At 68.5% G+C, this 55,960-nt stretch carries 54 protein-coding genes, 1 tRNA gene and 2 pseudogenes; 32 read left to right on the top strand and 25 right to left on the bottom strand.

Annotation, left to right across the window (positions count from 1 at the left end; all coding sequences use genetic code 11):
• Positions 1–36: 36 nt before the first annotated feature.
• Positions 37–786, bottom strand: a complete 750-nt coding sequence (locus tag FXN61_RS03595; protein WP_167970175.1) for a hypothetical protein — start codon at positions 784–786, stop codon at positions 37–39.
• A gap of 23 nt (positions 787–809) precedes the next feature.
• Positions 810–1,931: a GAF domain-containing protein gene (locus FXN61_RS03590; protein WP_312877526.1), complete on the bottom strand. Its 1,122-nt coding sequence runs from the start codon at positions 1,929–1,931 to the stop codon at positions 810–812.
• A 117-nt stretch (positions 1,932–2,048) separates the two neighbouring features.
• On the opposite strand from FXN61_RS03590, the gene adh reads away from it, so the two are divergent.
• The 4 genes from adh to FXN61_RS03570 are packed head-to-tail and all read left to right on the top strand — an operon-like array spanning position 2,049 to position 5,619.
• Positions 2,049–3,572 (top strand): aldehyde dehydrogenase, encoded by a 1,524-nt coding sequence (gene adh, locus FXN61_RS03585; protein ID WP_167970170.1) that lies wholly within the window; start codon positions 2,049–2,051, stop codon positions 3,570–3,572.
• Positions 3,572–3,922, top strand: coding sequence for a DUF779 domain-containing protein (locus FXN61_RS03580; protein WP_167970168.1), 351 nt, complete (start codon positions 3,572–3,574; stop codon positions 3,920–3,922). Before adh ends, FXN61_RS03580 begins: the two co-directional genes overlap by 1 nt.
• Positions 3,923–3,931: 9 nt before the next feature.
• Positions 3,932–4,786, top strand: coding sequence for a DUF2199 domain-containing protein (locus FXN61_RS03575; RefSeq protein WP_167970166.1), 855 nt, complete (start codon positions 3,932–3,934; stop codon positions 4,784–4,786).
• A complete protein-coding gene (locus FXN61_RS03570) occupies positions 4,783–5,619 on the top strand; it encodes a hypothetical protein (RefSeq protein ID WP_167970164.1) in 837 nt (278 codons plus the stop codon). The genes FXN61_RS03575 and FXN61_RS03570 overlap by 4 nt, the downstream gene beginning before the upstream one ends.
• On the opposite strand, the gene FXN61_RS03565 is transcribed toward FXN61_RS03570, so the two are convergent.
• Positions 5,607–6,188: an acetoacetate decarboxylase family protein gene (locus FXN61_RS03565; RefSeq protein WP_167970162.1), complete on the bottom strand. Its 582-nt coding sequence runs from the start codon at positions 6,186–6,188 to the stop codon at positions 5,607–5,609. The genes FXN61_RS03570 and FXN61_RS03565 overlap by 13 nt on opposite strands.
• A gap of 122 nt (positions 6,189–6,310) precedes the next feature.
• On the opposite strand from FXN61_RS03565, the gene FXN61_RS03560 reads away from it, so the two are divergent.
• Entirely contained in the window at positions 6,311–7,582 is a 1,272-nt protein-coding gene (locus tag FXN61_RS03560) for an alpha/beta hydrolase family protein (protein ID WP_167970160.1), read from the top strand.
• A 5-nt stretch (positions 7,583–7,587) separates the two neighbouring features.
• Here the strand turns inward: FXN61_RS03560 and FXN61_RS03555 are convergent, their stop codons facing one another.
• On the bottom strand, positions 7,588–8,406 hold the full coding sequence (locus FXN61_RS03555; RefSeq protein ID WP_167970158.1) for an alpha/beta fold hydrolase: 819 nt from the start codon (positions 8,404–8,406) through the stop codon (positions 7,588–7,590).
• A 59-nt stretch (positions 8,407–8,465) separates the two neighbouring features.
• Between FXN61_RS03555 and FXN61_RS03550 the strand changes: the two genes are divergently transcribed.
• Positions 8,466–8,867, top strand: a complete 402-nt coding sequence (locus FXN61_RS03550) for an SgcJ/EcaC family oxidoreductase (protein ID WP_167970156.1) — start codon at positions 8,466–8,468, stop codon at positions 8,865–8,867.
• On the opposite strand, the gene FXN61_RS03545 is transcribed toward FXN61_RS03550, so the two are convergent.
• From FXN61_RS03545 to FXN61_RS03535, 3 genes are all read right to left on the bottom strand, one after another.
• Positions 8,864–9,898, bottom strand: coding sequence for a chitinase (locus FXN61_RS03545; protein ID WP_167970154.1), 1,035 nt, complete (start codon positions 9,896–9,898; stop codon positions 8,864–8,866). The genes FXN61_RS03550 and FXN61_RS03545 overlap by 4 nt on opposite strands.
• Positions 9,899–10,065: 167 nt before the next feature.
• The gene (locus FXN61_RS03540) at positions 10,066–11,004 is read right to left on the bottom strand and encodes an SDR family NAD(P)-dependent oxidoreductase (RefSeq protein WP_167970152.1); all 939 of its coding nucleotides are present in this window, start codon (positions 11,002–11,004) and stop codon (positions 10,066–10,068) included.
• Positions 11,001–11,951 carry an SDR family NAD(P)-dependent oxidoreductase gene (locus FXN61_RS03535; protein WP_167970149.1) on the bottom strand — a complete coding sequence of 317 codons (951 nt, stop codon included), beginning with the start codon at positions 11,949–11,951 and terminating at the stop codon, positions 11,001–11,003. The genes FXN61_RS03540 and FXN61_RS03535 overlap by 4 nt, the downstream gene beginning before the upstream one ends.
• Before the next feature lie 108 nt (positions 11,952–12,059).
• Between FXN61_RS03535 and FXN61_RS03530 the strand changes: the two genes are divergently transcribed.
• Positions 12,060–12,611: a TetR/AcrR family transcriptional regulator gene (locus tag FXN61_RS03530; protein WP_312877525.1), complete on the top strand. Its 552-nt coding sequence runs from the start codon at positions 12,060–12,062 to the stop codon at positions 12,609–12,611.
• Here the strand turns inward: FXN61_RS03530 and FXN61_RS03525 are convergent.
• Positions 12,547–13,017 carry a GbsR/MarR family transcriptional regulator gene (locus FXN61_RS03525; protein WP_312877524.1) on the bottom strand — a complete coding sequence of 157 codons (471 nt, stop codon included), beginning with the start codon at positions 13,015–13,017 and terminating at the stop codon, positions 12,547–12,549. The two genes, FXN61_RS03530 and FXN61_RS03525, sit on opposite strands and share 65 nt — an antisense overlap.
• Positions 13,018–13,083: 66 nt before the next feature.
• Between FXN61_RS03525 and FXN61_RS03520 the strand changes: the two genes are divergently transcribed.
• From FXN61_RS03520 to FXN61_RS03510, 4 genes and pseudogenes are all read left to right on the top strand, one after another.
• Positions 13,084–13,602: an FAD-dependent oxidoreductase gene (locus FXN61_RS03520; RefSeq protein WP_167970147.1), complete on the top strand. Its 519-nt coding sequence runs from the start codon at positions 13,084–13,086 to the stop codon at positions 13,600–13,602.
• 11 nt (positions 13,603–13,613) lie between these two features.
• Positions 13,614–13,748 (top strand): annotated as a pseudogene (locus FXN61_RS56150) (hypothetical protein); the annotation flags it as partial.
• Between the two features lie 62 nt (positions 13,749–13,810).
• Positions 13,811–15,127, top strand: a complete 1,317-nt coding sequence (locus FXN61_RS03515) for an alkaline phosphatase D family protein (protein ID WP_312877523.1) — start codon at positions 13,811–13,813, stop codon at positions 15,125–15,127.
• Entirely contained in the window at positions 15,124–16,245 is a 1,122-nt protein-coding gene (locus FXN61_RS03510; protein WP_312877522.1) for a hypothetical protein, read from the top strand. Before FXN61_RS03515 ends, FXN61_RS03510 begins: the two co-directional genes overlap by 4 nt.
• A gap of 1 nt (position 16,246) precedes the next feature.
• On the opposite strand, the gene FXN61_RS03505 is transcribed toward FXN61_RS03510, so the two are convergent.
• Positions 16,247–17,281 carry an aldo/keto reductase gene (locus FXN61_RS03505; RefSeq protein ID WP_167970251.1) on the bottom strand — a complete coding sequence of 345 codons (1,035 nt, stop codon included), beginning with the start codon at positions 17,279–17,281 and terminating at the stop codon, positions 16,247–16,249.
• Between the two features lie 89 nt (positions 17,282–17,370).
• Here FXN61_RS03505 and FXN61_RS03500 point away from each other — a divergent pair, with 89 nt between their 5' ends.
• Positions 17,371–17,760: a MerR family transcriptional regulator gene (locus FXN61_RS03500; protein WP_167970145.1), complete on the top strand. Its 390-nt coding sequence runs from the start codon at positions 17,371–17,373 to the stop codon at positions 17,758–17,760.
• Positions 17,761–17,770: 10 nt separating this feature from the next.
• Entirely contained in the window at positions 17,771–18,439 is a 669-nt protein-coding gene (locus FXN61_RS03495) for an MOSC domain-containing protein (protein WP_167970143.1), read from the top strand.
• On the opposite strand, the gene FXN61_RS03490 is transcribed toward FXN61_RS03495, so the two are convergent.
• The 4 genes from FXN61_RS03490 to FXN61_RS03475 form a co-directional block, all read right to left on the bottom strand.
• Positions 18,436–18,834, bottom strand: coding sequence for a protein-tyrosine phosphatase family protein (locus FXN61_RS03490; protein ID WP_312877532.1), 399 nt, complete (start codon positions 18,832–18,834; stop codon positions 18,436–18,438). The two genes, FXN61_RS03495 and FXN61_RS03490, sit on opposite strands and share 4 nt — an antisense overlap.
• A 110-nt stretch (positions 18,835–18,944) precedes the next feature.
• The gene (locus FXN61_RS03485) at positions 18,945–19,820 is read right to left on the bottom strand and encodes a fructosamine kinase family protein (protein WP_167970139.1); all 876 of its coding nucleotides are present in this window, start codon (positions 19,818–19,820) and stop codon (positions 18,945–18,947) included.
• A 42-nt stretch (positions 19,821–19,862) separates the two neighbouring features.
• Positions 19,863–20,252 (bottom strand): DUF1304 family protein, encoded by a 390-nt coding sequence (locus FXN61_RS03480; protein ID WP_167970137.1) that lies wholly within the window; start codon positions 20,250–20,252, stop codon positions 19,863–19,865.
• Positions 20,249–20,659, bottom strand: coding sequence for a cupin domain-containing protein (locus FXN61_RS03475; RefSeq protein WP_167970135.1), 411 nt, complete (start codon positions 20,657–20,659; stop codon positions 20,249–20,251). The genes FXN61_RS03480 and FXN61_RS03475 overlap by 4 nt, the downstream gene beginning before the upstream one ends.
• 89 nt (positions 20,660–20,748) lie before the next feature.
• Here FXN61_RS03475 and FXN61_RS51480 point away from each other — a divergent pair, with 89 nt between their 5' ends.
• The 3 genes from FXN61_RS51480 (at position 20,749) to FXN61_RS03465 (ending at position 23,718) form a co-directional block, all read left to right on the top strand.
• Positions 20,749–21,384, top strand: coding sequence for a hypothetical protein (locus FXN61_RS51480; RefSeq protein WP_246290628.1), 636 nt, complete (start codon positions 20,749–20,751; stop codon positions 21,382–21,384).
• Between the two features lie 117 nt (positions 21,385–21,501).
• The gene (locus FXN61_RS51475; protein ID WP_312877520.1) at positions 21,502–21,732 is read left to right on the top strand and encodes a response regulator transcription factor; all 231 of its coding nucleotides are present in this window, start codon (positions 21,502–21,504) and stop codon (positions 21,730–21,732) included.
• Between the two features lie 66 nt (positions 21,733–21,798).
• Positions 21,799–23,718 carry an FAD-dependent oxidoreductase gene (locus tag FXN61_RS03465; RefSeq protein WP_167970133.1) on the top strand — a complete coding sequence of 640 codons (1,920 nt, stop codon included), beginning with the start codon at positions 21,799–21,801 and terminating at the stop codon, positions 23,716–23,718.
• Here the strand turns inward: FXN61_RS03465 and FXN61_RS03460 are convergent.
• Positions 23,673–24,086 (bottom strand): VOC family protein, encoded by a 414-nt coding sequence (locus FXN61_RS03460; RefSeq protein ID WP_246290627.1) that lies wholly within the window; start codon positions 24,084–24,086, stop codon positions 23,673–23,675. The two genes, FXN61_RS03465 and FXN61_RS03460, sit on opposite strands and share 46 nt — an antisense overlap.
• A gap of 101 nt (positions 24,087–24,187) precedes the next feature.
• On the opposite strand from FXN61_RS03460, the gene FXN61_RS03455 reads away from it, so the two are divergent.
• Positions 24,188–25,153, top strand: a complete 966-nt coding sequence (locus FXN61_RS03455; protein ID WP_167970131.1) for a helix-turn-helix transcriptional regulator — start codon at positions 24,188–24,190, stop codon at positions 25,151–25,153.
• Here FXN61_RS03455 and FXN61_RS03450 read toward each other — a convergent pair.
• Positions 25,107–25,751: a Clp protease N-terminal domain-containing protein gene (locus tag FXN61_RS03450; protein ID WP_167970129.1), complete on the bottom strand. Its 645-nt coding sequence runs from the start codon at positions 25,749–25,751 to the stop codon at positions 25,107–25,109. The genes FXN61_RS03455 and FXN61_RS03450 overlap by 47 nt on opposite strands.
• Positions 25,752–25,844: 93 nt before the next feature.
• Between FXN61_RS03450 and FXN61_RS03445 the strand changes: the two genes are divergently transcribed.
• From FXN61_RS03445 to FXN61_RS51470, 4 genes and pseudogenes are all read left to right on the top strand, one after another.
• Positions 25,845–27,806, top strand: a complete 1,962-nt coding sequence (locus tag FXN61_RS03445) for a protein kinase domain-containing protein (RefSeq protein WP_167970127.1) — start codon at positions 25,845–25,847, stop codon at positions 27,804–27,806.
• Entirely contained in the window at positions 27,806–28,537 is a 732-nt protein-coding gene (locus FXN61_RS03440; protein WP_167970125.1) for an SDR family NAD(P)-dependent oxidoreductase, read from the top strand. The genes FXN61_RS03445 and FXN61_RS03440 overlap by 1 nt, the downstream gene beginning before the upstream one ends.
• A 104-nt stretch (positions 28,538–28,641) precedes the next feature.
• Positions 28,642–29,976 carry a glycosyl hydrolase family 18 protein gene (locus FXN61_RS03435; RefSeq protein ID WP_167970123.1) on the top strand — a complete coding sequence of 445 codons (1,335 nt, stop codon included), beginning with the start codon at positions 28,642–28,644 and terminating at the stop codon, positions 29,974–29,976.
• A 7-nt stretch (positions 29,977–29,983) separates the two neighbouring features.
• Positions 29,984–30,927: pseudogene (locus tag FXN61_RS51470) on the top strand (5'-nucleotidase).
• A 20-nt stretch (positions 30,928–30,947) separates the two neighbouring features.
• Here the strand turns inward: FXN61_RS51470 and FXN61_RS03425 are convergent.
• The 3 genes from FXN61_RS03425 to FXN61_RS03415 form a co-directional block, all read right to left on the bottom strand.
• Positions 30,948–36,413 carry an ATP-binding protein gene (locus FXN61_RS03425; RefSeq protein WP_167970121.1) on the bottom strand — a complete coding sequence of 1,822 codons (5,466 nt, stop codon included), beginning with the start codon at positions 36,411–36,413 and terminating at the stop codon, positions 30,948–30,950.
• Between the two features lie 239 nt (positions 36,414–36,652).
• Entirely contained in the window at positions 36,653–37,144 is a 492-nt protein-coding gene (locus FXN61_RS03420) for a Gmad2 immunoglobulin-like domain-containing protein (RefSeq protein ID WP_167970119.1), read from the bottom strand.
• A 76-nt stretch (positions 37,145–37,220) separates the two neighbouring features.
• Positions 37,221–37,303: transfer RNA gene (locus tag FXN61_RS03415), tRNA-Tyr, on the bottom strand.
• A gap of 121 nt (positions 37,304–37,424) precedes the next feature.
• Here FXN61_RS03415 and FXN61_RS51465 point away from each other — a divergent pair.
• From FXN61_RS51465 to FXN61_RS03405, 3 genes are read left to right on the top strand one after another with little or no spacing between them, the layout of a single operon-like run.
• Positions 37,425–39,776 (top strand): ATP-binding protein, encoded by a 2,352-nt coding sequence (locus FXN61_RS51465; RefSeq protein ID WP_312877519.1) that lies wholly within the window; start codon positions 37,425–37,427, stop codon positions 39,774–39,776.
• On the top strand, positions 39,773–39,994 hold the full coding sequence (locus FXN61_RS51460) for a response regulator transcription factor (protein WP_312877518.1): 222 nt from the start codon (positions 39,773–39,775) through the stop codon (positions 39,992–39,994). Before FXN61_RS51465 ends, FXN61_RS51460 begins: the two co-directional genes overlap by 4 nt.
• A 47-nt stretch (positions 39,995–40,041) precedes the next feature.
• Positions 40,042–40,323 carry a hypothetical protein gene (locus tag FXN61_RS03405; RefSeq protein ID WP_188134637.1) on the top strand — a complete coding sequence of 94 codons (282 nt, stop codon included), beginning with the start codon at positions 40,042–40,044 and terminating at the stop codon, positions 40,321–40,323.
• A gap of 17 nt (positions 40,324–40,340) precedes the next feature.
• Here the strand turns inward: FXN61_RS03405 and FXN61_RS03400 are convergent, their stop codons facing one another.
• The 3 genes from FXN61_RS03400 to lnt form a co-directional block, all read right to left on the bottom strand.
• A complete protein-coding gene (locus tag FXN61_RS03400) occupies positions 40,341–41,315 on the bottom strand; it encodes an aldo/keto reductase (RefSeq protein WP_312877517.1) in 975 nt (324 codons plus the stop codon).
• Positions 41,316–41,386: 71 nt separating this feature from the next.
• Positions 41,387–42,154 (bottom strand): polyprenol monophosphomannose synthase, encoded by a 768-nt coding sequence (locus FXN61_RS03395; protein ID WP_167970117.1) that lies wholly within the window; start codon positions 42,152–42,154, stop codon positions 41,387–41,389.
• Entirely contained in the window at positions 42,138–43,610 is a 1,473-nt protein-coding gene (gene lnt, locus FXN61_RS03390) for an apolipoprotein N-acyltransferase (RefSeq protein WP_167970115.1), read from the bottom strand. The genes FXN61_RS03395 and lnt overlap by 17 nt, the downstream gene beginning before the upstream one ends.
• 112 nt (positions 43,611–43,722) lie before the next feature.
• On the opposite strand from lnt, the gene FXN61_RS03385 reads away from it, so the two are divergent.
• A complete protein-coding gene (locus FXN61_RS03385) occupies positions 43,723–45,111 on the top strand; it encodes a class I adenylate-forming enzyme family protein (RefSeq protein WP_223165295.1) in 1,389 nt (462 codons plus the stop codon).
• A gap of 27 nt (positions 45,112–45,138) precedes the next feature.
• Positions 45,139–45,744: a TetR/AcrR family transcriptional regulator gene (locus FXN61_RS03380; RefSeq protein ID WP_167970111.1), complete on the top strand. Its 606-nt coding sequence runs from the start codon at positions 45,139–45,141 to the stop codon at positions 45,742–45,744.
• On the opposite strand, the gene FXN61_RS03375 is transcribed toward FXN61_RS03380, so the two are convergent.
• Entirely contained in the window at positions 45,648–46,904 is a 1,257-nt protein-coding gene (locus FXN61_RS03375; RefSeq protein ID WP_167970109.1) for a hypothetical protein, read from the bottom strand. The two genes, FXN61_RS03380 and FXN61_RS03375, sit on opposite strands and share 97 nt — an antisense overlap.
• A gap of 136 nt (positions 46,905–47,040) precedes the next feature.
• Between FXN61_RS03375 and FXN61_RS03370 the strand changes: the two genes are divergently transcribed.
• A complete protein-coding gene (locus FXN61_RS03370) occupies positions 47,041–47,235 on the top strand; it encodes a PspC domain-containing protein (protein ID WP_167970107.1) in 195 nt (64 codons plus the stop codon).
• Here FXN61_RS03370 and FXN61_RS03365 read toward each other — a convergent pair.
• The 3 genes from FXN61_RS03365 to FXN61_RS03355 form a co-directional block, all read right to left on the bottom strand.
• Positions 47,213–47,380 carry a DUF397 domain-containing protein gene (locus FXN61_RS03365; RefSeq protein ID WP_167970105.1) on the bottom strand — a complete coding sequence of 56 codons (168 nt, stop codon included), beginning with the start codon at positions 47,378–47,380 and terminating at the stop codon, positions 47,213–47,215. The genes FXN61_RS03370 and FXN61_RS03365 overlap by 23 nt on opposite strands.
• A gap of 13 nt (positions 47,381–47,393) precedes the next feature.
• A complete protein-coding gene (locus FXN61_RS03360; RefSeq protein ID WP_167970103.1) occupies positions 47,394–48,212 on the bottom strand; it encodes a helix-turn-helix domain-containing protein in 819 nt (272 codons plus the stop codon).
• Between the two features lie 84 nt (positions 48,213–48,296).
• Positions 48,297–49,061, bottom strand: coding sequence for a bestrophin-like domain (locus FXN61_RS03355; protein ID WP_167970101.1), 765 nt, complete (start codon positions 49,059–49,061; stop codon positions 48,297–48,299).
• A gap of 266 nt (positions 49,062–49,327) precedes the next feature.
• Between FXN61_RS03355 and FXN61_RS03350 the strand changes: the two genes are divergently transcribed.
• The 5 genes from FXN61_RS03350 (at position 49,328) to FXN61_RS03330 (ending at position 55,767) form a co-directional block, all read left to right on the top strand.
• Positions 49,328–51,382 carry a hypothetical protein gene (locus tag FXN61_RS03350; RefSeq protein WP_167970099.1) on the top strand — a complete coding sequence of 685 codons (2,055 nt, stop codon included), beginning with the start codon at positions 49,328–49,330 and terminating at the stop codon, positions 51,380–51,382.
• Positions 51,383–51,456: 74 nt separating this feature from the next.
• The gene (locus FXN61_RS03345; protein WP_167970097.1) at positions 51,457–52,011 is read left to right on the top strand and encodes an EF-hand domain-containing protein; all 555 of its coding nucleotides are present in this window, start codon (positions 51,457–51,459) and stop codon (positions 52,009–52,011) included.
• 1 nt (position 52,012) lies between these two features.
• Positions 52,013–52,729 (top strand): GNAT family N-acetyltransferase, encoded by a 717-nt coding sequence (locus FXN61_RS03340; protein ID WP_167970095.1) that lies wholly within the window; start codon positions 52,013–52,015, stop codon positions 52,727–52,729.
• A gap of 52 nt (positions 52,730–52,781) precedes the next feature.
• Positions 52,782–55,178, top strand: coding sequence for an ATP-binding cassette domain-containing protein (locus FXN61_RS03335; protein WP_167970093.1), 2,397 nt, complete (start codon positions 52,782–52,784; stop codon positions 55,176–55,178).
• Positions 55,179–55,194: 16 nt separating this feature from the next.
• Positions 55,195–55,767 (top strand): EF-hand domain-containing protein, encoded by a 573-nt coding sequence (locus FXN61_RS03330; protein ID WP_167970091.1) that lies wholly within the window; start codon positions 55,195–55,197, stop codon positions 55,765–55,767.
• Positions 55,768–55,960: the final 193 nt, after the last annotated feature.

The raw sequence follows: 55,960 nt of genomic DNA, 5'->3' as shown, positions 1-55,960 counted from the left end.
CTACCCGGCAGGGACCCCGTCGACTCCCAGCTCGGACTAGTGCCGCTGGTACTGGTCGGTGACGTCGAGCCCGTCCGGCAGGACCGCGAAGAGATCCACCGGGGTCCGCTGCGACACCATCTCGGTGCGGTGCAAGCGTTTCAAACGGTCCCTGGCGGACGCCACCTCCTGCCCGGACGCGGACAGCACCAGCACGGGAACCGCGCCCAGCGACACGTGCGCCCCGACGCGGTCGGCGTTCCCGCGCCCGAACTTGAGCACTTTCCCGTACCGCACCAGGTAAAGCAGGTTCTCCTCGCCACGCGAGCGCTTGAGCGGCTGCACCTCACCGGTCTCGTCGTTGCGCCCCCACGTGCCGTGCGACTTCGTCAGCCACCGGAAACCCGTCCACGGCAAGCCGTGCACGTCCGTGGCGAGCACGGTCCTGCCGGGCTGGAAGTACTTGGCAAGTCGAATCTTCACGGTCGTCGCGGCGATGAACTCCGAGTTCTCCCGCCAGGTGCCGTCGAGCTCGAGGCGATGCGCGATCTTCTGCACCGCCGGATCCGGCACGGACCTGTCGTCGAGGCACACCAGGCACCGCGTCCGACTGCCGATGCCACACGACCGCGACACACCGCACCAGCCGCACTGGTGGATCTGCACGGGAGCGCCGCCCGGCCTGTCGTACAACAGTTTCATCTGGTCCGACACGATCTGCAGGCACGGCGCGCACAAGGCACACCACGCGACCTCGGTGACCTCCTTGCGCGGCAGCCGGGTCATGCAGTTGATGCACTGCTTCACTTTGCCCTCCCCCGTGGGAAAGCCTATTCCAACGCCCTTCGCAGGCGCGAGGAGACAAGAGCGTGACGAGGATCGGTGGCCGGAAGCAGCAGACGCAGGCGTTCGAGCACCTCGGCGTCCTCGCCGCTGTCCGCGAACGACAGCAGCGCGTCGAGATCTCCTCGCTCCAGCACGCCTTTGCGCACCGCGGCGGCGAGATCGACCCGCTCCTCGCGGATCACCGGCGCGTCCGAACGGGGTAGCAGCTCACCGCTGTAGTGCCGGGTCGCCTTGCCCGCGTCGCCGGATCTCAGCGCTGTCCGCACGTCCAGGAAATCGCCGCGAACCACGGCGTCCAACCGGTACGGCCTCGTCAACAGGACACCACCGAGCTGCGCGCGCAGCCGATGCAGCTCCGCGCGGACCGTGGTCGGGTTCCCACGCTCACCATAGAGCAACAATGCGAGTTGTTCCGCCGTGAGTCCCTTGGGATGCAGGGCAAGCGCGGTCAGCACCTCCGCGTTGCGCAACGTCAGCGACAGCGGCCGCCCGTCGAGGTCCGCGTGCAGCCCGCCCAGGAAGCTCAGCGTCAGCACGTGCTGGCGCGGCGCGAACTGCCGCAGGTGGTGCTCGGCGAGCCGGGCGGCGGCCGACACGAGCTGCGCGACGGCCGGGTGCATGGTCTTCAACGGCCCGCTGACGTCGACGACCCCCAGCAGCAACCCCGTGTGGGGGTCGTGGATCGGGCTCGCCGCGCACGTCCAGCCGTGGTAGGTGCGCACGAGGTGTTCGCGGGAGTGCACGGTGACGGGCTTGTCCGTCGCCAGCGCGGTGCCCATCGCGTTCGTGCCGATGACATCCTCGCTCCAGCGCGAACCCTCGGTGAGGTGGACGCGTTCGGCGTTGTGCCGCACCCGGTTGTCGCCTTCGCACCACAGGATGTGGCCGCGGGTGTCGGTGACGATCATGATCGTCTCGTCCATGGACAGCGTGTGCTTGAGCAGCGGCACCGTCGTCGCCAACGGGTGTGCGCCACGCAGGTCCGCGATCTCGTCCGGTGCGTAGACGACGGGCGCCTCATGCCGGTCGGGGTCGACGCGCGCCGCGAGGGACCGCCGCCACGACTCGGCGATCACCGGCCGCGCTGCTTCGCCGAGGTCCGTCACCACCTCAGGATGACGGTCCTTCTGGCGCCTTGCGTTACTCCTTTCGGATGCAACGTCCGTGAAACGTTGCACTACCTAGCGTCGCCACCAGTTCGCAACGATGCGGGAGGCGAGACGATGGTGCAGTACGCGGCTCCAGGACAACCCGGCAGCGTGGTGACGTACCGCGACCGGTACGACCACTTCATCGGAGGCGAGTACGTACCGCCCGCCAAGGGTGGGTACTTCGCCAACCCCACGCCGGTCACCGGCGAGGAGTTCACCGAGATCGCCCGCGGCACCGCGGAGGACGTCGAGCGCGCGCTCGACGCGGCCCACGGCGCCGCCCGCGCATGGGGCAAGACGTCGGCCGCCGATCGCGCGAACGTGCTCAACAAGATCGCCGACCGCATCGAGGCCAATCTCGAAGCGCTCGCGGTCGCGGAGACGTGGGAGAACGGCAAGCCGATCCGCGAGACGCTGGCCGCCGACCTGCCGCTCGCGGTCGACCACTTCCGCTACTTCGCCGGCGTGATCCGCGCCCAGGAGGGCGGGATCTCGCAGATCGACGAAGACCTGATCGCGTACCACTTCCAGGAGCCGCTCGGGGTGGTCGGCCAGATCATCCCGTGGAACTTCCCGTTGCTCATGGCGACGTGGAAGCTCGCGCCCGCGCTGGCGGCGGGCAACGCGGTGGTGCTCAAGCCCGCCGAGCAGACGCCGGCATCGATCCACGTGCTGATGGAACTGATCGCCGACCTCCTGCCGCCGGGCGTGGTGAACGTGGTCAACGGTTTCGGCGTCGAGGCGGGCAAGCCGCTCGCGTCCTCGCGCCGCGTGGCGAAGGTGGCGTTCACCGGCGAGACGACCACCGGCCGGCTGATCATGCAGTACGCCAGCGAGAACATCATCCCGGTCACGCTGGAGCTCGGCGGCAAGTCGCCGAACGTGTTCTTCTCCGACGTCGCCTCGCAGCGGGACGCCTTCTACGACAAGGCTCTCGAAGGCTTCACGATGTTCGCGCTGAACCAGGGCGAGGTCTGCACGTGCCCGTCGCGTACGTTGATCCAGAGCGAGATCTACGACAGCTTCATGGGCGACGCCGTCGAACGCACGAAGGCGGTCAAGCAGGGCCACCCGCTCGACACCGAGACGATGATCGGCGCGCAGGCGTCCAACGACCAGCTCGAGAAGATCCTGTCGTACATCGACATCGGCAAGCAGGAAGGCGCTCGCGTGCTGACCGGTGGCGAGCGCGCGGACCTCGGCGGCGAGCTGTCCGGCGGTTACTACATGACGCCGACCATCTTCGAGGGCGACAACAAGATGCGGATCTTCCAGGAGGAGATCTTCGGCCCGGTCGTCGCCGTGACGTCGTTCTCCGACTACGACGACGCCATGAAGACCGCCAACGACACCCTGTACGGCCTGGGCGCGGGCGTGTGGTCCCGTGACGGGTCCGTCGCCTACCGCGCCGGCCGCGACATCCAGGCGGGCCGCGTGTGGGTGAACAACTACCACGCCTACCCGGCGCACGCGGCGTTCGGTGGCTACAAGCAGTCCGGCATCGGCCGCGAGAACCACCGCGTGATGCTCGACCACTACCAGCAGACCAAGAACCTGCTCGTCAGCTACTCCCCGAACGCCCTGGGCTTCTTCTGATGGCCCGCGTGGCCCTGACCTCGGAGGCGGCGGAGGTTCTCCGCCGCCTCCTGGCCGACCACGGCGAGCTGATGTTCCACCAGTCCGGTGGCTGCTGCGACGGTTCGGCCCCGATGTGCTACCCGGCAGGGGAGTTCCGCACCGGTTCGTCGGACGTGCACCTGGGCGACCTCGCCGTGGACGAGTTCGTCGTTCCTGTGTGGATGTCCGCGGCGCAGTTCGAGTACTGGAGCCACACCCACCTGACGATCGACGTGGTGCCCGGTCGTGGGAGCGGGTTCTCGCTGGAAGCACCCCTGGGAATACGTTTTCTGGTGCGTTCCCGTCTGCTCACAGATGAGGAGCTCTAGCATTCCCGCATGACCGTCCAATGCGGATGCTGCGGAGCCGAGATCACGACCACGGACCGCATCGACTACCGGTTGAACCGTCCGGAGCAACTGATCGGCGTGCCCGGCGAGCAACTCGCCGCCCCGACAGGCGGACTGCTCGTCGGGCCGGACGGCGACTCCTACATCCGTTGTCTGCTCCCGGTTCGGCTGACCGGCGGAACCGAGCTGGTGTTCGGCGCGTGGATGCAGATCAGCAAAGTCGACGCCATGTACGCCCACGCCGTGTGGGACAACGACACCCAGTACGCGAACCTCCGTGTCTCCGGCACGTTCGCGAACGTCATCCGGCCGTGGGACCTGCTCGGCGTCCCGGTAGAGGCGGCGGTCCTCAACGCCGACGAGCTGCCGTACTTCACCTCGCATCCGGTGCTGGAGCACGAATGGGACCGCGACGAGGTGCTGAGCCGCATCCGGCAGCCGTTGCCGGTCCCCGTGCGGGAGACGCTCGGCGAGGTGTGGACCATCGAACGCACCGAGGGCATGCGCTGCGTGGTCGAGGGCCGCACCGTCTGGTTCTCGAGCCCCGGCCGCTGGGTGGGCCTCGACGTCTACGCCGACCGCACGGGCGGCAGCCCGAGCGACTTCCTGGGCGCGGTGCTCGACGGCTATCCGGCGAGCGCCGAGCACTCCGTCGAGCACGACGGCGAGGAGCTGCGGCACGCGTTCTGGCTCAGCGAGGTCATCGACGGCCACGAGGAGCAGGTGTTCCACGGGCACGTCGTCCGGCCCGGCGTGATGCTCTCGGTGCGCTGCGTCCACCGCTACCCCGCGGACCGGGCGTGGGCGCGGCACGTGCTGAACAGCGTCCGGTACATCGGGTGACGGCCTGCCAGTGCTGCGGCGCGGAGATCGACGAGTCCGGCGCCCTCGATCTGAACCTCGGCCTGCCTCCCGAGCTCGACGGCGTCTCCCCCGAACGCTTGGCGGGCGGCAATGTCCTGCTGGCCGGCGATGTCGCGTACGCACGGTGCGTGCTGCCCGTCGAGCTGACCGGCGATCTGGAGCTGTGGTTCGGCGCCTGGATGAGGATCACCGCGGGCGACGCACGGCGAGCGGATGCCGTGTGGGGCGGCCCCGGCTACACGTCGCTGCGGCTGACCGGCACGTTCGCGCACGACATCAAGCCGTGGGACGACCTGGACGGCGCGGAGGTCGTCGCCGAGGTGCACGAGCCCGGCTACCTGCCCGAGTTCGTCGAACACCCGCTGCTCGGCACGACCTGGGACCGCGACGAGGTGCTGAGCGCGTTCCTGGTGGAGCTGCCGGTCTCGATTCAGCAGAAGCTGATCGGCGCGTGGAGCATCGAACGGACCGGCGGCATGACCCCACACCTGCTCGAGGACGGCCTGCGGTTCGTAGGTCCAGGTCGCACGGTGTTCATCGACGTCCGCAGGGCCCCTGGTGTGCCCCCGGACCGGTTCCTCGAGATGGCGCTCGACGGTGCCCCTGACGTGCCTGAGGACCAGCGGTTCCTGGCCCGCGACGGCGCCGAGCTGCGACACGCGCTGTGGCTAACGACCGGCACAGCGCGCCACGAGTTCTTCGGCCACGTCGTGAGGTTCGGCGACATGCTCCTCGTGACGTGCATCCACGACGACCCCGCGGACCACGCGTGGGCGCGGCACGTGCTGAACACCGTGCGTTACGGAGCCTGACCGAACGTCAGCCGCATGTCCTTCATCGTGAAGCTGACCAGCGGCGTCCGCCCGGTCAGGTAGCCCAGCGGTCCGCCGACCGGGAACATCCATCCGGCCCGAACCAGCCTGACTCGTCCGGACATGTGCATCCTCGTGCGCACATCACGACCGTCCAGGCGTTGAGCCGTCCGGCCCGCGGCGGTCCATCGGCCCGGCAACGGCACGCCACCGGTCACCACGACAGCCGCGATCGACGAACCTTGGCCGAACCGGGCGAGCTGCTTCGGGATCGCCCACAGCTCGCGGCCGCCCTGCCGCGACGCCTCGCTGTCGACCCAGATCTGCGGCACCGACACCGCCAGCCGGCCCTGGTCCCGCACCGGGGTGGCCACGAGCAGTTCCTCGTAGGTGAGCACGCTTCCCGGTTCGTACGACACGAACGAGACGGCCACGAAAGCGTTGCCCGCCAACGTGATCATCCTGGCGCCGGACGGAAGGTGGGCGTGCGGTACCAGTTCGCGCGGCACCCGGAACACAGAGATCACGAGCGAGCCGCGCATGTGCCACGGTTCGGCTGGATACCGCATCCGACGACCGTACCGGTTCAGGCGCTGCCCCACCTCGGGCACCAGGACCGTAACGTCAGGGAAGTCCCAAGTTTGCGTGAGTGACCTGGACCACTTGTCGAGGCGGACTCACGATTCCCGCCATGAACGTCCTGCTGGCATTCGCACTCACCGCGAGTCTCACGTCGCCGGTGCACCTGCCTCCGACAGCACCGTGCCCGGAGAAGGTCCCCGCCGGCACCACCTGTTACGAGGGCCGGGACGACAACGGCGCCTACTACACGATCGCCGTGCCGAAGAAGTGGAACAAGACGCTGGTCGTGCACTCGCACGGCGGACCCGACCTGGGCGACCCCACGCCCGAGCGCACACGTGACGACCTCAACCGCTGGGCCGTCATGGTCAAGGAGGGCTACGCGTGGGCCGGCACCTCGTACCGGCGCGGTGGTTACGGCACGCGGATGGCGGCCGAGGACACCGACAACCTGCGCAAGATGGTCAGCGCGATGCTGAAGCCGCACAAGGTCTACATCCACGGGCAGTCGTGGGGCGGCAACGTCGCGGCCAAGACCATCGAGCTGTACAAGGGTTATGACGCCGCGCTGCTCACCAGCGGCGTGCTGGCAGGCGGCTCGCGCGGCTACGACTACCGCGTCGACCTGCGCGTGGTCTACCAGTACTACTGCGGCAACCACCCGCGGCCGTCCGAGGTGCAGTACCCGCTGTGGCAGGGACTGCGCCCCGGCTCGACGATGACCACCGCCGGATTGCGCAGCCGGATCGAGGAATGTCTTGGTACGGCGGGCAACCGCACGCCCGAGCAGCAGCAGAAGCTCAACGACATCCTCACCGTGACGAAGATTCCCGAGGAGACGCTGAACTCGCACCTGAACTTCGCGACGTTCACCTTCCGCGACATCGTGCACAACCGCCTGGGCGGCAAGAACCCGTTCAGCACCACCGGTGTGACGTACAAGGGCTCGCACGACGACGCCGCCCTGAACGCCGGTGTGGAACGGTTCGCCGCGGATCCCGAGGCACGCGCGGCGTTGGCGTACGACAGCGATCTCACCGGGAAGATCGACATTCCCGTGCTGACGGTGCACGCGATCGGTGATCCGACGGCGTTCGTGGAGCACGAGTCCGCGTACCGGGACACCGTGACGAAGGCCGGGCGCTGGTGGAACCTCGTGCAGACCTTCACCAACGAGGCCACTCACAGCGCTTTCAGCGACTCCGAGTACGCCGCGGCCATGCAGTCGTTGCAGGCGTGGGAGAAGTGGGGACTGCGTTCCAACCCGTACCTGATCGCCGCCGGCTGCCCGAGTCACGACAGCAGGTACGGCACGGGCTGCTTCTTCAACCCGGGCTACAAGCCGAACTCCTACGAGTCACGGGTTCTGCCAAGGGCCTGAGGCGTTCAGGCGACGAGAAACCTCCGCACGAGGTCCAGCACCGGGCCGGGCGCGTCGAGCTGCACGAGGTGGCCCGCGCCCGGCACGAGGTGCAGAGCGGACCGCGGGATGGCGGCGGCCAGCTGCTCGCCTCTGATCGGCGGGATCCACTCGTCGTCCTCGCCCCAGCACACGGTCACGGGAATCGCGAGATCGCCGTACCGGTGCTGGATCTCGTCGGTGTACCGCTGGTCGGCCTGCGCGATCTGGCGGTAGAAGGCGGGCTGGCCCGCCTCGCCGGTCCACGACGACACCAGCTCGTCGAGCACCTCGGGAGCGAGTCCAGGGCTGCTGGCCGAGGACACGTACTCGCGCACCAACGCTTCGTGCAGGTTGCCAGGCAACTGTTCGAAAACCGCGGAATGCTCCTGCACCAGCCGGAAGAACGGCGATCCCCACGGCGCCAGGGCAACCGGGTCGAACAACGCGAGCGCCGCGTATTCGGCGCCGTGCAACAGATGTGCGCGCAGGGCGACCGCGCCGCCGAAGTCGTGGGCCACCACGTGTGGCCGGGCCAGGCCCCACTCGGCCAGCAGATCGGCGAAGATATTGCCCTGAGCGCGCAACGAGACGTCCTGCCCCGCCTTCATCTCGGAGCGGCCGTAGCCGAGCATGTCCCACACGTACACCTCGTGGTCGGCGGCCAGGTCCGCGGCCACGGCCCGCCACACGAACGAACTGAACGGCGTGCCGTGCAGGAGCACCACCGGCCGTCCTGCGCCGAGCCTCGCCCAGCGCACCACACCGTCCTGGGTCACGAACTCCTCGGGAAGATTCCAGTCCATCGTCCCGACGTTACCCAAGATCGCGCAGTGCGGCGCTTGACCTCCACTATGGTCGAGGTATGACGATCTTCACCATGAGCGAGACAACAGAGATCGAGAAGCTCGTCGCCACCGTCCAGCACGCGCAGCAGAACGAGCTCGCGGAGGAGTTCATCACCCTCTTCCGCGAGGACGCGATCTGGACCACCGCGCACGGCAAGCGGCTCACGGGCCGCGACGAGATCGCCTCCTTCACACGCCAGGTCCTCCCCGGCGCGACGAAGGAGGCGACCGCCACGTACGAGGTGGCGCACGTCGTCTTCATCCGGCCCGACGTGGCGGCCGTCAAGATCCGCCAGCGTCCGGTCAAGCCCGACGGCACTCCCCTGCCCGACCAGAACGAGGGATCGCCGCTCTACGTTCTGTCCAAAGAGGACGGGAGATGGCTGATCGCCGCCGGGCAGAACACCATCGTGCTCTAACGGCCCTGCAGCGACTTCACCTTGTCGCCGAAGGTCCAGTTCTTCGAGCCGTCCCAGTTGATCGACCAGGTCATGAGGCCCTTGAGCTGGCCGCCGAAGCTGTTCCACGCCTGCCCGACCAGTGAGGGGCTCATGTAGCCTCCGCCGGCTCCCGGTTGCGCGGGCAGTCCCGGGACCTGCTTGTCGTAGGGCACCTTGATCGTGGTGCCCTGCACGACCAGGCCCTTGTTGAGGCACTGGGTCTGAGCGACGAAGCCCTGCACGGTTCCCGCCTGGTAGCTGTCGCCGGAGCAGCCGTACATCGAGCCGTTGTAGTACTGCATGTTCAGCCACCACAGGCGGCCGTTGTCCGCGTACTTCTTGATGATCGGGAGGTATGCGCCCCAGATCGAGCCGTAGACGATGCTGCCGCCCGTCACGTACGCGGTCTCCGGCGCCATCGTCAGGCCGAACCCGGAAGGCATCGCGGCGAGCACGCCGTCGATGATGCGGATCAGGTTGGCCTGGGAGGCGGACAGCTGGTTGATGTTGCCGCTACCGACCAGGCCGGTCTCGATGTCGATGTCGATCCCGTCGAAGTTGTACTTCTTCAGGATCGGCACGACGGTGGCGACGAACCGGTTGGCCACGGCGGCCGAGCTCAGGTCGATGCCCGCCGCCGCGCCACCGATCGACAGCAGGATCGTGGCGCCTGCCGCCTTCGCCGCGCACATCTCGGCGGGCGTGGCGACCTTGACGCCGACGTCCATGCCGTCCTCCCACAGCACTGTGCCGTCGGAGCGGATCACGGGGAACGCCGCGTTGATCACGTTGTAGCCGTGCTGCCTGATGCGGCTGTCGGTGATCGGGGTCCAGCCGAACGGCGGGTGGACCCCGTTCGACGCGCCGTCCCAGTTCTCCCAGTACCCGTGCAGGACCTTGCCCGCAGGGCGGGACTTGAGCGCGCACGTGTCGGCGGCCTGTGCGGTGGACGGGACGAGCACGACGGAAATGAGCAGAAGCAGGGCTGTCAATGCCGAACGGGCAGACATTCGCTCACCTTTCGCGTTCAGGCGGCGACCCGCTGTCATTGAAGCACGAAATGGTCCAGACCTCTACCGGGTGCCGGTCACCCTGCTCGTCAACGGGTTCTCCCCCGGCTCGGGATCCCCTGCGTCTCACCGTACTCAGCACCACCGACAAGATCGGCCGGTGCGACTCAAAGGGCCAGGGTCTCCTCCGAAACCTTCCACAGCTGGGCCGCGGACTCCGGGTCCTGCGCGTAGGCGGCCACGCCGGAGATGACGCCACCGGTGTTGGGCAGTGCCTCGTTGCAGTTCTCGAAGTACCTGCCGGACAGGCCTTCCAGCAGCGGCGACGTGGCCAGCACCAGCGTCGTGGCCGCACCCTGCTCCGGTGTCTTCATCCGGCGCGTGGTCGCGGCCCCGCTCAGCCTGATCCGCTCCTGCAGCTCTTCCTGGGTGAGGTGCCGCTGCAGGTTGGTGGCGATGCTGCCGGGCATCAGCGCGTTCATCGTGATGCCCTCGGAAGCCCAGCGCTTGCCGGCCTCGACACCGAACAGGATGTTCGCGGTCTTGGACTGGCCGTAGGCCTGCCAGCGCTCGTACTCGCGGTGCTCGTAGTGGATGTCGTCGAACACGACCTCGCCCATCAGGTGCGCGGACGAGCTCACGTTCACCACCCGCGCACCCTCGGCGCGCAGCGAGTTGAACAGGCCCAGCGTCAGCGTGAAGTGCCCGAGGTGGTTGGTCGCGAACTGCAGCTCCCAGCCCTCGGGCGTGCGGGTCAGCGGCGTTGCCATCACACCGGCGTTGTTGATCAGCAGGTGCAGCGGGCCGTCCCAGTTCCGCGCGAACGCCTTCACCGAGTCCTGCGAGGCCAGGTCCAGTCGCGCGACCGAGATCTTCTTGTTGCCCGTGGCGGTGATCAGCGACGACGCCACGCGCTGACCGGCGTCGACATCCCGGGCCGCGATGGTGACCTGAGCACCCGCGGTGGCCAGTGCCCGGACGGTCTCCACGCCGATGCCCGACGCCCCGCCTGTGACCACGGCGCGGCGGCCCGTCAGGTCGACGCCCTCGACCACTTCCAGAGCAGTGGTCTCGAACCCGAACCCGGTGGTGATCAGCTCGCTCATGCCAGTTCCTTCGCCTTCAGGCCCAGGGTCTCGACGGAGACCTTCCACAGGTGCGCGGCCGCATCCGGGTCCAGCGCGTAATCGGCGACGCCCGACCGCTTCTCCTCAGTGGTCGGCAACGCCTCGTTGCAGTCCTCGAAGTACTTGCCCGACACGCCCTCGAGCAGCGGCGACGTGGCCACCACCAGCGTCGTGGCCGCGCCCTGCTCCGGCGACTTCATCGTCAGACCGCCGCCACGAATGCGGATCCGCTCCTGCACTTCCTCCGCGGAGATGTGCCGCTGCAGGTTCGTCAGGATTCCGCCGGGCATCAGGGCGTTCATCGTGACGCCGTCGCCGGCCCACCGAGCGCCGGCTTCGACGCCGAACAGCACGTTCGCGGTCTTCGACTGGCCGTACGCCAGCCACGGGTCGTACGCGCGGCGCTCGAAGTGGATGTCCTCGAACACCACCGGGCTGTTCAGGTGCCCGGTCGAGCTGACGTTGACCACGCGGGCGCCCTCGGCGCGCAGCGAGTTGAGCAGGCCCAGCGTCAGCGTGAAGTGCCCGAGGTGGTTGGTCGCGAACTGCAGCTCCCACCCCTCCGGCGTGCGGGTCAGCGGCGGCGCCATGACACCGGCGTTGTTGATCAGCAGGTGCAACGGCCCGTCCCAGCCGCGTGCGAAGGCCTTGACCGAGTCCTGCGACGTCAGCTCCAGGGGAGCGACGAAGATGTTCTTGTTGCCAGTGGCCGCCGACAGCTCGGAGGCGACCTTCTGGCCCGCCTCGACGTCGCGGGCGGCGATGGTGACCTCTGCCCCCGCGGCAGCCAGCGCCCGCACGGTCTCGACACCGATGCCCGACGCCCCACCGGTGACCACGGCGCGACGGCCAGAGAGGTCGACGCCCTCGACGACCTCGAGAGCGGTGCTCTCGCGACCGAACGGGGTGGTGATGCGCTCACTCATCCTGTTTCCCCAACCTTGTCGTACACTGAAACGGAGGTTCCTCCGGTTCGAGTTCCACTCTAAACGGAGGATCCTCCGTTTAGCAAGTGACCCATCAGGAGTGAACAAGTGCGTGCTGACGCTGTCCGCAACCGCGGGTTGCTGCTCGAGGTGGCGCTGGACGCGTTCACCCACGAGAAGGACGTGACGCTCGGCGCCATCGCCAAGAAGGCGGGCGTGGGGATCGGCACGCTGTACCGGCACTTCCCCACCCGCGAGGCGTTGATCGAGGCGGTCTACCGCACGGAGCTGGAGAAGCTCTGCGACGCGGCGTCCGAGCTGCTCGAGACCCACGAACCCCAGGCGGCGCTGCGGGAGTGGATGGACCGCTTCATCGCCTACGCCGCGACGAAGCGCGACCTCAAGGAAGCCCTGCAGGCCGTGATCGCCGCGGGCATGAACCCGTTCGAGCACAGCCGCGCCAAGATGACCGACGCGGTGGCCCTGCTACTGGCCCCGCTGGGCGCGCAGACGAAACCCATGGACCTGATGGCGCTGCTGATCGGCGTCGCGCAGAACGGCGACCCGGATCAGGCGAGGCGGATGCTGGACCTGATCATGGACGGGGTTCTTCACGGCGCTGCTGCTCGAACCGCTCCACCAGCGCAGGCACCTCGTTGAGCAGGAACGTGTAGAAGTCACGCATGTAGGTGAGCCGGTCGTACGCGGGACCCGGCCCGACGGCGTCGACACCCCTCTCGACCGCCGACAGCACGTCGTCGATGATCGAGTGCTGCCGCGAGTACAGGGTGGTCCAGGCGTTGTCGCGCATCCGGTAGTGCTCGCGCCGGCTGCCCGCCACGAAACTCCGCTCGATCAGGCCCATCTGCGCGACCATCTTGATGGCGCCGGACACGGACCCGGCGCTCACACCCAGCTCGTCGGCGAGATCTCCTGCGGTCAGCGACTCCTTGTCAGCGAACAGGAACGCCGCCAACGTCCTTGACGCCATCCGCTGCATCCCCGCGCCGACGAGTGCGAGCGCCAGATGCTCCGCCGCTTCCCTGCGTGCTGTCTCGCCCGTCACAGTGTCCCTGTCTTCAGAAATTTCTGAACGTTCGCTAGCCTCAATCCTAGGGGGAAGGGGCTCGCCATGGCCACAGCACTCGTCGTCGGCTCCGGAATCGCCGGTCTCGCGACCGCACTCAGGTTGACCCGCAGCACGTGGGAGGTGGTCGTGCTCGACCACGGCACCCATCATGATCCCGTCCTGATCAGCGGCCCCGATCGCCACGCCGCGAAACGGCTCGCCGCCCTGCCGTACCCCCTGCACTACGAGACCCGGCACAGCACGGTGACCGCGCTGCACCCGGACCGGTTCGGCGTCACAGTCGCGTTCAACGACCACGACGACGAGTGGTTCGACATCGTCGTGTGCGCCCAACCCTGCTGCCACGCCGAACGATTACCCGGCCTGCGCCTCGAATCCTGGTCCCGTGACCACGTGGCACTGCTCTACCGCGCCGTCCAAGACACCAGGATCCCGCTCTGCGCAGCCGAGCTGCTCGCCGACGCGTTCGACATCCACAACGACGACCACGCCGCTTTTGCATGGTGGGAAACCACTTTGAAGCCGCACACCGTTAGGCGGACCTTTACCCGCGTTCGGTAAGCCTGCGGGTCATGACCACGTTACGGAGACGCACCTTCATCGTGGGCGGCCTCGCGGGAGCGAGCGCCGGAGCTCTACTTCCCGCACTGGCCAACGCGATCGGCTACCCGTTCACCCTCGGGGTCGCGTCCGGCGAACCAGCGGCCGACGGCTTCGTCATCTGGACCCGTCTGGCCCCCAGCCCTCTCAACGCCGACGGCCTCGGCGCATGCCGAACACCAACACCGCCGTCGAATGGCAGGTCGCCACCGACGAGCACTTCACGAGCATCGCCCGCACCGGCACGTTCACCACGACTCAGGCAAGCGCTCACTCCGTGCACGTCACCCTCACGGGCCTGGAGCCCGGCCGCGAGTACTGGTACCGCTTCCGCACCGGCGGCCACCTCTCCCCCGTCGGCCGCGCCCTCACCGCTCCTGCCGTCGGCAGCTCCCCCGAGCTGACCATGCTCTTCGCCTCGTGCTCGCACTTCGAGGAGGGCTACTTCACGGCCTACCGCCGGATGGCGGAGGAACACCCCGACCTGATCCTGCATCTCGGCGACTACATCTACGAGGGCGCGGCCAGCACCACGAGGGTCCGCAAGTTCGCGCCCGCCACCGAGATCAGCACTCTCGCCCACTACCGGGTCCGCCACGCCCAGTACAAGACCGACCCGGACCTGCAGGCCGCGCACGCCACCGCGCCGTGGCTCGTGGTGTGGGACGACCACGAGGTCGAGAACAACTACGCCGACCTGATCCGCAACGACACGAATCCCGCCGGCGACTTCAAAGCACGCCGCGCGGCCGCGTACAAGGCGTACTACGAGCACATGCCGCTCAGAAGCGCCCAGGCTCCCAGCGCGGAGAACATGCTGCTGCACCGCAGGGTTCGCTGGGGCAGCCTCGCCACGTTCCACATGCTCGACACCCGCCAGTACCGCCACGACCAGGCGTGCGGCGACGGCACGAAGGTCTGCCCGGCCGCCGACGACCCGGCGCGTTCGCTCACCGGCACCTCGCAGGAGACGTGGCTGATCGACGGGCTGCGGCAGAAGCTCGGCACGTGGGACTTCCTCGGCCAGCAGGTGTTCTTCGCCCAACGGCTCGCGAGCGCGGACGGCGCGAAGAGCATGGACGCGTGGGACGGCTACACCGCCAACCGCACCCGCATCCAGAACGCCTGGGACACCAACGGCAACAAGGGCACGGTGGTCCTCACCGGCGACGTACACCGCAGCTGGGCCGCGAACCTCATGCAGAACTACCAGTCGCAGAACCGGATCATCGGCACCGAGCTCGTCACCACGTCGATCACGTCCGGCGGTGACGGCAACGCGGCGGACAACAGCCTCAACCCGGCGCTGAACCCGCACGTGAAGTACTTCAAGAACCTGCGCGGGTACGTGAAGACCCGCACCAACCCGACCGAGATGCGGGTCGACTTCCGCGCCGTCGACAAGGTCACCGTCCGCGACTACCCGGTGAAAACCGTCGGCAGCTACGTCGTCGAGGCGAACAACCCCGGATTGCAGGCGCCGTGAAGACACTGCTGATAGCGAGCCTCCTGCTGGCACCCGCTCCACTGACGTGGTCCACGGTCAACAGCGACTCGACCGGCGACCAGGACAACGCGTCCGTCTCGGCCACCCGCAACGGCTACACGGCCGTCGTGTGGGAGGACGACCGCGACACCACCAACCCCACCGACCCGATCCACTCCGACGTCTGGATCCGGCTCTACAAAGAGGGAACCTCGATCTACGAGAAGAAGCTCTCGGCCGGCGGCACCGGGAACTGGCGCCACTGGCAGCCGGACGTGTCGCTGCACGAGGACGGCAGCGCTGTCGTCGTGTGGTCGGAAGACCCTGACGGCAACGGTTTCTACAACATCGCGGTCCGCTCGGTCAGCGCGAGCGGCACCGTCTCCGGTTCCGGCAGGGCGAACGCGAACGCCGACGGCCAGCAGTACTTCCCGAGCGTCGCCGCCGATCCCGACACCGGCGGCTTCGCGGTCACGTGGGAGGACAAGCAGGGCACCGCCGCGCCCACCGTGCGGGTGAGCGGGTTCGCGTCCATCTCGTCCAAGACCTACGAGGCCCCGGTCAACAACGCCGGCGGCACCCACGCCAAGCCCCAGGTCGCGATGGGCGCGGCGGGCAACGCGATCGTGGTGTGGGAGGCGGACGCGAACGTCGCCCGCAAGACCCTCACCCCGTCCGGCGGCGTGAAGCAGGCGCAAACCACGACGGGGCAAGGGAAAAGCCCCGCCGTGGCGGCCAACTTCAACGGCGACTTCGCGGTCGCTTGGGAACAGTCCGGTGTCCGCACGCAGTCCTTCACCGCGGCCGGGGCGTCACGTGGTGCCGTTGCTCAGACCACCGGCACGGACCCGCAGGTCGGCATCGACGACCAGCTGGGCGTCGCGGTGACCACGGCGGAGGCGCAGGACGTCTACACGCACGTCTACAACCCCGACGGCACCACCACCGGCCGGCCGCCGAGGCAGCTCACCGTCTCGAACGCCACCGGCAGGCAGGACGAGCCCGCCGTCGGCGTCGACCCGTGGGGCCGCGTCACCGTCGTCTACACCGACGACAACGACGGCAACGGGTACGACCAGATCTACCTCGGCACCGGCCTGACCACTCAGGCGTGGTGAGTCAGCGCTGATCCAGAGGCCTGCGTCGCTGGTGGACGTCCAGCAGCGACGCGGGCTTCCAGACCCCGTGCACGTCATAGGTGTCCGTGCCGGGTGGCACGATCTCGTCGATCCGGTCCAGCACGTCGTCGGTCAGCACCAGCGAAGCGCCCTCCAGCAACGACTCCAGTTGCTCCATCGTGCGCGGCCCGGTGATCGCCGAGGTCACCGCGGGATGCGTCGTCACGAACGCGATCGCCAGCGCCGGCAACGACACCCCCATCTCGTCGGCCAGCTTCGCGAACTGCTCCACGGCCTCGAACTTCGCCGCGTTGCCCGGCAACGACTCGTCGAAACGATCCGGGGTCAACGTCGCCCGGAACGCCTCGGCCGCGGCGCCCCGCCGATGCTTGCCCGACAGGAACCCGCTGGCCAGCGGGCTCCACACCAGCACCCCCATCCCGAGCCGCCGGCAGGTCGGCAGCACCGACCGTTCGATCCCACGCGCCAGCAGGGAGTACGGCGGTTGCTCGGTCCGGAACCGCATCAGCCCGCGGTTCAGCGACACGTGGTGCGCCTCGACGATCTCCTCCGCCGGGAACGTCGAGCACCCGAACGCCCGGATCTTCCCGTCCCGCACCAGATCGGTGAGCACCGACAGCGTTTCCTCGACGTCGGTCGTGTAGTCCGGCCGGTGCACCTGGTACAGGTCGATCCAGTCGGTACCCAAACGCCGCAGGCTGTCCTCGACAGCCCGCACGACGTAGCGGCGCGAGTTGCCGCTGCGGTTGCGGCCCTCGCCCAACGGGAAGTGCACCTTCGTGGCCAGCACGACGTCGTCCCTGCGGCCCGCCAGAGCCTTGCCGACGATCTCCTCGGACTCCCCCGCCGAGTACATGTCGGCGGTGTCGACGAAGTTGATGCCGGCGTCGAGGGCGCGGTGGATGATCCGCACGCCCTCGTCGTGGTCGTTGTTGGCAACAGAGCCGAACATCATGGCGCCGAGGCAGTGGTGACTGACCTCGATGCCGGTTCCCCCAAGTACGCGATAACGCATCGTCATGCGGGAGAACCTAGGAACTAGAGTCGCCTCTAGGTCAAGCACCTTCGGCGCCCGCTCGTAGCCCGGCACCTATGCTCGGACGCATGCAGTTGAGCATCGGACAGGTGGCCGAACGCACCGGGCTGAGCGTGCACGCGCTGCGCTTCTACGAGAAAGAAGGCATCCTCGCGCACCAGGTCCACAGAGGACCGGGTGGCCGCCGGGTGTACACGCAGCAGGACGTCGACTGGCTGCGCATGTGCATCATGCTGCGCATGTCCGGGATGCCGGTGCCGGAGATCCGCCGCTACACCGAGCTGGTCCGCCAGGGCGACGGCAACGAGCTGCAGCGCCTCGACATCCTCAAGGAGCACCAGGAACGCGTCCGCCAGCAGATGGACCGGCTCCAGGAGTGCATGGACCTGATCACCCACAAGGTCGGCAAGTACCAGGACTACGTCAATTCGATCGCGGCGAAGGCGGTCGGCCAATAGCCTCGAGCTCATGCCCGTCGTGCTCTCGCTGAACATCGCCCACAGGACGGTCCCGGTCGACTACGCCCGGAAGGGCGCCACCGGCATCGACAAGCGCCCGGTCGACGGCCCGCTGGAGGTCTCCCCGCCCGGACCCAAGGGAAGCTCCGGCAGCGGTGTCGCGGGCGACGCGATCGCCGACCTGGACCACCACGGTGGCGCCTACCAGGCGGTTTACGCCTACGCCCGCGAGGACCTGGACTGGTGGCAGGTCGAGCTCGGCGTCGACCTCCGCAACGGCCAGTTCGGCGAGAACCTGACCACGGAGGGCATCGACCAGACCACCGCGCTCGTCGGTGAACGCTGGCGGGTCGGCACGGCCCTGCTGGAGGTCACCTGCCCGCGCGTGCCGTGCCGGACGTTCGCGGGCTTTCTCGGGCAGCACGGCTGGGTGAAGCGGTTCACGCAGGCCAAGCGGCCAGGGGCCTACTTCCGCGTGCTGGAGGCCGGCCTGATCGCGCCCGGCGACGAGATCACCATCGTCCACCGGCCGGACCACGACGTCACCGTCGAGATGGTCTTCCGGGCCGTCCTGACGGAGGCCGACCTGCTCCCCCGCCTGCTGGAGGCAGGGGACTCGCTGCCGCCCGAGGTGATCGAGCTGGTGCACAAGCGCACGACCGTCGAACTCGACTCCTAACCGGCGGGAAAACGCCTGACCCATCGCTTCTGCCACGGCGTTTCCACCGCGCGCCGGTGGTAGTTCGCGCGCGTCCACGCCACGGCTTCCTCCGCGGGCACACCCGCCAGCACGGCCAAGCACGACATGACCGTCCCGGTGCGCCCGACGCCGCCACTGCACGCCACCTCGACGTTTTCGCCCGCCAGGGCTCGCGCGTGCAGAGAGCGAATCAGCCTGATCGCGGCGTCGTGATCACGCGGAAGCCGGAAGTCCGGCCAGTCGATCCAGTCGTGCGGCCACGGCACGTCGACAGGCCTGGGCTGCAGATAGATCCCGTACTGGGGAAATGGCTCCACGAGCTTGCCGTCCCGCAGGCCACGCCCGGTCACCACGGCACCGTCGGGTAGTTCCACCTTCTTCACGAACAGGTCCCCCAAAGTCGTTCTGGTAAGCGAATCGTACGTAATTCCCCCACCAGCAATGCGCTCCCGAACCGGCTCAGCGGGGAGTCGTGTCCACCGTCTTATCGGCGGAACGGCTTGAGCGTGGCGCGGACCTGCTGCGCCGCACCCCAGTCGTGGTCGAACTGGGCGATGACGGCCAGGTGCTGACGCAGCTGGATCAACGGCATCCGGGCTCGCCAGGTGTCGTCCAGGCCGGTCAGCTCCGCGTACACGTCGAAGAAACGCTTCGCCTCCGGCGGATGCGGAGTGCACCACAGGTGCGCCAGGTCGACCTCGGCCCACGTGTAGGAGACCGCCGGGTCGATCAACGCGGGCTGACCGTCCTCGGTGGCGAGGACGTTGTGCGCCCACAGATCACCGTGGGTCAGGCAGGCCGGCCGGGGCGGCAGCAGGTCGGGCAGACGCTCGCACAGCCGTTCCAAGGCCCGCCGGTCCCGCTCGTCCAGCGCCGCACGGACACGTCGCTCCGGCAGCCAGCGCAGCAGTCGGCGCCGGGCGAAGAACTCGTGTCCGTCGGCGGTCCACGCGTTCTCCTGCCGGTAACGACCGAGCCAGTTGTCGCGCTCCCAGCCGAACCTGTCGTGCACCGTCGAGGTGTGCAGCCGCGCGAGCGCGTGGGCGAGTTGCTCCCAGAAGGCCTCCTGCGCCGGCCGCGCCCGCAGGACGGACAACACCAGCACGTCCCGCGTCGCGAGCACGACCTGAGGCGTGGCGAGCACACCGCGTTCCCGCAGAACGTCGAGTCCTTCCGCCTCGGCCGCGAACAGGTCGTCCGCCGGCACGTCGACGAACGACTTGACGAACAGAGGGGGCCCGCTGCGCCGGGTGGCGACGCCGGCGAGCGCCGCAACCCCGCCTTCGACCGGCTCGACTGCCGTGACATCACTCAGACCCGCGGCATGAAGGCGGTCAAGCAGCAAAGAGGCGACCGGCACGAGAACGCAGGCTACTCAACCTCGCCACGTCGTTGCGAGTCCTCAAGCGAACAGGAGAACGATCAGCGGCGGAACGCCTTCCGCCGCAACGCCTCCCCACGCCTGGTTGCGCGGCCTGCTCATCTCCAGCTGATCGGCTACGGCCAGCACCACGCTGCCCAGCACCATGAACCAGGACACGTAGAAGATCAGCGTGCGGCCGACCAGCTCGTGCCCGGTGTGCAACGCGATCAGTCCGGCGATCAGGCCGCACGCCAGGAACAGGTTGTAGAAGCCCACCCCGAACGCCCACAGGCGGATCGCCGGCACGTGCGAGGCGGGCTGGCGGAACACCGAGTGGTGGACGCGGTGGATGAGGAACGCCTCCCACACCCACACGACCACGTGGACCAGGGCCGCGACCACCGCCGCGACCTGGGCGACGACGCTCATGGCTGCACCTCGTGGACGAGCAGCGTCACCCCGTGCCGTGCCAGCGCCTCCATGCCGTTCTCGGACAGGTCGCGGAAGAACGCGCCCATCACGTCACCCACCGCGAAAGCCAGGAACTGCACGGATGGCGTGTGCACGGTGAAGGTGTGCGGGGCGTTGGGCGGGATCGTGATGGCGTCGCCCGGCGACAGGTCGTGCAGCTCGCCGTCGAGCAGCACGGCCATGCGTCCGTGCAACACGTAGTAGGCCTTGGGCCACGGGGTGCGGTGTGGTGGCGCGGCCTCGCCTCGTGGCGCGTCCACCTCGAACAGCTCGTAGGCGCCGTCGGTGTGCTTCCCCGAGATCCGGACGGTGATCTTCGCGTCAGGGGCGGTCAGTTCCTCGCCCTCGCCGACTGTGGTCATCATGCCCAGAAGAGTCCGCGCGCCGAACGAGCGGGCGTATCCCGGAAAACTGGGATGCCCGGACTACTCCGCGCGGGCGCATACTGCGAACCATGTGGGAGGGTCGGGCGCAGGGCGTGCGACGCGACGTCACAGCGCTCGCGAGCGCGGGTCTCGACGTCGCGGAACTGCACGCGGCGGCCATCGCGCTGGTGGACCGCGTGGTCCCGTGCGAGCTCACCTGCTGGGCGTCGATGGACCCCGACTCCGGCGCGATCAGCTCGATGACCAGCGGCGCCAACCGCATCCCCGCGCAGTACGAGCCGGTGCTCGCGACCTGCGAGTACACACCCGGCGAGCCGCACACGTTCGCGTCACTGGCGCAGCGCGGTGACACGGTGGCCAGGCTGGAGGACAAGCGGTCGACCCGCCTGAACGAGGTCTGGCGGCCGCTGGGACTCGACCACGAGCTGCGGGCGCTGTTCCGGGCCGACGACACGTGCTGGGGTGCGGCGGGCATCGTGCGCACGAGCGACTTCAGCGAACGCGAGATGGAGTTCATGGCCTCGGTGGCACCAGCGCTGGGAGCCGCCACCCGTGTCGCCGCGCGAACGGCAGCCCGCCGGACCGGCGCGCCCGCGATCGTCGTGGTGGCGCAGGACGGGACGATCCGCGCGTCGACGGCCTCCGCCGCGCGGTGGCGTGAAGAACTGAGAGGTCGGCGCCGGCCGATTCGCCGTGATGGCTGAGGCCGCAGCCGCGGGGCACGCGCGGGGGCGTTCAAGGCGAGGGTCCGCGACGCCCACGGCGGCTGGATCCTGCTGGAGGCGAGCGAACTCGTCTCGGACGACGACTTCGAAGCCGCCGTGACGATCAGCAGGGCCTCCGGCGCGGACCTGATGGGCTTGCTGCTGAAGGCGTACGGCGTGACCGCCCGCGAGCAGGACGTCTGCCACGAGGTCCTCGCCGGGCAGTCGACGTCGGAGATCGCGGCGCGGCTCACCATCTCGCCGTACACCGTGCAGGACCATCTCAAATCGCTCTTCGCGAAGTTCGGCGTGCGCAGCCGGGCGGAGCTCGTCGCGAAGCTCAGCTGACGGGCCGGAAAACAAGGTACCGCCGGGGGATCGATCCGGGAGCTTCGCTCTGCCAGAGTGACCGCCATGTACTCCGACCGCGCCCTCGTCATCGGCGCCGGCTTCGCAGGGCTGCTGGCCGCCAGGGTGTTGTCCGAGTCGTACGGCGACGTCGTTCTCGTGGAACGAGACCAGATCACCGCAGACACCGAGCATCGGGCAGGCATCCCCCAGGCCCACCACCCGCACGCGCTGCTGGCGCGCGGGGCCGACGTGCTGGAGGCACTCTTCCCCCGGCTCGGCGCGGAACTGGAAGACGCGGGCGCGATCCGTGCGGACGTCGGCAGCGACTTCATGAGCCGCGCCCCTGCCGGGTGGGCGCCGCGCGACCACATCGGCCTGAGCGTGCTCTCGATGACACGGGTGACGATCGAGCGGATCATCCGCCGCCGTGTGCTGACGCTGCCGAACGTGTCCCTTGTGGACGGTGTGACGATCGACGGCCTGCTGCACGACCGCGGCACCGTCACCGGTGTGCACGGCCGCGCGCTCGGACGGGGCGACGGCGAACCCTTCACCGACTACGCGGACCTCGTGGTGGACACGTCCGGCCGCAACAGCAAGCTCGTGTCGTGGCTGGCCGAGCTCGGCGTGCACTGCCCGGCTCCGATGATCGTCAACGGCCACCTCGCCTACACCTCACGCCTCTACCACGTGAACCACGACCTGAAGCTGGACTGGAAAACCGCCTACGAGATCACCCACGCGCCCACCGCGAAACGCGGCGGAGCAGTCTCCTCCGTGGACGGCGGCCTGTGGTTCGTGACGCTGTTCGGCGCGGGCGGCGACGTGGCCCCGACCGACGAGGACGGGTTCCTCTCCTACGCCACCACCCTCGAGTGCCAGGACATCGCGGAGATCATCAAAACGGCGACCCCGGCGTCGAAGATCTACCGCGTCGGCAACCTGCGCAGCCGCTGGAACCGCTTCCACAAGGTCCCGAACTGGCCGCGAGGCCTGCTCGCGCTCGGCGACTCCGTGGCCTCGCTCAACCCCGTCTACGGCCACGGCATGACGCTCGCCGCCCTGAACTGCGCGGAGCTGCAATCCCTGCTCGAGGAACACGATCTGGCAAAGGAACCTCTCGTGTTCCAGCGCGCGGTCGCAAAGGCCGCGCGCATCCCGTGGACGTCCGCGACGACCACCGACCTGGGCTGGAGCACCAGGAACATCCCGCTGAGCACGCGGTTCATGCAGTGGTACGCGAGGCGCCTGTTCGAGGCCATCCCCGGCAATCGGCGGGTCTACCGGTCGTTCATCCGGGTCTCGCAGATGGTCGACCACCCGGCAACGCTCTTCAGGCCGGCGTCCTGTGGCAAGTGTTGGCAAAGCCGGTTCTCACCGGTTTGCGCCCTCGGGCCAAAGAACGGTGACCGGCACATCCCGCGACCGCGCGTAGGCGACCACGTCGGCCGTTCCACCGGGACCACGCCCAGGCCGGCCGTCCCACACCGCGAGCAGCGAGTCGGACTCGTCGATCATCCTCTTGCCCGCCTCCATGTAGGCGTGCGAGTCGGCCGTGACGTACGGCAGCTGCACGACCTTGCCCGCACGAGCGAGCAACCGGTCGTAGACGGGCCGGTAGGTCTCGGGCAGCGCCTCGCGGTACTTCGCGGCCGGAAGCACCGCGACGAGCGACCCGCCCGCGTCCAGCACCGCCTGCGCGAACACCGCGTCCGCGCCGTCCGCCAGGCACGAAACACCGACGACAGCGCCGGTCCCAGCACCGGTCTCGGCCACCGCGGCGCGGATCATCCGGTCGATCTCGGCCTCCAACTCGGCGGACAGGCCGCGATGTCCGGTGATGGCGAGCTGCGTCGTCATCTCTGCAGGATATGTGGCCGGAGGTCCGGCTCAGGCCGCCATGTGCAGATCCGCGGCCGCGAGGCGGACAACGGTTCTCAGTCGCGACGTTTGCCGAGGTTCTCTTCAACGACAGACAGGTAGTGAATGTTCGTCATCACTCCGAGGACGTTGCCGAACGGGTCGATCACGGACGCGGTCACGAAACCCTCGCCGCGCACACGGGGTTCGTCGTGCACCTGAGCACCGAGTTCCTTCAACCTGACCAGCGTCGCCTGGAGGTCGTCCACCGCCCAGTAGAGGATCTCTCCCGCCGGCGAAGCGGACGGAGTGACCTCGAACCGGCGATCCACGATGCCGAGCTCGGCCTGGTAGTCGCCGATCCGGAACTCGGCGTACGCAAGCTGACCGTCCGGGGTGCTCCGCTCGAAGTACGCGTCGACCCCGAGGAACGCCGCGTACCAGTCACGGGCCTCCGCGACGTCGTCGGCGAAGTAGGACACGGTCGACATGCCTCGCAACATCATGACTCCTAATTTTTTCGGGGTGGTGCCTACTACCTTCGGCCGTAAAGTGCTCATCCAATGAGCACTTTTGCCAGAAACCTGGAGACATGCGCGCAGACCGTCTAGTCGCCACGTTGCTGCTGATGCAGTCACGCACCCAGATAACGGCCGCTGAGCTGGCCAAAGAGCTGGAGGTCTCGGTCGCCACGGCCCGCCGAGACCTGGAGGCACTTTCGACCGCGGGGGTACCCGTGTACCCCCAGCCGGGGCGAGGTGGTGGCTGGTCGCTGATCGGCGGCGCCCGCACGGACCTCAGCGGCCTGACGTCGGCGGAGGCCCAGGCGTTGTTCCTGATCGCCGGTCCCGCCGCGTCCGTCGCCCCGCAGATCAAGTCAGCGCTCAGAAAACTCGTCAGGGCGTTGCCGCAGACCTTCCGCGCGGACGCCGAGGCCGCCGCCGGATCGACGATCATCGACACCGCCGCGTGGGGCGAGGACACCAAGGACCGGCCGGGACTGGTGACGGTGCTGCAGGAAGCGGTGGTGAAGCAGATACGAGTCCGGCTGACCTACCAGAAACGAGGCCAAGCGCCGCAAGGACGCGTGGTCGACCCGTGGGGACTCGTCGACAAGGACGGCACCTGGTACTTCATCGCCGGCACGCGTGACGGTCAGCGCACGTTCCGGCTCGATCGCGTCCTGGGCGCCACGCTGACCGGCACTCCAGCGTCGCGGCCCGCCGATTTCGAACTGGAGGGAGCCTGGGACAAGGTCGTCACGGCCATGGAGGAACGACGCTCCGAAACCGCGGCGACCATGCTCGTTCCCGCACGTTTCCTCGACATCTTCCAGCACCAGCACGGCCGCCACTGCACGGTCGTGGAACGCCTGGGTGAGCAAGTGCGGGTGGAACTGACCGCGCCACGCCCACTCGACATCGCGCGCAACGTCGCCGGGTGGGGTGGCCTGATCACCGTCGAGTCACCGGAGGTGCAGGAACACCTGGTCCGCATCGGCGAGGAGCTCGTCAGCCGATACCGGCCTGCTTCTCCAGACGGTCCAGCCGCGCCATGATCATTTCCAGCACCTTGCCCGCGTCCGCCCCGGTCTGCTTCTTGTGGTGCACGATGCCCGCGAGCGCGGTCTGCACGGCCCGCCGGGTGCCCTTGAGGTCCGCACCGAGCGAACGCAGCACCTGACCACCCTTGCCGTCCGGCTCCGCAATCAGCCCGAGCAGGAGGTGCTCGCACCCCACGTAGTTGTGCCCCAGCGCGATCGCCTCGACCACGGCCAGCTCCAGCGCGTTGACCGCCTCGAACGCGAACCCCTCACCCTCACGAACCTCCGGCGGGAAGCGCAGGATCCGCGGGTCGATGTCGATCGCGCGCAGCACGTCCAGCGCCAGGTTCCCGCCCTCGTCGACGAGCGCCTGCGCCAGGTGCGCGGTGGTGACCACCGGCCATTCGGCGGCGAGACGGATCACGGTGCGCAGACGCTGGGTGAGCTGGGAAGCCCGGTCGCCGTCGAGGTCGGCGGGGGTCAGCCCGCGAACCGACGTGATCCGCTTGACCGACACCTCGAGCGCGCGCTGGCAGATCGCCGACACCGGCAGGTTGAGCTCTTTGACGGTCTCGGCCAGGTCATCAGGCAAGTACACGTTGATTTTCGGCATAACCCCATATATACCCCCATGTGGGGTTATGGTCAATCGCGAACGCGGCAACCGTCACACTTGTGAGTGATCAAAGGGGACGGGAGCGCACGCGTGGAGGAGAGCAGCAGGCTCATCGGGAGCCGCTACAGGTTGAGGGAGAAGGTCGGCCAGGGTGCGATGGGGGTCGTCTGGCAGGCCTATGACGAGCAGCTCCACCGCGTGGTCGCGGCCAAGGAGCTGCTCGCGCTGGACGGCCTCGACGAGGCCAGAATCGCCCGCGCCAAGGCCAGAGCCATGCGCGAGGCACGTCTCGCCGCCCGCCTGGAGCACCCGAACGCCATCCGCGTCTACGACGTCGTGGAGGAGGACGGTCAGCCCTGGCTGATCATGGAGTACCTCCCCTCCCGCAGCCTCGCCGCCGTCATCACCGAGCAGGGCAGGCTGCCGGCCCGCGAGGTCGCCCGCATCGGCTGCTACACCGCCGCCGCACTGGCCGCCGCGCACAGGCGCGGCATCCAGCACCGTGACGTGAAGCCCGGCAACGTCCTGATCGGCGACCAGGAAGTCAAGATCACCGACTTCGGCATCTCCCGCGCCACCGGCGACGACGGCACCGCCACCGCGACCGGCACCGTCGGCACCCCCGCCTTCTTCTCCCCCGAGGTCGCGCGCGGCGAGGACGCCGGTCTTCCCTCCGACGTGTTCTCCCTCGGCGCCACGCTCTACAACGCCGTCGAGGGCGGCCCGCCGTTCGGCACGGCCGACAACCACATCGCGATGCTGCACCGCGTGGCCAGCGGTTCGATCATGCCGCCGGCCAACGCGGGGCCGTTGCTCTCCCCCGTGCTGTTCCGCCTGCTCGCCACCGAACCCGAACGCCGCCCGAGCATGCAGGAAGCCGTGCACCTGCTGGCCGCCGTGGTGAACGAGTCGCCGCAGGTCTCGGAGGCGACCGCCGTCATCCCCGCCACGGTCGAGCTGCCTGTCGAGGCTCTGCCGGAGGAGAAGGCGAAGCAGCAGGCCGCTTCCGCTGCCGCAGGTTTGGTCGCGGGTGCCGCGGCGGTCGAAGCTGCGGGGCTGACCGCTCCGGCCACCCAACCCGAGGCGGACGAAGACGCCGAGGCAGCATCGGAGGCGGCCGCTGAGCCTGCTGCGGTGAGCGAGCCGGCACCGGAGCAGGTCGCCGGGCCTGAGCCCGCACCGGCGCAGCCCGTGGAACCCGCACCGGCCGATCCGGCACCGGCGCAGCCCGTCGAATCTGAGCCCACCCCGGCCACTCCAGCACCGGCGCAGCCCGCCACACCTGAGCCCACCCAGGCCCATCCCGCACCGGCGCAGCCCGTCACACCTGAGTCCACCCCGGCCGATCCCACGCTGGCACAGCCCGCCACACCTGAGCCCACTCAGGCTCATCCGGCACCGACGCGGCCCGTCCACACCCCGCCGCCCCCGGTTTCCACCCCGCCGGCACCTCCGGCCGGAGCAGAGTCCGAGGAGAAGCGCCGCAAGTTCCCCCTCGTCCCCATCGCGATCGTCATCCTCGTGCTGGCGGTGGGCATCGGCTCGTTCCTGTTGTGGCCCAAGGGCGGCAACAACAACCAGGCCAACCCGCCTGCCGCGGGCAGCTCGAGCACCAACCCGCCCGCCACCGGCCAATCCCAGTCGCAGTCCCAGACCCAGCCGCAGCAGCCGACGTCGGAAACCCCGACGCAGACGAACTCGCCGAGCACCCCGAGCCAGGGCCAGACGCAGCCGCCTCCCGCAGGGCCGCAGAACGCCCAGGAGGCGATCACCGCCTACTACGCGCTGATTCCCGGCAACCTCGAGGCCGGCTACGCCACGCTGACCGACAAGTTCAAGGCCGCACGCGCGAAGAGCTTCCAGGAATACCAGACGTGGTGGAGCCAGTACACCTCGGTACAGCTGTCGGATTTCGCACCACAGGGCGACAACGCCGTGACGGTGACACTGCGGTACATGAATGGCGACAGCGTCTCCACCACCGAACGACACACGTACACGTTCGTGCAGCAGAACGGAAAGTGGATGATCGACACTCAGGCCTTCGCCTGATGCGCACCCTCGTCACCGGAGCCTCGCGCGGCATCGGCGCCGCCATCGCCCACGCCCTCGCGCACGACGGCCACCGGGTCGCCGTCCACTTCCGGACCGACCCGGCCAAGGCGCGGCACACGGCCGAAAGCCTGCCGGGCGAAGGGCACACGACGGTCCAGGGCGACCTCGGCGCGAACCAGGCCGAACAGGTCGTGAACGAGACCGTCGACAAGCTCGGCGGTCTCGACATCCTGGTCAACAACGCGGGCATCTACTTCCACCACCCCATCGCCACGACGAGCTTCGAGGAGTGGCAACAGGCCTGGCGCCGCACGATCGAGCTCAACCTGTTCGGCCCAGCCGACCTCACCTGGCACGCGGTCCGGCACATGATCGCGGGCGGCCGCATCATCAACATCGGCTCACGGGGTGCCTACCGGGGTGAGCCCGATGCCCCCGCGTACGGCGCGGCGAAGGCCGGTCTGCACGCGATGACCCAGTCGCTCGCCCAATCCCTCGCCCCGCAGGGCATCGCGGTCGCCGGCGTCGCACCGGGATTCGTGCGGACCGAGATGGTCACCGATCTCCTGGCCGGCGCGGAGGGCGACGCGATCCGGGCGCAGAGCCCGTTCAACCGCGTCGCCGAGCCGGAGGAGGTCGCCGCGGCGGTCGCCTGGCTGGCCACCGAGAACGCCACCTGGGCCAGCGGGACGATCATCGACGTGAACGGAGCCTCGCACCTCCGGTAACCAGACCGGAACCAGTTCCGGTCCCGAGTTGATCTTCCCGACAACCGGTCTAGACCACTACCGTCGCACGTGGGCGCACGACGAAGTGGAAGGCAACCCCTGCAATGCGTTCACTCCGAGCTCGCCTCGGCACGGCCTGCCTCGCGCTGGCCGCTGCCGCGGCGACGATCACGATCACCGCGCCGGTCGCACAGGCCGCGTATCCCCCTGGCTTCAAGAGCGTTGGCTACCAGCCATCTTGGTCCAGCAACGTCAGCACCATCCCGTACACCAAGCTCACGCACATCAACTACGCGTTCGTGCTCCCGAACGCGAACGGCACGCTGCAGGGCATCCCCGAACCCGGCAGGCTCCAGCAGCTGGTGAGCCTCGGCCACCAGAACGGCGTCAAGGTCTCGCTCGCGGTCGGCGGCTGGAACAACGGCAACGACGACAACTTCGAGATCCTGGCCGCCAACGCGAACAGCCGCACCACGTTCGTGAACGCGCTCATCAACGTCGTCAACCAGTACAACCTCGACGGCGTCGACATGGACTGGGAGTACCCGGATCCCGGCGCGGAGGGCGACAACTTCACCGCGCTGATGCGGCAGCTGGGCGACGCGCTGCACAGCCGGGGCAAGCTGCTCACCGCGGCGGTCGTCTCCGAGGGGCCCGTGGCGAACGGCGTGCAGCCCGCGGTGTTCGGCATCGTGGACTGGCTGAACATCATGGCCTACGACGGCGGCAGCCCGCACGCGAACTACGACTGGTCGATCAACTCGGTCAACTTCTGGAAGGGCCGCGGACTGCCCGCGAGCAAGGCCGTTCTCGGTGTGCCGTTCTACAGCCGGCCGACCTACATCTCCTACCGCGACCTCGTCGCGCAGGACCCGGCCAACGCCAACCGCGACTGCTACAACGGCAACTGCTACAACGGGCTGCCGACGATCCGCCGCAAGACGACGTGGGCGCTGTCCAACGCGGGCGGGATCATGAACTGGGAGCTCTCCCAGGACACCACCACCAGCACGAGCCTGCTCAACGCCATCTGGGAAACCGCGGGCAACGGCAACCCGAACCCGCCCGCCAGCGGCACGATCGTCGGCTACGGCGGCAAGTGCGTGGACGTGGCTGGGGCGAACTCGGCCAACGGCACCGCGGTGCAGCTCTGGACCTGCAACGGCACCAACGCCCAGCAGTGGTCCCGCGAAGGCAACTCGGTGCGTGCGTTGGGCAAGTGCCTCGACGCGTCCGGCACCGCCAACGGCGCCGTGACCCAACTCTGGGACTGCACCGGTGCGGGCAACCAGCAGTGGACGGCCGAGTCCAACGGCCAGCTGCGCAACGTGGGGTCAGGAAGATGTCTCGACGCCACGGGCCCCAGCTCGGCCGACGGCACCAGGCTCCAGCTCTGGGACTGCGCAGGCAGCGCCAACCAGCGTTGGACCTTCTCCTAGGAACCCGATGACGCAGGCGATGACCCCGGTGGTCGTCGCCTGCGTCTACGATCTGGGACACATGGGCCCCAGCCTGGAAAAACTGCTGGTCGTAGGCATCGCGTCGAGCGCGTTGTTCGACCTGGCGGAGTCCGACGCCGTCTTCCAGTCCGACGGCGAGCAGGCGTACCGCGCCTACCAGGAAGCGCACCTCGACGAACCGTTCGCCACCGGTGTCGCGTTCCCGTTCATCAAGCGGCTCCTGCGGCTCAACGACATCGGCCCGCTGGTCGAGGTGATCGTGCTGTCGCGCAACTCCCCCGACACGGGCCTGCGGATCCTCCGCTCGGCCGCCCACCACGGGCTCACGATCTCGCGCGCGATCTTCACCCAGGGCCGGGCACCACACGAGTACATGCCCGCGCTGAACATGTCGCTCTTCTTGTCCGCCAACGAGGACGACGTCCGCAAGGCCACCGCCGCCGGTCTTCCCGCCGGCAGGTGCTCCAGTCGTCCTACCAGGACGATGACGACCCCGCGCTGCGGATCGCGTTCGACTTCGACGGGGTGCTGGCCGACGACGCGGCCGAGCGGATCTACCAGACCGGCGGCCTCGACCAGTTCCAGCAGCACGAGGCCACGAACGTCGTGACGCCGCTCGATCCCGGGCCACTGAGGAACTTCCTCGCCGGGATCAACCGGATCCAGCGCCAGGCTGAGGACCGCATCCGGGTCTCGGTGGTCACCGCCCGGTCCGCCCCCGCGCACGAACGCGCCATCAACAGCCTCAAAGCATGGGGACTCACGGTGAACGACGCGTTCTTCCTGGGAGGCCTCAAGAAGGCGCCGATCCTCGACGTGCTCAAGCCGCACATCTTCTTCGACGACCAGCGCGGGCACCTGATCCAGACCGTGCCGTGCGTGCACATCCCGTTCGGTGTCACCAACGAAAAGAGCCCGGCCACCGAGTGACCGGGCTCTTTCCCGCGTACCTACTTGGTCAGGCCGTTTTCGATCGCCTTGATGATCGCCGGCCGCAGTTCGGAAGCCGAGATGATCGCGTCGACCGACCCGACCTCGACCGCGCGCTGAACGCTGTGCACCCGGTCGAACTCGGCAGCCATCTCGTTCAGCTTCTCCGTGCGCACGGCCTGACGGGTCGACGTCAGTTCCGCGGCCAGAGCGGCACGCTCGGCTCCGGAAGCCTCCGCCACCGCGGACTCCAGCTTCTTCACCCGCGCGTCGTTCGCCGTACGACCGTCGACCTCACGGGCGAACACCACGGCCGCGGCGGGCGCGCCACCGATGACCGAGGCGTAGGAGCCTTCGACCGCGAGCACCGTCATGGACGGGTTCAGGGCCTTCGAGAAGACCACGAACGCGCCACCGTGGTACCGCGAGATCACGCAGAACACGATCGGGCCGCGGAAGTTGACGATCGCGCGGCCGATCTCCGCGCCGTACTCCAGCTGCAGCTCCCGCATCGACTCCGGTGAGCCGTCGAAGCCCGACAGGTTCGCCAGGACGACGAGCGGCCGGTTGCAGGAGGCCGCGTTGATCGCGCGGGCCGCCTTCTTCGACGACTTCGGGAACAGCGTGCCGGCGGTGTAGGTGTCCGGGCCGTCGGTGGGCGGGAAGCCGGTGCGTGCGACACCACGGGACTCGATGCCCAGCAACGTCACCGGGATGCCGCCCAGGTGCACGTCCTGCACGACCGCGGTGTCGGCGTCGGCCATGCCCGCCCAGCGCTCCAGCACGTCGTGGTCCTGGTCGGACAACGCGCGCATGACCGTGCGGATGTCGAACGGCTTCTTGCGGTCCGGGTTCGCCTCGACCGAGAAGATCTCTCCGACCGTCGTGAACGGACTGTCGCCCACCACGTGCGGGTACGACGACACGTCGCGCGACGAGGGGTCGGACGTGACGACCCGGCGCGGGCCCGTCTCACCAGGCGCGATGTAGCTGTGCTCGTAGTGGGCCAGAAGCACGTCGAACGCGGATCGCAGGTTCGGGGCCCAGTACTGCGCCTGGCCGTTCGGGCCCATGACGCGGTCGTAGCCACCGATGCCGTAGTTGTCCTCTGCCGACACGCCGCCGGAGAAGTCCAGCGCCTGCTTGCCGGTCAGCACCATCGCCGAGTCCGGGGTCATGACCAGGATGCCCTTGGTGTGCATGAGCATCGTGGCCTCGGCGTTCCAGTACGGCTGGGCGCCGACGTTGATGCCGTTGACCACCACGTTGATCTCGCCACCGGCCTGGGTGAACTCGACGATCCGCTTCAGCGCCGCGGCCACCCAGTCCATGTTCTCGACGCCGGAGCTCATCGAGATCTTCGCGCCGGACGACAGCGAGAACCATTCCAGCGGAACGGAAAGCTCCGTGGCCAGGTCCAGAGCGTGAATGACCCGTGAGCACTCGGGCTCGGCCAAGGCACCCAGCGACTTGGTCGGGTCGCCCAGCAGGACGACGCGCTTCATGCCCTCGGGGTAGGCCGGGGTCGGCGTGGTCACCACACCGACGACGATGCCCGCCTTGTTGCCACCGCGCGGGCGGTCCACCGGCACCAGCGAGCCGTCGACGAGATCGTGCTCCACGAAGGACCCGCCGTCGCCGACGAGCATGTCGACCAGCTCGTACGGGTAGATCGTGCCACGCGACTGGGCGCGCAGGACGTTCTGGCGGTAGTCGTCGAGCGGCTGGACCGGCTCGGCAGGTGGCTGCACGAACGAGAAGCTCACGCCCGCGCCGGCGTCGTTGGCGATCCGCACACCGATGTCGGTGAGCTCACCGGAGACAGGGTCCTTGCGGCGCGCCAGGAACAGGACCTCTTCCAGGTCCAGGCCCGTGGTCGTGGGCAGCACGCGCGAACCGACAGCGTCCAGGTCCTTCGAGGACAGGTCGGTGGGCGGCCACGCGTACAGGACGACGCGGTTCGTCGCGAGCCGCGTACGGCCACCTGCCTGCGCGCGAGCCCGCCGGATGCCGTCGAGACACGTGGCCAGCACGTCCTCGGCCGCGGGCAGCGCGACGATCCGGCCGTCGTCGTCCCGCAGCGGCGTCAGGTCGCGAACCTGGCCGAGAGCGACGAGACGCTCGTCGGACTTGTTCGCCTTGGCCACCGCGCGGAACAGGTAGACGTCCTCGTCCACAGAGGACAGACGCGTGAGGTCGAACTCTCGCAACCGCTCCAGCTGCATGCGCTCGGCGATGCGCGGGTGCAGCCCGCGCACCAGCCTCTCCTCGGCGAACCCGTTGGAGGACGGGCGGAACGTGAAGTGGTGGTGCATCGACTCGCCGCGACGGCCCGCCACCGTGGTGGTGATGCGGGTGATCGTCGGCGGCAGCTGGTGCGCGGCCAGCGCCGCACCCAGACCGGCGGCCATCTCGTCCTGGTCGGACGGGCCGTCGACCCAGTTGACGTAGAGGTCCGCGACGACCGCGCTCCCGTTGGCGTGCTTCACCACGTCACCAACGGCCTCCGACAGCGACGGGAACTCCACCGCGGTCGAGACGAGGCGGGTCTGCTCCGGCACGTTCTCCGCGATGAAGAACGCACCGCTCACGCGCGGGTTCTCCAGCGCCTTCTTGGTGTAGTAGCGGCGGGCCAGCACCTCCAGCAGCGAGGTGTTGTCCGCGCCGGGCTTGCCGATGCGCTGGCCGAGCAGGCGCACCAACGGCTCGGCAGAAGCCACCATGGCCGCGATCCGCTCCTCGCGGTCGGCGGCCTGGGGCTCGGCGTCCAGGTGGATCAGGTGCTTGCGGACCTCGCTGTGCACGCGGGCGCGGTTGCGGCGCACCAGCGGCTGAGCGAACCACGTGAACACGACGCTGCGGGCGAGGTCGGCCACCTGCGGGTAACGGACCTGCGTCGCGGCGACGATGTGCTCCAGCACCAGGCCGATCTGCACCTGCTCGGACTCGACCGGCGGAGCCTCCTGCACCCACTGGCGCAGCAGGGTCGTCGCGACGGCCGCGTCGAACACACCGCGGCGCAGCGCCACGAAGATGCGGAAGACGGCCTGCTCCAGCTCCGGCGTGCGGTCCAGCTCCGTGATGCCGTAGTGGCCGAACACGTTCTGCAGGCGGGCGCGGAAGCTTTCCGGCAGCGCGGCGCGGTCCGCGTCCAGCGTCTTGAGGTAGGTGTGGAAGTGCTCGCGCGGAGAGTGGATGTGGTTCTCCGGCTTGCTCTCCTCACCGGCGGGACGGTTGCGGGAGAGGTCGCACAGGTCGGCGAAGATGCCGAGCAGCTTGGCCTCCTCGACCAGCGGCCGCTCCATCAGGTCGTGCCGCGCGCCCATGTAGTTCGACAGCACCCGCTCGGTGTCCGCGGCGGTCGTGTCGAAGCCGAGCAGCAGGGCTCGCAGGTCGTCGTGACCGCAAGCGACGAGCTCCTCTGGCTTGACGTCCGTGCGCGGGGCCGGCAGCTCCAGCTCGACCGACGACTCGGACTTCTGCTCCTCGGCAGCGCCCGACGAGTCCTCGATCTCTTCCAGCTTCAGCAACGGGCCACCGGCGGGCACCTGGGTGCCGACGCCGACGTTGAGCTCCTTCAGGCGAGCGCGGAACGGCGCGCGCAGCACCGTCTCCATCTTCATCGCCTCGAGAACGAGCACCGGCGCACCGGCCTCGACCTCGGCGCCGACCTCCAGCGGGGTGGCGACGACCAGCGCGGGCATCGGCGAGCGCAGGACACCGCCCTCGTCACGGGTGACGCGGTGGGTGACGCCGTCGACCTCGACCTGGTGGACCGGGCCGTGCGTGCCGGTGACGACGCGGAAACGCGTGCCGTTGACGGTGATCTGACCGACGTGGTGGTCGAACCGCTCGACGTCGACGTCACCGGTGAGCACCGTGTCCGAGTCCACCGCGGCCACACCGACGCGGTACTTCGCGGCACCGATGCGGGCGACGTTCACGATGTACGGCTGGCCGCGCAGCACGAACTCCAGCTTGCGCGCGCCCTCGTGGTTCGTGCGCGGCTGGCCGCCACGCGCGGAGGCGAGAAGCTGGGTGAGGTTGATCTGCTCCTCGTCCTCGTACACCTCGATACCGGCCGCGGCCAGCGCGATGGCGGAGTGGCGGTGCGAGACGAGACCGCCCTCGGCGCGGACGCGGTCGATCCAGCTGGTGTCGGCGGAGCCGTCGATCACGGCGGGCTCGTCGAGCAGGTCGAGGACGAAGCTCTTGTTGGTCGTGCCGCCCTCGATGATCACGGTCGTCTCGGCCATGGCGCGGCGCAGCTTGCCCAGCGCCTCGTCGCGGTCGCGGCCGTACGCGATGATCTTCGCGATCATCGAGTCGAAGTCCGCGGGGATCTGCGAGCCCTCGGCCACACCGGTGTCGACGCGAATGCCCGGGCCGGCCGGCAGCTCCAGCCGAACGATCGTGCCGGGGCACGGAGCGAAGTCGCGGTCCGGGTCCTCGGCGTTCAGGCGGGCCTCGACCGCGTGGCCGAGCTCGACCGGCTTCTCGCCTTCGAGCTTGCCACCACCTGCGACGTGCAGCTGCGCCTTGACCAGGTCGAAGCTCGTGGTGATCTCGGTGATCGGATGCTCGACCTGCAGACGGGTGTTGACCTCGAGGAACGCGAAGAGCTTCTCACCGGGGTGGTAGAGGAACTCGACGGTGCACGCGCCGCGGTAGCCCACGGCGTTCGCGAGCCGCTCTGCCGACGCCTTGAGGTCCTCGACCTGGTGCGGCTCCAGCACGCACGACGCCGACTCCTCGATGATCTTCTGGTTGCGCCGCTGCACCGAGCAGTCGCGGACGCCGAGCGCCCACGCCGTGCCCTGGCCGTCGGCGATGACCTGCACCTCGACGTGCCGGGCGCCGGTGACCAGGCGCTCCAGGAACATCACGCCGGAGCCGAACGCGCGCTCGGCCTCCAGGCTGGTGCGCTCGAAGTTCTCTTCCATCTCCTCGGGAGACGTGATCTTGCGGATGCCACGGCCACCACCACCGGCGGTCGCCTTCAGCATCAGCGGGTAGGTGACCTCCTCGGCCACCTTGAGCGCGTGCTCCAGGTCGGTGACGGCGCCCCTGCTCCACGGCGCGACGGGGACACCGACCTCCTCCGCGATCAGCTTCGAGCCGATCTTGTCACCAAGCTTGCGCATGGCCTCGGCCGAAGGACCGACGAACGTGACCCCGACCTTCTCGCACAGCTCGGCGAACTCGGGGATCTCGGCGACGAAGCCCCAGCCGACCCACGCGGCATCGGCCTTCGTCTCGACGAGGGCGGACTCCAGCACCTCGAGGTTGAGGTACGGACGATCGGCCGCCAGGCCGAGGTTGTAGGCGAGGTCGGCCTCCCTCACGAAGGGCGCCGACTTGTCGACGTCGGTGTACAGGGCGACGGTCTCGATCCGTTCCCCTGACTCGGCGGCGAGCTCACGGACGGCGTGGATCAGCCGCATAGCGGCTTCTCCGCGGTTGACGATCGCTACACGACTGAACAACGACTTGGCTCCTCGCGGACATTACGACCTCAGCGGCAGTCGCCGCCCAATCGATGTACACACTCTCGTCTACTACCCGGTAGGAAAACCGCTAGATCGAAGCGAGTTGAGCAGCGTGCTTTGTATGAAACCAACAAGCCACCAGGTCCTCGGCACAGGATCACTTGAGCCCGTGTCCGAACTCACCACCGGGTTCGGATGTCGTCCGGGACCATCCGAACCCGGCGGCCGGCCCGAGGTCAGGACTGCGGAACGCGGATCACGCTCCCCGGGCTGATCACGTTGGGGTCGGTGATGACGTGCGGGTTCGCCCGAACCAGGCGCGTGTAGAGGTTGCCTGAGCCGTAGAACTGCGTGGCGATCGACCACAACGTGTCGCCGCCTTTGACGGTGTACTCCAGGTAGACGCGATAGCCGGGCACGATCCGTGGCCCGTACACGACGGGCACGATGACCTTGTCGAGTTCGGCGCCGTCCTTCGGCGAGACCCAGAACACCTCGACGAAGAGCCGGTCGAGCGCGAACGACGCACCCGACACGTCCACGCTCACCTGGAACTGCCCGTGGCCGCCGGTCCCGTCGCCTGCCATGAACCCGCCGACGACCTCGTCGTGGCCCTCGTGGATCCGGTAGTTGAACTGCGCCTCGAACGCCCCGCCCGCGGTGCCCGCGATCTGAACGTGGCTTCCGACCAGGCCGAGCGGCCGTGGCTGCTGGATGTCGATCGACATGTTGCCCCCTTCGTCCCTTGGTAGGTCGTGAGGAGAAGAGGGGTTGTTGCTGGGTTCACCCCGGTGGCGCAACGGCTGGTGGTGGAGGACGGAGTCGAACCGCCTTTGCCGGAGCTCCCGTTTTACAGACGGGCGGGGCTCCACAGCCCCATCTCCACCATTGTCCGACGCATTTTCCGAGCCTCTGAGCTGCGCAGACACCGATATCGTGACGTCTGCCGGCAGGTTCGCTCAACCGATTTTCGGAAACGCGATCCGGCATTGGCGCGATATCGGGGTTGTGAAGGTGGTGGGGCGCGGCCGTGAGCTTGCCGCGGTGCGGTCGTGGCTGGCGGCCGAGACCGGCAGGCTGGTGCTGTGCGCCGGTGAGCCGGGCATCGGCAAGACCCGGCTGGCACAGGAACTCGCGGGGCACGCACTCGCGCTCGGCCGTGAGGTCGTGTGGGGCCACTGCGTCGAAACCGCTGGAGCACCCGCGTTCTGGCCGTGGCGGCAGATCCTGAAGGCAGCGCGTGCCGATCCGGACGAGGTGCTCGCGCACGACGCCGAGGTGCCGCAGGACAGGTTCCGGGTGTTCGACGCGATCGCCACCGCGCTGGACCGCGACGGCCTGGTGATCATCGTCGAGGACGTCCACTGGGCGGACGAGGCGTCGCTGCTCGTGCTGTCCCATCTGGCTGTGACACTGCGGAACGTGCTGCTGTTCGCCACCTTCCGCGACCCGTGCCCCGCGGTCGCGGACCTCATGCGTTCGGCCGTCCGCATCGACCTGCACGGCCTGTCCACCGACGAGGTCGCCGAGCTGGTCGGGGTGGAGAACGCCGCCACCATCACGGAGCTGACCAGCGGAAACCCGTTGTTCGTCACGGAGATCGCGCGGGCAGTCGACGACGGCACGTGGCGCGCGGACCAGCCGCCGCGCAGCATCCGCGACATCGTCACCGCCCGCCTCGACCGGCTCTCCCCCGACGCCCGCGACCTGATCAAGACCGCAGCGGTGATCGGCCGTGACTTCGACCTCGACCTCGCCGCCAAGGCCTCCGGCGTGCCCATCAGTGCACTGGACGAGGCTTCGACGCTGATCGACGCGACCGGGCACCGGTTCGTGCACGCGCTGACCCGTGACGCCGTCGACGCCGCGCTCACCACCGCCGAACGTCGCACGATCCACCGCCGGATCGCCGAGGCGATGGCCGGGAGCACTCACTACGCGGACGTCGCCCGGCACTGGAACGCTTGCGGCGAAACAAAAGAGGCCCGCGCCTGGACGATCCGCGCTGCCCAGGACGCCGTGACCCGGCTCGCCTACGAAGAGGGCGCTCGCCTCTACCGTGCCGCTGCTTCTCTTGAAGACAGCCACGACATCCAGGTGGCACTGGGCAAAGCCGCGTATTTCACGGGCGATCTCACCGGGTGTGTCCAGGCCGCCCAGCGCGCCGCCGAGCTCGCCACGACCCCGGAACAGATCGCCGAAGCGGCGCTGGTCCTGGAAGCGGCACCCGGCGCCGGCGTGAACGCGGTCGCGACCCCGTTGTGCGACAACGCACTCCGGCACGAGGTCAGCCCCGCCACGCGTGCCCGCCTGCTCGCCCAACGCAGCCATCTCGCGTTCTACCGCGGCGAGCAGCACCGTCTCGACGACCTCAGCCGCGAGTCCGTCGACCTCGCCCGGCACAGCGGAGACGACCGCGCGCTCGCCGAGGCCCTGCACGCCCGGCAGGAAGCGTGCCCAGGCCCGGCAGGACGCACCGAACGGCTCAGGCTCGCCGCCGAGATGATCGACCTCGCCCATCGCACCCACAGCCCGCGCGGGGCCATGTGGGGTTCGCTGTGGCGGATCCACGCGTTGATCGAGAGCGGCGAACTCGCTGCGGCGCAAGAAGAACTGCCCGCGTTGAAGCTCGCGTGCGACCGCGTCGGCGGCCAGGTTCCGTTGTGGCACCTCGAAGTCGTCACGGCGTGCCTGGCCCAGGCGCAGGGCCGTTTCGCCGAGGCCCAGAAGGTCGGGCGGCGTGCCTACGACCGGATGCGCGTGATCGAACGCGAACCCGCCTCAGGCGCCTATTTCGCCTTGCAATGCGGACTCGCCGCCCACCTCGGCGTCACCGAGGACGGCCTGACGCTCGCCCGCCACTTCCACGACCCGCCACCGCGGTTCCGCCTGATGTCCAAGCTCACGCGGGCGTTCCTGTTGCTGCGTGCGGGTTTCCGGAACGAGGCGCTGGAGTGGTACCGCCGCACGGGCCCGATCGCCGAGTGGGACCTGCCCGCGTTCTTCGTGCTGCCAGGCCTGGTCGACGCCGTCCTGGTGACGTCAGGCCTGGATCTCACCGACGAGCTCGCGGTGATCCTGCCTCGCCTCGCGGAGTTCCGTGGCGAGCACGCCGCCGGCAACGGCGTCGCGTACATGGGCCCGGTGTCCCTCGCGTTGGGCCGCGGCCACCTGGCACTCGGCAACCCGGACCAAGCCGTCGCCGACCTGACGGCGCCGTCGACGAGGCCGCACGTGCCGGCGCACCGGCGTTCGCGGCCGAGGCCCGCTGGCATCTGGCTTCGGCGTTGCGAGCCGTGGGCCGCGACGCCGACGCCGTGCAACGCGCCGCCGACCACGTCATCCGCACCTTGGGCATGACCGCCTTCACCACGACCGAGCTCAGCAGCCGCGAGCACGAGGTCGCGAACCTGGTCACCGAAGGCATGACCAACCGGCAGATCGCGCGACGGCTCGTGATCTCCGAGCGGACCGCGCAGAACCACGTTCAGCACATCCTGACCAAGCTCGGCTTCAGCACGCGCAGCCAGATCGCGGCGTGGATGAGTACCCGGCCGAGTACTCCGGCGGATGGCTGACCAGCGTGAACTTCCTACCTTCATACCAACCTTGAAGGAGGAAGATCATGTGGCTCACCATCGCAACCCCGCCCACCCAGTCGCTCGACCAGCTCGACAAGATCATGGGCTCGGTCGCCCCCGACGGCCTGCGGGCCCGTTACGTCTGCCAGGCCGACGGCAAGTTCCAGGTCATCGCCGTGTGGGACTCGAAGGAACACGCCGACCGCTTCTTCCGCGAGGTGCTCGGCCCGATCCTGGCCCGAGTGCTCGGGCCTGAGCCGTCGGGAGCGCCCGCCGTCACCGGCATGGAGGTGCTGCGCGAGTTCACTCCGGCCGTCACCGGGTAATCGCCCTGCATCCGGTGTCACAGCTGGACGGGCGCGGCGGCGTTGTCGAGCCGCTGCCGTTGCTCGTCGTCCAGCACGAGGTCGAGCGCGTCGAGACACTCGTCGAGCTGACTCACCGAACTGACGCCGAGCACCGGGAGGACCGGCGGGTCGCCGCCCATCAGCCACGCCAGCACAACCTGGTTCCGCGTCGCGCCCAGTTCGGCGGCCACGTCAGCCAGCACGGCCAACCGCCGCCGGCTGTCGTCATGGTCGTACTGCTCGGGCAACGGCCGGTCGGCACGGGTGTACGCGCCCGACAGGAGCACGGAGTAGCCGAGCACGGTCAGGTCGGGCTCGGCGCGCGCGTAGTCCAGCATCTCGTCGCTGACGTGCGGGTTCGCCCCGAAGTCCGCACCCGGCCGTGGCCGCAGATAGGTGTGGCGCTGCTGGACGCAGCTGAACCCGGGCAGCCCCGAGGCCTTGGCGATCTCCCGCGCCGCGGCGACGCGCCAAGCGGCGTGGTTGCTGCACCCCGTCGCCCGAACAAGGCCGTCGGTCACCAACGAAGCGAAGGTGGCCACGGTGTCGTGCAACGGCGTACGACGGTCCTCGATGTGCGCGTAGTAGACGTCGAGGTGGTCGACGCCCAGACGGCGCATGCTGGCCGCGGCCTGCGCGCGCACCACCTCGCGAGACAGCCCTTCCGCGTGCTCCGGCCAGGCAGCGCCCGGCGGGTCTGGCAACGCGCCGACCTTCGTGGCCAGCACGACCTGGTCGCGAACGCGCCGGGACGCGAGCCACCGGCCCAGCAGCTCCTCGCTCTCCACGCCGGTGCCGCCGGGCACCCAGAACGAGTAGGTGTTGGCGGTGTCGATGAACGTGCCACCCGCCTCGACGAACCTGTCGAGCACGGCGAACGCCTGCCGTTCGTCCACGGTCGTGCCGAAGTACATCGTGCCCAGACACAACGCACTCACGCCGAGCCCCTCGCCCAGCAAACGCTGTTCCACGTCACACCCCGCCCAGTCGGTGCACGCTCCGGCCTCGGACCGTCCGAAGTGGACGGTCCGAGGAGGACTGTCTACTTCTTCTTGCCGGTGAACAGCGACTTGACCTGGTTGCCGCGACGACGCAGGCCCCACTTCGTCACGCGGATCAAGGCCTCGCGGACGATGTTGCCGCTCATCTTCGACTCGCCGAACTCGCGCTCCTGGAACGTGATCGGCACCTCGCGGACGCGGAACCCGAGCTCCAGGGTGCGCCACAGCAGGTCGATCTGGAAGCAGTACCCGGCAGACGCGACCGAGGCGAGGTTCAGCTTGCGCAGGGTGTCCGCGCGGAACGCCCGGTAGCCACCCGTCATGTCCCTGATCGAAGCGCCGAGCGCGAGCCGCGAGTACAGCGAGCCGCCCAGCGACAGCAGCTTGCGCTGCGTCGGCCAGTTCACGACCTCGCCGCCCGGCACCCAGCGCGAGCCCAGGACCAGGTCGGCCTGCGGCAGGGCGTCCAGCAGCCTGTGCAGCTGCTCCGGGGCGTGCGAGCCGTCAGCGTCCATTTCGCACACAACGCCGTAGTCGCGCTCCAGCGCCCACTGGAAGCCGGCGACGTACGCGGCGCCCAGACCGGCCTTCTCGGTGCGGTGCATCACGTGGACACGGTCGTCGGCGGCCGCCATCTCGTCGGCGAGCTGGCCGGTGCCATCGGGGCTGCCGTCGTCGACCACCAGCACGTGCACGTCGGGCAGTGCCGTGTGCAGTCTCTTGACGATCTTTCCGATGTTGTCCCGCTCGTTGTAGGTCGGGATCACCACCAGCACCTGCCCGAGTTCCTGGTCAGGCTGCTGCGCCATTCGAGTCCTTCCGTCGTCGTGTGAAGCCCAGCGCCAACGCGACAAGGCCCGCAGCGGTCATCACCCACTCGGGCCAGGCTCCTAGCCAAGTCGCCAGCGTAGTCTGTGACCGCAGCGGCAGTGTCGCGACCAGGGCACCTGGCACGAAAAGGCCAGTCTTCTGAGTGACGGAACCGTCAGGTTCGACGATCGCGCTGACCCCGGAAGTGGCCGCCACGATCACCGCCCTGCCGTGCTCGACGGCACGCAGACGTGACATGGAAAGCTGCTGGTAGGTCATCTCCGTGTACCCGAACGTGGCGTTGTTCGTCGGGATCGCGATGATCGTCGCGCCTGCCGTCACGGAGTCGCGGACCACTGAGTCGAACGCCACTTCGTAACACGTGTCAATCGCGACCTTCGCGGGTCCCATGACGAAACCGTCCGGGTCCGAACCGGGCTGGAACACGCCGGCACGGTCCACCGTGGACGTGAACAACCGGAAGAACGACCGCATCGGCATCGTCTCGCCGAACGGCTGCAGCTTCCGCTTGGTGTAGGTGTCGGTCGGCCCCTTGCCGGGCTCCCACAGCACCACGGTGTTGCGCGGCAGCCCGTCACCCCGGTCGACGACCACGGCACCCACCGCGATCGGTGCCTTGATCGCGTCGGCGGCCGCGTCGATCAACGCGGCGGCGTCGACGTTCCGGAATGGATCGATGTCGGAGGAGTTCTCCGGCCAGATCACGATGTCCGGCTGCTTGACCTTGCCCGCGGCGACATCGGCGGCCAGCTCCATCGTCCTCTTGGCGTGGTTGTCGAGCACCGCCCTGCGCTGCGAGTTGAAGTCGAGACCGGCGCGCGGCACGTTGCCCTGGATCGCGGCGACGGTCACCGTGCCCGCCGAGCCGTCCACGCCCACCGGCACGACCAGGCCCACCACCAGCGGCACGACGAACAGCGGCACGCCGAGCTTCCAGTTCTTGAAGATCCAGAACAGCCCGAACCCGGTCAGCACCACCGCGAACGACACCAGCGGTGCCCCACCCAGCGATGCCAGCGGCAGGTACCAGCCCTCCGGCTGGCCGAACGCGACCTTGCCCCAGCTGAAGCCGCCGAACGGGAAGACCTCGCGCAACGCTTCGTCCGCCACCCACAGGCACGCCGCCCACAACGGCCACCCCGGCACGCGCGACGCGAACGCCATCGCCGCCGTGGCGATCGAGATCATCAGTGCGCAGGTCAGAGCCAGCGGGAGCCACGCGATCAACCCGACGAACTCACCGGTCCACCGCAGCAACGGCACCATGAACCCGAGCCCGAACAGCAGCCCGTACCCGAACCCCGCCCGCGCACGGCGTTCGTGGATGACGTAGGCCAGCAGCGCGAACCCGAGCGGCGCCAGGAACCACAGCGGCCGCGGCGGGAAGCTCAGGTAGATCAGCACACCACCGGCGACGGCGAGTGCTGTGCGCATCAGGACCGGACGGCTCAACCGGCGTCTGCGAGCGGGCAATTCCGGCGATTCCGGCGCAATGGGGGGTGCGACCACCCGATCAGCCTACGAGGCTCAGGAGTACACAGGATTCATGACCTATGTCGATCTGGTGCTGCAGCGTCTCTCCACTGACGGCGAGCGTGAGGCGTTGATCGGCGGCGATACGCGCCTGACCCGCGCGCAAGCCCGTGACCTGCTGTTCCGGCTCGCCGACGGCCTCGCCCAACGCGGCGTGCGACCCGGCGACGGCGTCGCGGTGTTCGTCGGCAACACCCCGGAGGCCGTCCTGCTGAACCTCGCGGTCCACCTGCTCGGCTGCCGCCTCGTCTTTGTGCCACCGGAGCCTGGCCGCAGCGAGCTGGAGGCCCTGATCAGCAAGGCCGAGGTCGCCGCGGTCGTCGTCGATCCGGCGTTCAGCACCCGGATCGACGGCTGGCACCTCCAGGACCTCCCCGGCGATGCCGTCGAGCGCTCCCCGGCACCGGAGTTCGCGACGGTCAGCTACACCGGCGGCACCACCGGACTGCCGAAGCTCGCGGTCCACCGCTCCGGCGCGACCAGCCGGTGGGAGGCGATGAAGGACATGCCACCCACGAACATGCTGTGCAACACCCTCATCACCCACGGCAGCGGCGTCGGCACCTCGCTCGCCGCGCTGATCACCGGCTCGAAGCTGGTACTGGGCCCGTCGACGTTCGACGCGGACACGTTCGTCCGTCTCGCTCGCGAGGAGAAGATCACCGCGACGATCTTCGTCCCGCCGATGCTGTACGAGGTCCTGGACCACCCCGCCTGCCCCGGCCCGCAGTTCCTCAGCGTCGGCGTCGGCGGCTCCCCGCTCGCCCCTCAGCGCCTGCGCCAGGCGATCGAGAAGTGGGGCCCGGTGGTCTACCAGGGCTACGGCATGACCGAGGCCGCCGCCATCGCGATGATGCCCGCCACCTCCGTCGACCTCGACCGCCCGGAGACCCTGCGCACGGTCGGCAAGCCCAACCCCGCCATGGAGGTAGAGACCCGCGACGGCGACGGCGACGTCTGGGTGCGCGGCCCGTACGTCATGGAGGGCTACTGGGGCGAGCCGCCGCTCCGGGAGACCAGCGACGGCTGGTTCAACACCGGCGACATGGGCCACTTCGACGACGACGGCCACCTCTACCTCGACGACCGCAGCAAGGACGTCATCGTCACCGGCCGGACCTCGGACAACGTCTACTCACGCCTGCTCGACGACTTCCTCATCACCCTTCCGGGTATCCGGCAGGCAGCGGCCGTCGCGCGGCCGGACGAGGCACTCGGCGAGGTGGTCCACCTGTTCCTGGTGACGGACGGACAGGAAGTCGACTTCGGCGAAGTTCGCGATTCGGTCATCGCCGAACTGGGTGAGATTTACCAGCCCCGAGGCGTCACGATCGTCCCCCAACTCCCTCTGACCAAAGTGGGAAAGGTCGACAAGCGCAAGCTTCGCGCCGTGTTTCGGTAAGGTTCGACCTAAATCAGGAGGTGACGGATGCCCCGTCCAAGCGTGGAAGCCGAACGCAAGGCGCAGATTCTCGCGTCCACCTGCAAGGTGATCGCGGCTGAGGGCTTCCGCCACCTCCGCGTGTCCGACGTGGCCAAGGACGCCGGCGTCTCCGGCGGCACGGTCCACTACTACTTCGAGACCAAGCGCGAGCTGACCGACGCCGCGTTCGAGCACTGCTTCGAACTGTCGGTGAGCCGCCGCCGCTGGATCCTCGAGTCCGACGAACCGCCGCTCTCCCGCCTGCGCATGGTCGTGGAGTCCTACCTGCCGGAGGGCGCGGAGACCGTCGAGGCCTGGAAGGTCTGGGCCGAGCTGTGGGTCGAGGCCATCCGCAGCCCCGAACTGCAGGAGCTCAACGAACGCTTCTACGGCGAGTGGCGCGACATCGTGGCGAGCATCTTCCGCGACGGCCAGGAGTCCGGCGACATCCACGCGCCGGGCGACCCGGTAGAGCTGGCGAACATGCTGGTCAGCATGCTCGACGGCCTCGCACTTCAGGTGCTGGCCGGCTCGAAGGCCATGACCGTCGACGCGATGCGCACCACCTGCCTGAGGTTCGTCGACCAGCTCTCCACGGCGTCCGTCGGATAGCTCAGCCCGCTCGCCAGCACGCAGAGGATGATCAGCAACGCCACCGGCGTGCGCGTGAACCCGAGGAACAGCAACCCTTTCGGCACCGGCACGGTCTCGGCGAACCGCTGCGCCTCGCTCAGCAACAGCCCGGCGAACATCAGGAACACCACCGCCAACGGCAACGTGCGTCCGATAGCGCCCACCGTGATGAGCGACGCGGTGGACACCGCCACGATCACAGCGGTGAACCACCAGTGGTGGGGCGCATGCCAGGGCCCCTTGGAGCTCCGCGCCATCAACCAGTCGCCGAACAACACCGCGATGCAGCACAACACCAGCACCCGCAACGCCGTCAGCACGCTCTGCCCGTCGTACGCCATGGGAATGTAGGCCACTGCGAGAGCGACCAGCGGCGTGACCGCAAGCCCACGCGCAACCCGCATGACCGCAGGTCTCTGCTGCGGGCCGGGCCTCATCGCCGACCTGGCTCTGACTCTGTCCGCCTCACCGAGCTTGCTCTGCGCGGCCTCGCCGTCCTCCAGTTCCCACACCACCCACACCAGCCCGAGCAACACGACGGTCCCGAGCACGACGGCGTACCCGGTCAGCTGCCGCGGCCCGTAGATCCAGCCGATGACGCCGACGAGCACGCAGAGGCTGAGCCTGATCAGTGCTCCCAGCTCCGGCCGCGCGCTGCGCCACGTCTTCTGCGGCCACGAGGTCAGCACCAGCCTGCGCGTCACGAACCACACGCTCGCCCCGAGCGCCACCACCGCCATCCACATTGCCAGCCCGACGCCCGGCCGCCTCAGCGACGTCGTGTCGCCGAACAGCAGCATGGCCGAGACGAGCAGCACGATGGCCGCAGGAACCCTCAATCGCCCCAATGCCCACACGTGCACCCGCACCCATCTCTCCCGGTTGCGCCACGCGGATTCGAGCGCCACGAGCGTGAGGAACCCGAGCGCCACGAATGTCATCGGGTTGCCGGCGAGGTGTCCCACCGCCAGGACCGTGATCGGCACCGCTCGTGGATACGGGCTGCCGGCCAGCATGAGGCTGCGCAGCGGCGACGGCGGCCCGGTGGGCTCTTTCGTTCGGAGCCATTGCCAGGCATGCCACAGCAGCGGTGCGTAGACCGCGATGAACACCGTGTCGATCAGCGGATCAACGCGCATCTCCGGCCTCCCCAAAGTTCGGGACAACCGTGACGTCGCAGGTCAGAGCCTCAGGGTTACGTGCTGTAACTCATCCGGGTGAAATCAGGGCTCATCCCCGATGCAACACATGGACCAACAGGCGCATTGTGGGTATATGACCACGACAGTTGCTTTGAGCAGGCCCAGGACCAACCGGATGATCGCGGGTGTCTGCGCGGGGCTCGCCCAGCGCTGGGGATGGAAGCCGAGCACCGTCCGGATTCTGTTCCTGCTGTCCTGCCTTCTGCCCGGACCGCAGTTCGTCGTCTACCTCGTGCTCTGGGTGATCATGCCCGACCGCGGTTACTGATCGACCGCAGGAACGCTGCCCACGCTGCCGGTGCGACCGGCAGGTGGGTGGCGGGAGCCTTGGAGTCCCGGATACCGACACCGTGACCGACTTCGACACAGTCCTGGCCAGTCGGTGAGTAGCTGCTCTTCCGCCACTCGGCCATCCGAGTCGCCTCCTCAGGACACGATGCTGGTAATCAACCCCCTTGAGTCTTCCTTACTGAGTGCGACACGGTCCATCATCTTCAACGCCTCCTGGTAGAGCCCGATCGATGCCTTGTCGTCGAGGAACAGCGCCGAGTTCAGCCCGCACTCATAGGCAACCGGCTCGTACTTCTCGAACTTCAACAGGGTGAAGTCACCGGTCAGCGCACGTCCGGCAGGCAGAATCCGCAGGCTGATGTACGGCCGCACCAGCATCCGCAGCAGCTCGTGAAGCTGCTCGGTCAGCACATCGGTACCGCCGACCGGTGAGTACAGGACCGGCTCGTACACGTAGAAGACGAACTTCTTGTGCCCCGCCACGATGCCTCGCCGCTCGATGCGAGCCGCGACCCACTCCGCAATGTCCTCCTTCTTGACGAAGGGCGAGTCCTCGGCGGCAGCACGCGCGTACGGCTCGATCTGAAGCATTCCCGGCACGAACAGCGAACTCCAGACCACGATCTCCTTCGCGATTCGCTCGTGCTGGATCAGCGTCCGGACGTGCGGCGGCAGCACTGACTCGTAGAGCTGGAGCCAGCCCTTCTCCCGCGACTCCAGGAAGAGTCCCTTCAGGTACTGGAACTCTTCCGGCTTCACGCCGCACACCCCCAGCAGGAACGTGAACTCCTCCAGGGACGTTCCGCCCTTGCCGTTGACGAGATCCGACAACTTGGCGTGCTCCCAGCCGAGCCGTCGCGCCAGCTCGGCCTCCTTCAGGCCGGTTCGGGCGATCGTGGCCCGGAGGCTGTCACCGAACTCGCGTCCCAGCACAGTGGACACTCTCTTTGGCATGGCAGCGAAAGTAGCGCCGCCGCGAGTTCTGCCTCCATCATTTCGGCCCCAAATTGCCCTGAAAGAAGCACTCGTAGAAGGCTTCTACGGAATCCCGGCCAGCTCCTCCGCGACACTCACGAACGCTTCCGGCTGCACCCGCAACACACCACTGAACGGCTGGTCCAGCTGAACACACAACACGCACACAAACGCGAGTAGTGCGGCCATGACGATCATCTGCAGGATGTGCCGGACACGCGCGGTGAAGCCGATCAACATCGGGAACACGATCATGCAGACGGCTCCGGCGAGAGTGCCGAACAGCATGAGCTTGCCGGTGTGATCGAGTCCGCCGGCCTGATCAAGCCGATCGCGGCGCAGGTCGGTGATGTCCCGCACCCGCTCCAACGCCCGTTCGCGGGCGCTCTTCACCTGGTCCGGCGTAGTGGGCAGGCCGAGGATCTCGGAGTGCAGCGAGCTCAGCGTCTCGGTGGTGCGCTCGTCCGGCTCACCGACGGCCAGCCGAGGCCATTCCTTGTCCGCCACCAGCTTCGGGTACTCCGTCAGCAGGCCGCGGATGTGGTCGCGTTGTGGCTGTGGCATCACGGTGGTCTGCCAGTAGGCGTCCGCGATGGCGGCGGCCTCCCTCGCGGCGTTGTCCTCGGCGGTACCGCTCTCCTCCCAGACGATCACCATGTAGAACGCCAGGGCGACGATGAACAGGCCGCTGATCACCGCGCCGAGAAACCCGCGTGAGTCCGAGTCGCGGTCGTCGGCCTGTTCGTGCGCCCGCGAGCGGCCGAACAGGAGGAAGGCGACGACGGTGATGGCCACCGACACGAGGATGACGACGAGCGCGGTCCACATGACTCCATCTCGCCACAGCACGCCACCGTTTGGCCACTAACACCACGCTTCCCGGCGGTCTCACCCGCCCATCAAGAGCAACGCGAGGTTGATCAAGCACACAGCAGGTCCACATCGGAGCGGGAACACAAAGCCGTTGACACGAACAGGAGAACCGCGACCCTACCGTCCTCGACGGAGAGTGAGGACGGCGCGATCAAGGCCCTGTGACAACGCCGGGGAAGCGTGCCAACCTGTGCGCCGACCCCCGACCGGGAAGGCGTGGCATGCGCGTACCGATCCTCATCGCCGTCGTGCTCCTGGTTCCGCTGCTCACGCCCGGCCCGCCGGTCGCCGCGGCCGAGGTGTGGCGCACGCAGTTCAACGAGGCGGTGCACGGAGACGTCACGGTCATCGGCAACGCCGTCCTGACCTGCCCCACTTCCGAGCAGGCGGGGCCGAATCCCAAGCACTCCCCGCAGTCCTGTGTGGACGCTCTGAACCGCAAGGGCCACGGCTCGTCCGCGCAGAACAACGGCCACCGCATGTCGTGGACCGACGTCGACAACGACCCGGCGACGTTCAACTCCTCCAGCGCTCACCTGGCCGTCCCCGCCGGCGCGACCATCGCCTACGCCAAGCTGGGCTGGGCGGGCAGCGCGACCTGCCACGGCGCGCCTGCACCACCCGGCAAGCCACAGGACCCGGTCACCCTCAACGGCACGAGCATCAGCGCCGACCGGTTCGTCATCGACTCCCCGGACGATCTCTCCCACACCGACAACACCTTCTACAGCGCCGAAGCCGACGTCACCCGTCACGTGAAAGCCGGCACGATCACCGTCGGCAACATCTGGGCGCCGCAAGGCTTCGACTGCTTCGGCGGCTGGTCGCTGACCGTCGTGTGGAAGTTCGCGAACGCCACTGCAACAGCACCCGCCCGGCGCCACATCTCGGTGCACGGCGGTCACGTCCGGCTCCCCACGAAGCTGCCGACGTTGCGCACCCCGATCGCGCCCACGCATCCCGCGGGCGGCGCCGTCCGCCTGGGAGTCACGGCCTACGAAGGAGACTGGGCCAGTGACGGCGACCAGATGCTGGTCAACGGCACGTCCGTCGCCGGCCGCAACGCGTTCGTCTCGTCCGCCCAAGGCGCCGCACATCCCAACAACATGAGCGTCGACGCCCACACGTTGACCCTGAGCGAGGATGTCCTCAAGGCCGGCACCAAGAGCGCCGAGCTGACGTTCAAGAGGGACGACGACGCGTTCCTGGTGCAGAGCATCGCGTGGTCGTTTCCGCTCCCCGAGCTCACGCTGGCCGTCGACCCGGCACAGCCCGCCGCACACCCCAAGGACACAGTCACCCAAACCGCGACCATCACCAACGTCGGCGACGCGCCCGCCGCCGACGTCACCGTCTGCGGTCAGCAAATCGGCACCATCGCGCCGCGCGCCAAAGCGACACGCACCTGCTCGTCAACGGCAGCCGACAACGACTACCCGGTCACCATCGCGGCGAGCGGCACCAGTCTCGCGGGCGATCCGCTCGCAACGGAGAAGGCCTCGACCGTCGACGTGCTGCACCCGGCGTTGCGCGCGACCACCGTGACAGACCCGGTGGCCGCCCTGCCGGGCCAGTCCGTCAAGTTCACGACGACCGTCACGAACACCGGCGACACCCCGCTGTACAGCCTCATCGCCCGTGCGGGCGGTGGGTGTGCCCCCATGCAGGGGCAGCTCGACCCCGGCGCAACCACCACCGTGGACTGCACGGCCCCCGCAGGCGACGAAAGCGGCGCGTTGACCTCCACCGTCGCGGCCGCGGACAAGATCGGTGGCAAGGTCGAGGCCAGTGCGTCCGTCCAGGTCAGGGTGATCCACCCGCGGCTCACGATCCGCGCGCTCTGGTCGAAGGACCGTGCGGAGGACGGCGAGCTCGTCACGGTCACGATCACGGTCGGAAACCCGTCCGACACGCCCGTCAACGACGTACAGGTGGACGGAGAGCCCGCCGCGTGCCGCAGGACGTTCCCGGTGCTGCTGCCCCGCGAGCGCCTCACCTACACCTGCCAGGTCGCCGCACCGGTGAACTCCCGGTTGACGGTGTCCGGCGCGGGTGCGGGCCAGGCGATCGGTGAGAGCGCTGTCGTGCGGATCGAGTCGGTGAGCGCACCACCGGCACCTGAGCCTGTGTCGGCACCTGACGAACCAGCACCCCCGCGTCCGGTCGCGCACGTTCAGCCGGTGTCGAAACCGGCGGCCGGCGGCATCGCGGCGGTAATGGGCGTGATCGGCATGGTGATCGTCGCGAGCGCGATTTCCGGGCTGGGCAGGCGCTGATGCCGGAAACCGTTTGCGTTCACGTTCTGAAGTCAGGCGTGTTCCTCCAGTCCGGAATGCGGTAGAAGGGCTTCATGGAGATCACCGCCTTCCTGGACCGCAAGCTGGCCCGCCGGTTCCGAACGTACGACTCCGACGGCGACGGGTTCATCGAGCGGGAGGACTTCACACAGGCGGGCGCGCGCACCACCAAGGCATTCGGCCTGGCCGACTGCGACCCGAAGGCCGTCCGGTTCCAGAAGACGCTGGTCGGGTTGTGGGACCAGCTTTCGTCGGTCACCGACCAGGACCACAACGGGCGGATCAGCGTCGACGAGTACAAGAAGGCGTTCGCGAACGGGCTGCTGGAGACGGCGGAGTCGTTCGACGAGGGTTATGTGCCGTTCCTGGAAGCGCTGATGGAGATCGCGGACGAGGACGGCGACGGGAAACTCACCGCCGAAGAGCACGTGAGGTGGACCGGCGCGCTCATGAACCTGTCGGAGATCGACGCGCGGGAAATTCACTACCTGTTGTCCGATGAGGATGGTCTGATGTCCACTCAGGCATTGCTGGACGCCATCCGGGAGTTCTACTTCTCCGAGGATCCCGCGTCGGCGGGCAACTGGCTCCTGGGGTCGTTGGACTGACGTGCTGCTGAAATCGCTGCAGGAGTACGCGGCACGGGCTCAGCCCGCCGCGCACGTCGAAGAGGCCGGCGGCTGGTGGCTGCGGCACTCCCCCGGCGACGCCTGGTGGGTGAGCGCGGTGCTGCCGCACGACCGTGAGGACCGGGTGACGCTCGCCGAGGAGTTCTGCGCCGAACGCGGGTCCGGGGTGCGGTTCCAGATCACGCCGGGCGTGTGCGCGGACGACCTCGACGCGCGGCTGGACGGCCGGGGGTATGCGCGGGGTCATGACATGTCCCTGCGGATCGCGTCGACCTCCGAGGTGCTGCGACAGGTTCATGCCGACGCCGGCGAGGTGACGGCCCGTCCGACCGATGAGTGGCTGACGGCGTGGCAGTCGGTGACCACGCGGGACGTCAGCGCCGAACGCGACCTGCTCAGCCGGGTCGAGCACCCGAGCGCGTACGCGTACGCCGAGGTGGACGGCCAGGTGGTGGCCGTGGGACGCGCGGTGGCCGAGCAGGGGTGGGCGGGGGTGTTCGGGATGGCGACGTTGCCGCAAGCACGAGGTCAGGGCGCCGCACGTTCGGTACTCGCCGCACTGGCCTCATGGGCGGCCGCTCGCGAGGCGAACCACATGTACCTGCAGATGGAGAAGGCGAACTCCACGGCGTTCCGGCTGTACGAACGGACTGGGTTCCGTGAGGTCTGCAGCTACCACTACCGGATCCGCACATAACCAATCAGGAATCAAGAAGCAGGAGCCTGGTGCGCGAGTTAGGTTTTGCGCCATGACCAGGACAGCACCGACGGCGCATGAGGCCGACACCCACGATCTGATCCGCGTGCAGGGCGCGCGAGTGAACAACCTGCGCGACGTCGACGTCGAGATCCCGAAGCGACGGCTGACGGTCTTCACCGGTGTCTCCGGTTCCGGCAAGAGCTCGCTGGTGTTCGGCACGATCGCCGCGGAGTCGCAGCGGCTGATCAACGAGACGTACAGCGCGTTCGTCCAGGGCTTCATGCCCACGCTGCCGCGCCCCGAGGTGTACCTGCTGGAGGGCATCACCACGGCGATCCTGGTCGACCAGCAGCGGATGGGCGCCGACCCGCGCTCGACCGTCGGCACCGCGACCGACGTGAACGCGATGCTGCGGATCCTGTTCAGCCGCCTCGGCACGCCGCACATCGGCGGCCCGCAGGCGTTCTCGTTCAACGTCGCCTCGATCTCCGGCGCGGGTGCCGTGACGATCGAGAAGGGCGGCCAGAAGGTCAAGGAGCGGCGCGAGTTCTCGATCACGGGCGGCATGTGCCCGCGCTGTGAGGGCCGCGGCCAGGTCTCCGACATCGACCTCACCGAGGTCTACGACGAGTCGAAGTCGATCCTCGAGGGCGCGATCAAGGTGCCCGGCTACAACGTCGACAACCAGTGGACCGTGCAGACGTTCACACAGTCCGGGTTCATCGACCCCGCCAAGCCGATCCGCAAGTACACGAAGAGAGAACTGCACGACTTCCTCTACAAGGACCCGGTCAAGATCAAGGTCAACGGCATCAACCTGACCTACGAGGGCCTGATCCCGAAGCTGCAGAAGTCCATGCTGTCCAAGGATCGCGAGGCGCTGCAGCCCCACATCCGCGCCTTCGTCGACCGCGCGGCGACGTTCGGCACGTGCCCCGAATGCGGCGGCACCCGGCTCACCGAGGCCGCCCGTTCGTCGAAGATCAAGGGCGTGTCGATCGCGGACCTGTGCGACATGCAGATCACCGATCTGGCCGACTGGATCCGCGGTCTGAAAGAGAAGTCCGTGGCGCCGTTGCTGGACAAGCTCGCGCACACCTTGGACTCGTTCGTCGAGATCGGCCTCGGGTACCTGTCCCTGAACCGACCCGCGGGCACGTTGTCCGGCGGTGAGGCGCAGCGCGTGAAGATGATCCGGCACCTCGGATCGGCGTTGACCGACGTGACGTACGTGTTCGACGAGCCGACCATCGGACTGCACCCGCACGACATCCAGCGGATGAACAACCTGCTGCTCCGGTTGCGGGACAAGGGGAACACCGTGCTCGTCGTCGAGCACAAGCCGGAGACGATCGCGATCGCGGACCACATCGTCGACCTCGGTCCCGGTGCCGGCAGGGGTGGCGGCACGATCTGCTTCGAGGGGTCGCTGGACGGTTTGCGCAAGAGCGGCACCGTGACCGGGCGGCACCTGGACGACCGGGCGTCGTTGAAGTCCTCGGTGCGGGAACGCACCGGCGTTCTGGAGATCCGCGGCGCTTCCAAGAACAACCTGCGTGACGTCGACGTCGACATCCCTCTCTGGGTGCTGACCGTGGTCACGGGCGTGGCGGGCTCCGGCAAGTCGTCGCTGATCCACCAGTCGATGCCGAAGGACGCCGGCGCGATCGTGGTCGACCAGACGCCGATCAAGGGGTCCAGGCGCTCCAACCCCGCGACCTACACCGGGCTGCTGGAGCCGATCCGCAAGGCGTTCGCCAAGGCCAACGGCGTGAAGCCGGCTCTGTTCAGCGCGAACTCCGAGGGCGCGTGCCCGAACTGCAACGGCGCGGGCGTGGTGTTCACCGACCTCGGCATCATGGCGACGATCGAGTCCCCCTGCGACGTCTGCGAGGGCAAGCGGTTCGACCAGGCGGTGCTGGAGTTCAAGTTCGGTGGTCGCGACATCTCCGAGGTGCTCGCGATGCCGGTGTCCGAGGCCGTCGAGTTCTTCGGTTCCGGTGAGGCTCGCACGCCCGCGGCGCACGCGATCCTGTCGCGGCTGGCCGACGTGGGCCTCGGCTACCTGTCCTTGGGCCAGCCGTTGACGACCCTGTCCGGCGGTGAGCGTCAGCGGTTGAAGCTGGCCACGCACATGGCGGACAAGGGCGGCATCTACGTTCTCGACGAGCCGACCACGGGCCTGCACCTGGCCGACGTCGAGCAGCTGCTCGGTCTGCTGGACCGGCTCGTCGACTCCGGCAAGTCCGTGATCGTGATCGAGCACCACCAGGCCGTGATGGCGCACGCCGACTGGATCATCGACCTCGGTCCCGGCGCCGGCCACGACGGCGGCAAAATCGTCTTCGAGGGCACGCCCGCCGACCTGGTGGCCGACCGGTCGACGCTGACCGGCGAGCACCTGGCCGACTACGTGGGTGCCCCGGCACGCCGCAAGAAGCGCTGACGGGGTAGAAGAAGGCATGGAAATCTCGGCGTTCCTGGACCGCAAGCTCACCCGCAGGTTCGAGACCTACGACAGCGACCAGGACGGGTTCATCGACCGCTCGGACTTCGAACGTGCTGGTTCACGGACCACCGCGGCGTTCGGCCTGAGCGACGACGACCTTCGTGCGAGGCGGTTCCACGAGCACCTGCTGGGCGTGTGGGACCACCTCTCCGCCGTGACGGACTCCAACGACGACGAGCGGATCAGCCTCGTCGAGTACAAGGCGGCGTTCGCCCAGCGGCTGCTGGAGCGGCCCGAGTCGTTCGACGACGGCTACATGCCGTTCCTCGACACGCTGATGGCCGTCGCCGATCACGACGACGACGGCCACCTCGGCGTGGACGAGTACGTGCGGTGGAGCGGGGCGTTGATGAACCTGCCAGAGGCCGACGCGCGAGTCGTCCACAAACGGCTTGATCACGACGGTGACGGTCTGATCAGCAGCGACGACCTGCTGGCCGCTCTCAGGGCGTACTACTTCTCGGAGGACCTGGACGGTCCGGGATCGTGGCTGTTCGGCCCGCTGGAGTCAACTACTCGACCCTGAGGGGGCCGAGCATGAGGACTCGATCCCGGTGGGGACGTTGTTTGCGTTCCTCGTCCACGGCTGGCTGCGCGTGTGCGGGCCGCATCTACCGATGGCTGTTCAGGCAGCTGCCGGGTCGGGCACGTTGACGTGTACCCACACCGACCGTGCCCGGTTTCGGACGTTCACGGCGGCGACGACGTCGGCGGGTCCA

The organism is Lentzea indica (assembly GCF_012184385.1).
GTDB lineage: Bacteria > Actinomycetota > Actinomycetes > Mycobacteriales > Pseudonocardiaceae > Lentzea > Lentzea indica.
Note: the sequence above shows the minus strand (reverse complement) of the source record. Positions and strands in the feature narration are given on the sequence as shown.

Bases quoted from the DNA above. Each gene is read 5' to 3' on its own strand.
- adh (WP_167970170.1), top strand. From the start codon at position 2,049: ATGGTGCAGTACGCGGCTCCAGGACAACCCGGCAGCGTGGTGACGTAC.
- FXN61_RS03580 (WP_167970168.1), top strand. From the start codon at position 3,572: ATGGCCCGCGTGGCCCTGACCTCGGAGGCGGCGGAGGTTCTCCGCCGC.
- FXN61_RS03575 (WP_167970166.1), top strand. From the start codon at position 3,932: ATGACCGTCCAATGCGGATGCTGCGGAGCCGAGATCACGACCACGGAC.
- FXN61_RS03565 (WP_167970162.1), bottom strand. From the start codon at position 6,188: ATGCGGTATCCAGCCGAACCGTGGCACATGCGCGGCTCGCTCGTGATC.
- FXN61_RS03560 (WP_167970160.1), top strand. From the start codon at position 6,311: ATGAACGTCCTGCTGGCATTCGCACTCACCGCGAGTCTCACGTCGCCG.
- FXN61_RS03555 (WP_167970158.1), bottom strand. From the start codon at position 8,406: ATGGACTGGAATCTTCCCGAGGAGTTCGTGACCCAGGACGGTGTGGTG.
- FXN61_RS03550 (WP_167970156.1), top strand. From the start codon at position 8,466: ATGACGATCTTCACCATGAGCGAGACAACAGAGATCGAGAAGCTCGTC.
- FXN61_RS03545 (WP_167970154.1), bottom strand. From the start codon at position 9,898: ATGTCTGCCCGTTCGGCATTGACAGCCCTGCTTCTGCTCATTTCCGTC.
- FXN61_RS03540 (WP_167970152.1), bottom strand. From the start codon at position 11,004: ATGAGCGAGCTGATCACCACCGGGTTCGGGTTCGAGACCACTGCTCTG.
- FXN61_RS03535 (WP_167970149.1), bottom strand. From the start codon at position 11,951: ATGAGTGAGCGCATCACCACCCCGTTCGGTCGCGAGAGCACCGCTCTC.
- FXN61_RS03520 (WP_167970147.1), top strand. From the start codon at position 13,084: ATGGCCACAGCACTCGTCGTCGGCTCCGGAATCGCCGGTCTCGCGACC.
- FXN61_RS03515 (WP_312877523.1), top strand. From the start codon at position 13,811: ATGCCGAACACCAACACCGCCGTCGAATGGCAGGTCGCCACCGACGAG.
- FXN61_RS03505 (WP_167970251.1), bottom strand. From the start codon at position 17,281: ATGCGTTATCGCGTACTTGGGGGAACCGGCATCGAGGTCAGTCACCAC.
- FXN61_RS03500 (WP_167970145.1), top strand. From the start codon at position 17,371: ATGCAGTTGAGCATCGGACAGGTGGCCGAACGCACCGGGCTGAGCGTG.
- FXN61_RS03495 (WP_167970143.1), top strand. From the start codon at position 17,771: ATGCCCGTCGTGCTCTCGCTGAACATCGCCCACAGGACGGTCCCGGTC.
- FXN61_RS03480 (WP_167970137.1), bottom strand. From the start codon at position 20,252: ATGAGCGTCGTCGCCCAGGTCGCGGCGGTGGTCGCGGCCCTGGTCCAC.
- FXN61_RS03475 (WP_167970135.1), bottom strand. From the start codon at position 20,659: ATGATGACCACAGTCGGCGAGGGCGAGGAACTGACCGCCCCTGACGCG.
- FXN61_RS51480 (WP_246290628.1), top strand. From the start codon at position 20,749: ATGTGGGAGGGTCGGGCGCAGGGCGTGCGACGCGACGTCACAGCGCTC.
- FXN61_RS03465 (WP_167970133.1), top strand. From the start codon at position 21,799: ATGTACTCCGACCGCGCCCTCGTCATCGGCGCCGGCTTCGCAGGGCTG.
- FXN61_RS03460 (WP_246290627.1), bottom strand. From the start codon at position 24,086: ATGTCGACCGTGTCCTACTTCGCCGACGACGTCGCGGAGGCCCGTGAC.
- FXN61_RS03455 (WP_167970131.1), top strand. From the start codon at position 24,188: ATGCGCGCAGACCGTCTAGTCGCCACGTTGCTGCTGATGCAGTCACGC.
- FXN61_RS03450 (WP_167970129.1), bottom strand. From the start codon at position 25,751: ATGCCGAAAATCAACGTGTACTTGCCTGATGACCTGGCCGAGACCGTC.
- FXN61_RS03440 (WP_167970125.1), top strand. From the start codon at position 27,806: ATGCGCACCCTCGTCACCGGAGCCTCGCGCGGCATCGGCGCCGCCATC.
- FXN61_RS03435 (WP_167970123.1), top strand. From the start codon at position 28,642: ATGCGTTCACTCCGAGCTCGCCTCGGCACGGCCTGCCTCGCGCTGGCC.
- FXN61_RS03420 (WP_167970119.1), bottom strand. From the start codon at position 37,144: ATGTCGATCGACATCCAGCAGCCACGGCCGCTCGGCCTGGTCGGAAGC.
- FXN61_RS51460 (WP_312877518.1), top strand. From the start codon at position 39,773: ATGACCGCCTTCACCACGACCGAGCTCAGCAGCCGCGAGCACGAGGTC.
- FXN61_RS03405 (WP_188134637.1), top strand. From the start codon at position 40,042: ATGTGGCTCACCATCGCAACCCCGCCCACCCAGTCGCTCGACCAGCTC.
- FXN61_RS03395 (WP_167970117.1), bottom strand. From the start codon at position 42,154: ATGGCGCAGCAGCCTGACCAGGAACTCGGGCAGGTGCTGGTGGTGATC.
- lnt (WP_167970115.1), bottom strand. From the start codon at position 43,610: ATGCGCACAGCACTCGCCGTCGCCGGTGGTGTGCTGATCTACCTGAGC.
- FXN61_RS03385 (WP_223165295.1), top strand. From the start codon at position 43,723: ATGACCTATGTCGATCTGGTGCTGCAGCGTCTCTCCACTGACGGCGAG.
- FXN61_RS03380 (WP_167970111.1), top strand. From the start codon at position 45,139: ATGCCCCGTCCAAGCGTGGAAGCCGAACGCAAGGCGCAGATTCTCGCG.
- FXN61_RS03375 (WP_167970109.1), bottom strand. From the start codon at position 46,904: ATGCGCGTTGATCCGCTGATCGACACGGTGTTCATCGCGGTCTACGCA.
- FXN61_RS03370 (WP_167970107.1), top strand. From the start codon at position 47,041: ATGACCACGACAGTTGCTTTGAGCAGGCCCAGGACCAACCGGATGATC.
- FXN61_RS03365 (WP_167970105.1), bottom strand. From the start codon at position 47,380: ATGGCCGAGTGGCGGAAGAGCAGCTACTCACCGACTGGCCAGGACTGT.
- FXN61_RS03360 (WP_167970103.1), bottom strand. From the start codon at position 48,212: ATGCCAAAGAGAGTGTCCACTGTGCTGGGACGCGAGTTCGGTGACAGC.
- FXN61_RS03355 (WP_167970101.1), bottom strand. From the start codon at position 49,061: ATGTGGACCGCGCTCGTCGTCATCCTCGTGTCGGTGGCCATCACCGTC.
- FXN61_RS03350 (WP_167970099.1), top strand. From the start codon at position 49,328: ATGCGCGTACCGATCCTCATCGCCGTCGTGCTCCTGGTTCCGCTGCTC.
- FXN61_RS03345 (WP_167970097.1), top strand. From the start codon at position 51,457: ATGGAGATCACCGCCTTCCTGGACCGCAAGCTGGCCCGCCGGTTCCGA.
- FXN61_RS03335 (WP_167970093.1), top strand. From the start codon at position 52,782: ATGACCAGGACAGCACCGACGGCGCATGAGGCCGACACCCACGATCTG.
- FXN61_RS03330 (WP_167970091.1), top strand. From the start codon at position 55,195: ATGGAAATCTCGGCGTTCCTGGACCGCAAGCTCACCCGCAGGTTCGAG.